Genomic DNA, 55,931 nt, shown 5'->3' with positions numbered 1-55,931 from the left:
GACCGGCACCGGCAAGACGGCGGCATTCGCGCTGCCCATCCTCTCCCGCCTGGACATGTCCCAGAAGAGCCCGCAGGCCCTGGTGCTCGCCCCCACCCGTGAACTCGCCCTGCAGGTTTGTGAGGCATTCGAGAAGTACGCCGCGCACATGAAGGGCGTGCACGTGCTGCCCGTCTACGGCGGACAGGGCTACGGCGTTCAGCTGTCAGCGCTGCGCCGTGGTGTGCACGTTGTCGTCGGTACCCCCGGCCGCATCATGGACCACCTCGAAAAGGGCACCCTCGACCTCACCCAGCTCAAGTACCTGGTGCTCGACGAGGCCGACGAGATGCTCAAGATGGGCTTCGCCGAAGACGTCGAGACGATCCTCGCCGACACCCCCGACGACAAGCAGGTGGCCCTGTTCTCCGCCACCATGCCCGCGCAGATCCGCCGCATCTCCAAGCAGTACCTCAACAACCCCGAAGAGATCACGGTCAAGAACAAGACCACGACCTCGGCGAACACCACCCAGCGCTACCTGCTGGTCTCCTACCCGCAGAAGGTCGACGCGCTCACCCGCATCCTCGAGGTCGAGAACTTCGAGGGCATGATCGTCTTCACTCGCACCAAGAACGAGACCGAGACCCTGGCCGAGAAGCTGCGTGCGCGCGGCTACTCCGCCACCGCGATCAACGGAGACGTGCCCCAGGTGCAGCGTGAGCGCACCGTGGAACAGCTCAAGAGCGGCAAGCTGGACATCCTGGTTGCCACCGACGTCGCCGCCCGCGGCCTCGACGTTGAGCGCATCAGCCACGTCATCAACTACGACATCCCGATCGACACCGAGTCCTACGTGCACCGCATCGGCCGCACCGGCCGCGCCGGCCGCAGCGGAGCCGCGATCAGCTTCGTCACCCCGCGTGAGCGCCACCTGCTGAACGCGATCGAGCGGGCCACCCGCCAGCCGCTCACCCAGATGCAGCTGCCGAGCGTCGAAGACGTCAACGTGACCCGGCTCACCCGCTTCGACGACGCCATCACCGCGGCGCTCGAGGAGACCGCCCGCATCGCCGCGTTCCGCGACATCGTGGGTCACTACGTGGAGCACCACGACGTGCCGGAGGCCGACGTGGCCGCCGCCCTCGCCGTGGTCGCTCAGGGCGAGACCCCGCTGCTGCTGAACGCCGAGGATGTGCGCGCCACCCAGCGTTTCGACCGGGAGCGCACCGAACACCGCGACCGTGACCGCGGTGACCGTCCGGTGCGCGAGCGCCGCGACGACCGCGGCAGCCGCGACGACCGGGGCAGCCGGGATGACCGACCGCTCCGCAGTGAACGTCCCGAGCGTCGGTCGCGCGACAGCAACCGCGCGATGGCTTCGTACCGCATCGAGGTGGGCAAGCGCCACAAGGTGGAGCCGCGTCAGATCGTCGGCGCTCTCGCCAACGAGGGTGGCCTGAGCCGGGAAGACTTCGGCGCGATCCAGATCCTGCCCGAGTACTCGCTGGTTGACCTGCCCGCCGACCTGTCCGGCGATGTGCTCGGGCGACTGTCTGCCACGCGCATCAGCGGCAAGCTGATCGAGATTCACGCCGACAACGGCGCCTCGGCCGGCCGCAACGACCGCCCGCAGCAGGGTGACCGCTCAGAGCGACCGCCGCGCCGCTACTAGGCAGCCGACCCCGCAAAGGCGGGGATCCTCACGACCCACCGCATCCGCCGACCGGATGCCCGGCAGGTCGCTGAGGATCCCCGCCTTTTCGCCGCTAGCGGCGCACAAGCCGGCCGGTTACCGTGGCGGCATGCGTTCCGCGAATCCCGGTCTCATCGTTGTTCCCGCGACAGCCGACCGCTTCGACGACATTGCCACGATGCTCGCTCCCAAGTCCCCCGGCGTCGTGGCCTGCTGGTGCCTCACCTACCGGCTGGATTCCGCCACGAATCGTGCCCTGACCGCCGACGAGCGCCGGGAGATGGCAAGGAGCCTCAGCTCAGAGCCGATGGCGCCGGGAGTGCTCGCTTACGACGGCGACCTGGTGGTGGGCTGGGCCGCGGTCGCGCCACGCGAGAACGTCCGCGGCATCCACCACAACAGCAAGATCCCCGAGCCCGACGACCTGCCGGTGTTCTCGCTCTGGTGTCTCAAGGTGCGGGCCGGACACCGCGGCCAGGGCATCGCGGCCGCCCTCATCGACGGTGCCGTGCGCTTCGCCTTCGCGCATGGAGCCCCTGCCGTGGAGAGCTACCCGATCGACAACCACGGTGTGCGGGTCGACACCACCTCGGCGTTCGTGGGCACCAGGGCGCTCTTCGAGGCCGCCGGCTTCGAGAAGGTCGCCGACACCGCGTCGACCAGCGCCAAGATCCCCCGCATCCTGATGCGGCGCCGGGCAGACGCGCCCGTCGAGGCCACTCCGGCAGAATCAGGCGACGGAAAACCGGGCGGAAACAGTCGCACACGGTGACTTCCCAGCTTCAAGGCCCTAGCGTTGGTCATTGCAAGGGGAGTACTCCCACGCGGCGCACCCGTCAATACGGACTTAACGAAGAGTCCCGGGACGCTGGCTCGATCGCCTCACAGGCCCTCGGGTGGAAGAGACCTTGATCTCCGTCCGTTTCCCCTGCCCTGGAGCTCTCCTTGAACATCACTCCCCTGATTTGGATCATCACCCTCGCCGTGACGGTCGCCTTCTTCGCGTACGAGTTCTTCGCTCACGTGCGAAAGCCCCACGAGCCCACCGTCGGCGAGTCCGCCCGCTGGTCGGCCTTCTACATCGGCCTGGCCCTGCTGTTCGGCGTGGGCATCGGCGTCGTGTCCGGCTGGCGTTACGGCGGCGAATACTTTGCCGGCTATCTCACCGAGAAGGCCCTGTCGATCGACAACCTGTTCGTGTTCCTCATCGTGATGGCCGCGTTCTCGGTACCCAAGGCCTACCAGCAGAAGGTGTTGATGTTCGGCATCATCATCGCCCTGATCATGCGCGGTGGCTTTATCGCGGTGGGCGCCGCCCTCATCGAGAACTTCTCCTGGGTGTTCTACCTCTTCGGCGCGCTGCTCTTTGTGCTCGCCTACATGCAGGTGCGCGGCCACGAAGGCAACCCAGCCAACAATCTCTTTGTGCGCGTGGCCCGCCGAATTCTGCCCGTCACCGACGAGTACGACCGCGACAAGCTCACCACCAAGATCAACGGCAAGCGCTTCGTCACCCCGATGCTGCTCACCATCATCGCAATCGGCTTCATCGACCTGGTCTTCGCGATCGACTCGATCCCCGCCATCTACGGCCTCACCTCGGAGGCGTACATCGTCTTCACCGCGAACGCCTTCGCTCTGATGGGCCTCCGCCAGCTGTTCTTCCTCATCGGCGGCCTGCTCGAGCGCCTCGTCTACCTCTCCCAGGGCCTCGCCGTCATCCTCGGCTTCATCGGCCTCAAGCTGGTCTTCCACGCCCTGCACGTCAATGAGGTGCCGTTCATCAACGGCGGCGAGCCCGTGCTGTGGGTGCCGGAGATCCCGATCTGGTTCTCGCTGGTCTTCATCGCTGCCACCGTCACCGTCGCGACCGTCGCGAGCCTGGCCAAGACCCGCGGCGACGCCGCCAAGGCCGACCGCGGCCAGGTCGACGGCGAACCGATCACGAAGGCCAAGGACTAGCACCCAGCCCTCGGCCCCGCGCTGCGGTGCGGTGCGGTGCTACCGGCCTGGGACCACGATTCGGTCGTGGTCCCAGGGCTCGGCCCAGCCGAGCTCGTCGAACATGCGCGAGAGCACTATCGCAGTGAAGCCCCAGACCAGCCGGCCGCCCACGGTGAACGCGGGTGCCCGATAGTCGGTGCCGCCGACTGTGTGCACGGTATTGGCCCGGTTGGCCGGGTTGAGCAGGTCCGCCACGGGAACCCGGAAGACCTCGACGGTCTCGGCGTGGTCCATCGCGGCGACCTGGGAGGGGCGGGTCCACCAGGCCGGAACCGGCGTGACAAGGTGATTGCTCACGGGAACCGGCATCGCCGGCAGTGTGCCAAGGGCCTCAAGACCCGAGACGTCCAGACCGGTCTCCTCCTCGGCCTCGCGCAGCGCGGCAGCGACGGGACCGGCATCGGCTGCTTCGAGCCGGCCACCGGGAAACGCGATCTGACCCGGATGGCTGCCGAGCGTGGCCGCACGGCGCAGCAGGAGCACGTCGAGGTCCCGGTGCACCCGGCCCGGCCCGGCCGGTGTTGATGCCGGCACCGTGTCCAGCACACCGAACAACACGAGCACGGCCGCCCGACGAGCGCTCCGCTGGTCGGCAAGGTCGCGACTCCGGCCCGTCCCCCAGTCCAGGCCACGCTCGCACAGCGCCACGAGTTCGGCACGGGGATCCTTCGGCACAACGAGCATGATCCCACCATACGCAGCCGGCGTTGCCTGGCTGGGCCAGAGAACTCGGCTGCCCGCAAGCCGGTCGTCACTGGCCGGTCATTCTGGCCGGTCTCTGGTCGCCGGCCCTGTGCGATTCGGCCGACCCGACCTACGCTTCGGTCATGGACGGTGACCGGACCGAGGCTGAGCTGATCGCTCTCGCCGCAGCGTGGGCGCAGGCCATCGTGGCCAACGACGCCACCCGCATCGCCGACTTCGTAACTGACGACTGGGTGCTGGTGTCGGAGTCAGGGGTCTCCCCCGGGCACGAATTCCTCGCCCTGGTGAGCTCCGGGGAGCTGACCCATTCGGCCATGGCCGCTGTCGGTGACTCCAGGGTGCGGGTCTGGGGCGACACAGCCGTGATCACGGCCCGCATCACCAATACCGCGCACTACCGGGGCCGCCGGTTCGACGCCGACGAGTGGACCACCGATGTGTTCGTTCACCGGGACGGCCGCTGGCGGTGCGCGGTCAGCCACTACAGCACCGCCGGATGAACGTGAATCCGCTTCGCTAGGCTGGCCCGATGACGCAGGAGCGAACCCTCATCGTGCTCAGGCACGCCAAGTCCGACTGGTCGGGCGGCGAAGCCGACATCGACCGCACCCTCAACCCCCGTGGGCTGAGCCAGGCACCGGAGGCGGGCAGCTGGCTGGCCGAGCACTTCCCCTCCATCGATCTGGCCATCGTCTCCCCCGCGGCCCGCGCGCGTGCCACCTGGGCGCTCGCCTCGGCAGAACTCAGCCACAGCCCAGAGGCACGCATCGATGACCGGGCGTACGCCGCATCCGTCAACGACCTGCTCCAGATTGTGCGGGAACTGCCCGACGAGCTTGAGAACGTGATTCTCGTGGCCCACAATCCCGGCCTCGAGGACCTCGTCTACCTGCTCACGGGCGAGAGCGTCACGCTGTCGACGTCGGCCGTGGCAGTGCTGGGCGTGCCGGGCACCTGGGCAGAGCTGGATGCCTCAATCGCCGTCCTGAAGACCTCTGGTCGTGCGAGCACGGTCGGCCTCGACTAGTCAGCCTGCAGCGGCAGCCCGCGCACACTCTGAAACTGCCGCGCCGCACCGTCGATCGGATCGGTGAAGGCCAGTTCGCTGGCCAGCAACTGGAGCGGCCGCCTGAAATCGAACACATCCACATCCTGCACCACGGGGTAAATCGGGTCGTCGATGATCGGGATACCCAAACCCAGCATGTGCAGGCGCAACTGGTGGGTGCGCCCGGTGCGGGGTGCCAGACGGTACACACCCGCCTCCCCGAGTTCAGCCTCCAGCTCGATCACCGATTCGGCGTTGACCGGGGCGCCCGGCACCACCTCGCCCTGCCACTGACCCGGCCGGGTCCGGAGGTGGTTCCGCACGGTTACGGGCAGGTCGAGCGCTGGTTGCAGCGGCGCCAATGCCCGGTAGATCTTGTGCACCTCGCCGCGCTGGAAGAGGGTCTGGTAGGCCCCGCGCCAGCGCCGCTCGGTGGCCAGAACCAGCAGACCGCTGGTCACCCGGTCCAAGCGGTGCAACGGGGAGAGTTCGGGCAACCCGAGTTGGGCGCGGAGGCGAACCACCACGCTCTGCACCACATGCCTCCCCCGCGGAATGCTGGAGAGGAAGGGCGGTTTGTCGATCACCACGATCCGGTCGTCCCGGTAGACCAGGTGCAGGGCACCAGGCACCACCGGTTCGTCGGCCAGGTCACGGTGAAACCAGACGAAGGTCGTGGGCCGGTAGGGGTCGGTCCCGCCGACCGGTGCGCCGTCCTGGTAGACGAACCGAGCGCCGGCGACGAAGCCGGCCACATCGACGCGTCCGGTCAGGCGGTCCTGGAGCCAGGCGCCCATGGTCGGCCAGGTCGGCTTCGGCGAGCCCGGTCGGCCGCGCTCCGGGGTGCACAGCCATGCCGCATCGAGCCCGTGTCGTTGGGGCAGCGGCGAGTGCGGGGGCATCCCCCGATCGTACGTGCGGTGCCGTCGGTCAGCTGACCATGGTCCCGGCCGATGCGGCGCCCTCGGGCGTCGCCGCCGTGTGCGGGGCGGCCCGGCCGGACAGTTCGCGCCGGGACCGCAGGCCCAGTTTGGCCAGGGCGTTCGCGAGGTGCTTTTCAATCGTCTTGACCGAGACGTGCATCGATGCCGCGATCTCCCGGTTGAGCTGGCCCTCGGATGCGAGTAGCACGGTGTCCCGTTCCCGAGGAGTCAGCGTCGTCCAGCCGACCAGCGTCGGCAGGGCGGCGCCGGTCGCAGCCGCAACGGGCAGGTAGGCGGCCGCGCCCAGACGATCGAACAGCCGGTCGGCTTCGCGCGCCGCGGTCGCTCCGTCATCCACGCTGCCCCGCGCCACCAGGCTGCCGGCCAGCGACCGCAGGGCGAGCGCCTGGGCGAACGGGGTGACTGTTTCGTCGCCGGTGCTGACAGCGGCGGCAAAATGCCGGGCCGCGATCATCCGCTGACCCCTGGCCTCGGCCAGCAGGCCGCGCAGCCACTCCGGGTATCCGAAGGCCCGGCTGCCGCTTTCCCTCTCGAGGCGGTCGATCACGGCCTGGGCGAGGTCGAGCGAGCCCAGGGCGATGAGCGCTTCGGCCTGCATGGCCCGCCACCCCGTGTAGCCCGTGGCGGTAGTGGCAGTATCCAGATTGCCGTCGAGGAGTGGGGCGAGCGCCTGGATGACGGCGTGTGGATGCCCGCTTGCCCGTTCCACGACCGCAGCAGCGACGGCGGCCGCCACGTGATGTTGCGGCAGCGGGCGTTCCACGGCCAGCCGGGCGCCCACTCGCACGGCCCGTTGGGCCTCGTCATGCTGGCCGGCCTGGGCGGCGAGCATGGCGATCACCGCGTGGGCGATACCGTCGTGGTTGCCGTTCCGGCTCGCGGTGGTGTGCGCGAGCACTGCCTGCGCGTCGAGCATCGCCGAGTCCCACTGACCGAGCGAGTAGTGCACGTGGGCCCGCAAGGCGAGTCCGAGCGGCAACACGTGCAACGCCTGGCTGGCGCGTGCGGACTCGACGGCCAGGTCGAAGGTGCGCAGGGCCTCACGGTCGTGGCCGCCGTAGAACTGTTGCTGCCCAACGATCACCAGCGCGTCGGCACGCTCGGGCCGGGTCAGCGGCAACGTGATCAGCGGGCGCAGAACCGCCAAGGCCTGCTTCCGGTCGCCCGAGATCCACAGGGCGAAGCCCCAGGCCAGGCGCAGCCGTGCCTCACCGGGTGACACCGCGGCCGGGCCGGCCGGTGTGGCCGTGATGGCCGTGGACGCGGCGGCGCTCGCGGCGATGGTCCCGACGATGTCCATGGTGGCAAGCCGGATGCTCGCGACGACGCCGGCCACGAAGAGCACCCCCTCCCGGCTCGGCGCCCGCGCATCGGCGGGCGTCCCTTGGGCCAGGCCCTCCTGCACGAGGGCGAGAGTCTCGGGAAAGTTGCCGAGCAGGTAGCCGAGTCCGCCGAGTACGACCGTGCGAGCGGGACCGGGAGAACACCGGGCGACGCTTTCGGCCAGGGTGCCGGCCAGTTCAGCATCATCCGCGAAGAAGGCGTAGGCGCCGGCCCGCAAGAGCCGGCGTTCCCTCTCCGCGTTCGAGCTACTCACCCCGCTGGCCCGGCTGTAGATGCGGGCAGCGCTCGGGTAGCGGCCCGCCTGCGCATGGCGATCGCCCTCTGCCTCGAGGTCTGCAGCGAGCTCGTCGTCGGTGTGCTCGGTGGCCGCGAGCCTGTGTTCGAGTCGCGCCCATCCGTTCATCGAGCCGGCGATGGCGGCGTTGAGCGCCCGCGCCCGGGCGGCGTCGATGCGGCGACGGATGCCCGTACGCGCCTTCGCCGACACGAAGCTAATTTCCCGCTGGCCCTCCTCGTTGAGCAATCCGACCAGCCCGGATGCCAGGGCGCCGTCTACCGAGACCGGCAGACCGTGCCGGGCGGCGATCTCCACCAGAGTGGACACCGCCAGGGGGCGGCCCACGACCGAGAGCAGTTCGAGCACGGCACGGGTCGGCGCGTCCAGGGCGGCCAGCCGCCCGGCGAGGTGCTCGGTGTATCCGGCCGGCACGGGCAGGTCGCGGGGAATCGACGCGTGCAGTCGCTGGCCGAGCTGTTCGAAGACCGTCACCAGGTGGTGCGGGTTGCCGTCGGTGAGCTCGGTGAGCAGGTTGGCGCGCGCCGGGTCGAGCTGCGCGATGCCATGTTCCGCGGCCAGCTCGATGCACTGCTGCGTGGTGAAGCCGGGCACCCGGATCACCCGACCCCGGTCATCCCGGCTGCTGGCCGCCCGCAACCTGTCGATGAGGCCCGGCTTCCCGGTCTGACCGGCAACGATCACCAGCAGAGGCTGGGAAAATGACGAGCCGATCAGAGCTGCGGCCCGGTCGGCCACCTCCGGTGCCAACTCCTGGGCGTCGTCGATCAGGGCGATCGTGGGCTCGTCGACGGTGCCGGCGTTCAGCGCGGCGGTACCTCGCACGACGGTGAAGTCGGGAACTGTACCGAGGAGGTCGCGCACCAGCCAGCTCACGCCGGAACCGGGCTCGCCCTCGATCGTGACGACGGTGGTTGTGCCGCCCAGAGCCTGCACGGCAGCAGCGAGAAGCTTCGACTGTTCCGGCAGACGCACCACCATGACGACTCCTCGGTTTTCGGTCGTCCGCATGGGGGCGATGACCCACTGTAGCGAGAGCCGGCCGCAGAGGTATGCGACGGTCGTTTATAAGGACACCGAAGACAAATAAGGAGACTGGGGCTGGGGTGACCCGGGGCTTCCGGACAGTGTTCCTAATTTGATTGGATGAAATCATGGGAACAGTGCGGAAGTCCGGTCCTCATCGGAAGTTCACGAACAAGGAACGTAGGGACGCTGTCGAGATGGTGACGTCAACGCGGCGGCCCATCACGCAGGTGGCGGCTGAGTTGGGTATCTCGGATAAGACGTTGTGGGCGTGGGTGAACCAGGCCCGGTTGAACAAGATCGACCCGGAACGGGCGTTGTCGCGGCAGCAAGGGGAGCGGATCCGGGATCTGGAGAAGGAGAATGCGCGGCTGCAGCGGGATGTGGAGTTCCTAAAAAAAGCGAACGCCTTCTTCCGGGAACTCGATCGCGAGGACAACGATTCGTTGTGATCGACCGGTTGAAGGCGGACTTACCGGTGTCGTATTTGTGCGAGAAATTGGGGGTGTCTCGCTCCGGCTACTACGACTGGGTCAGCCGCGAACCGTCACCGATGGTTCAGCGCCGCGACGAACTCGCTGCGAAGGTGCTGTGCGCGTTCGCGGCGTCGGAGCGGTCGGCGGGGTATCGCAAGGTGACCGCCGAGCTGCATGCCGATGGTGTGGTCGTTGACCGCAAAACGGTGGCCTCGCGGATGCGCGAACTGGGGTTGATCCCACTGTTTGCCGAGGCGGCGTTCAAGAAAGCCAATCAACGCAGCAGCCGTGCGGTCGATCCGGTCGACTTGGTAAACCGACTTTTCAGCAGCCTCACCCCGGGAGCGATCCTGGTCGGCGACATCACCTATGTTCACACGCGTGAGGGATGGCTCTATGTTGCGACGGTGATCGATCTGGCCTCCCGGGCAGTACTCGGATACGCGACCGGGAAACGACAGACCGTGGGCCTGATTGTCCGAGCGATGGACCGGGCGCGAGCGAGCGGTCACGTTGCGACCGGAGCGATCTTCCACTCCGATCACGGCTCGCAATACCGGGCGAAAAGCTTCGCGAAGTACTGCGGCAAGTACGGCATCCGTCGTTCGATGGGTGCGAATATGCAGTGCTGGGATAACGCCGTTGCCGAGTCGTTCTTCTCCAAACTAAAAAACGAACGACTCACCTTCACCACCCGCCGCGCCGCGACCCACGAGGTCGTGAAATACATCGGGCACTACAACACCCGACGCCGGCACCAGAGCCTCGGCTATAAGACTCCAGCCCAAGCTCTCGCCAAGCTCACCAACCCGGCAGACACCGCCAAAGCCACCCCGGCAGCGGCCTAATAAAATGATCAGGAACACTGTCCGGCACGAGCGGGTCACCCCAGGCCATCCAGTCCTTATAGGGTCACTTTCTCCTTGTCACGCGGTGCGGCCGAAACGTCACTCGGTCGAGCCGAGCGCTGCCCGCTGGGCGGCTTCCAGAGCCCAGACCACCAGGTCGTGGTCGAGGTTCTCGACCAGGCCCGACACCCCGACGGCGCCGATCAGGGAGCCGTTCACCCGCAGCGGGAAGGCGCCACCGGCCGCCGCGAAGTCGGAAACAGGCAGGCCCGTCGCCTCATTGAAGTCGACGCCCCTGGCCCGGTACTTCGTGCTGATCAGGAAGGACGGCGCGTTGTACCGGGCGACCACGCGGAACTTCCTGGCCAGCCACTCGTCATTGTCCGCCGTCGTGCCCGGGCGAGCGGCATGGAAGACCCGCTGCTCGCCGAAGCTCATCGTCACGGTGATCCTCAGGTCGTCGGTGGCGGCGCGCGCCATCAGGGCGGTGCCGAGCCGATAGGCATCGTCGTGGTCGAAACGGGTGAAACCGATCGAGGCATTCTGAGCCTCCAGCAGCGGCAGCAGGTCTCGGGCAGCGAGGTCAGGGGTCATCGACATTTGTGGTCCGCTTTCATTCGGTCGGCGGCAGCGGTGCAGCCCTGCCAATCACGTTATCGGTGTGGCCGCGTCACGCCAAGCCGGGTCGGCGAGCGGGGATCTGCCTCCCATGGTGAGGTGCGGACGCCGACTCACTGTGCCCCGGCGGCATCCGTTCGCACGTTCCTGGTGTCGGCGGGATCGTTCTGGCGCCGACTGGCGAGCATGATCGGAACGCCGATGAGCTCCACCAGACCGCCGATGACCAGCGACGTGCCGTAGCCCCAGATGTCCGCGGAGCGGCCGAGTGCCGGCTGAATGAACACGCCGCCCAGGCTGCCGAACAGCGAGTCGAACGAGAGCACCGTGGCGCGCTGCTTCGACGGGATCATGTCGTTGAGGTAGGCCTGCCGCACCGGTTCGGCGACCGCGAACACGAATCCCCAGACCATCAGGAAGACCACGGCCAGCCAGAACAGGCTGTTCACGCCGAGCACCACGAGCGAGAGCACGCTGAGCAGGGACGCCCCGATCACGGCGCTGGTGCGCTTGGCGAACAGGTTGCGGATGCGGGGCGCGAGCACACCGCCGGCCACCTGCGCCAGCGATAGGATCGCCGCGGCCAGACCGGCGATGGAGTACGCGGACGGGTCGCCGTAGAGCTCGAGCAGGTACGGCTGCAGCGCGTAGAAGGCGTAGAACCCGACGCCGGAAGCGAACGGTGCGGAGAGGATCATGTAGCGCACCGAACGGCGCTTGAGCCCGTGCTCCACCGACTCGGTCAGCACGGTGCGGGTCGCCTTGAGTGGTCCCCGGGAATGGTCAGGGGCGAACCCCAGGTCTTTCATCACGGCGAAGGCGTAGACGAACATGACCACCAGCACGCCGGCGCGCACCAGGAACGGCACGCCGAGGTTGGTGGCCTGAGCGATCACCCCACCCAGCACCGAGCCGGCGAACATCGCGATCCCGGTCACGACCAGTCCCCGCCCGAACACGGCCTCCAGGCTGCCGGTGTACCCGGTCGACGTGAGCGCGTCCACCAGCCAGGCCTCCACCGCGCCGGAGAAGAACGTGAAGCCCAGCCCCAGGAGCACCGACACGATGGCCCACCACACGAAGGGCGAGTTCCAGAGCCAGAGCAGCCAGTAGAGCGCCGTGGTGACCGAAAGCGTGATGGTGCCGAGCAGATAGGAGGCTTTGCGTCCCACGGTATCGGCAACCACCCCGGTGGGGATCTCGAAGATCACCATGCCCGCGGTGAAGAACGCGTTCGCGGCGAACGCCTCAAAGTTGCTCAGCCCGGCGTCGAGCAGGAACAGCGTGTTGATGCCCCAGATGAACGAGGCCGCCAGGGTGTTGCCGAGCAGCAGAACCAGGTAGATGCGCTGGACGCGCCGGGATGCCGGGTTCACGACCCGGGTCCGATCACGACGCCCATACCCGTCACCAAAGCATCATCGACCCGCGTGCGAGAGATGGCTACCCTCGGGCGGCACGGCAGGATCAGCCCTGTTGCACTGCGCCGAGCATCGCCGCGATAGTGCCGCCGTATCCTGAGTAGCATTCTGATCGGTCCCGCGGACTGATCTCACCTGACCCGATCGCCGCACCGTGCAGCACACCCGAGGAGCTCCTATGAACGTGCTGATCGTCATCGAGTCCTGTTTCGGCAACACCGGTCGCGTCGCCGACGCCATCGCCGCCGGGTTGCGCTCTCGCGGAGCCGACGTCACCGTCGTCGACGCCGCCGCGGCGCCGACCACCGAGGGCGTGGACCTGCTGCTGGTCGGTGCACCCACTCACAACATGGGCCTGCCCGGGCCGGCGTCGCGCGCGCAAGCCGCGGCCAAGGGCGCCCGCCCCGTGGTCGCCGGCGTCGCGGAATGGCTCGCGGCCCTGCCCGGCCAGCCCGGACGCCGTGTCGCGGCATTTGACACCGTCGCCGGCCGGGGGTTCTTCTCCGGCTCCGCCGCGAAGGTGATCGAAAAGCGGATGCGGCGCCAGTCGATCTTCACCGGCCGGGAGAGCTTTCTCGTCAGCGGAATGGCGGGGCCGCTCGCCGACGACGAGCTGGCCAGGGCCCACGAGTGGGGCATCGCCCTGGCGTCGGGGCAGGTCGCGGTCGGTTGACCGTGCGGCCGCCCCGGGCAACACTGTGGAGCACGGGCCCCACCGGGGTGGTCAGCAGGGAGGGCCAGTCGTGGCCGACAAGAAGAAGAACCCAGGCAAGAACGCGGACCCGGCATCCGGCACCCAAGCCGGTGGCAAGCTGGGCCGCAAGCAGTACGAGGCCGAGCTGGCCACCCTTCAGGGCGAGTTGGTCGCCATGCAGGAGTGGGTGAAGCGCACCGGCGCCAAGATCTGCATTGTGTTCGAGGGCCGAGACACGGCCGGCAAGGGCGGCACGATCAAGCGCATCGTGGAGCGGGTCAGCCCGCGGGTGTTCAGGGTGGTGGCGTTGCCCTCCCCCACCGAGCGGGAGAAGTCCCAGATGTACATGCAGCGCTATCTGGCTCATTTCCCGGCGGCCGGCGAGGTGGTCATCTTCGACCGCAGCTGGTACAACCGGGCCGGTGTTGAACGGGTGATGGGTTTCTGCACCCCGGAACAGACCGACGATTTTCTGCGGCTGGCGCCGCTGGTCGAGCGGGCCATGGTCGACTCCGGCATCATTCTGCTCAAGTATTGGCTCGAGGTGAGCGAAGAGGAACAGACCCGGCGGTTGGAGAGCCGCATCAACGATCCGCGGAAGACGTGGAAACTGTCCTCGATGGACGTGGAGTCGTACGCCCGCTGGTACGACTATTCCAGGGCCAGAGACGCCATGTTCCAGGCCACGGATGTCGGTGGGGCGCCGTGGTACATCGCGAACACCGACGTGAAGAGACGCGGCCGGCTCAACATCATCAGCCATCTGCTCGCCCAAGTGCCCTACGAGACCGAACCTGCGGCGGCGGTCAAGCTGCCGGCCAGGCAGAAGCCCGGCGACTACGAAGAACCGAAGCTGACCTTGCGGCACATTCCCACGCCGTTCTAGAGACGTTCAGGCCACGCTCTGGTTAAGGAGGACCCCATGACCGACAGTTCCCGAACAGCCGCGGCGACGGCCCCCGCTGACACGGCCTGGCACGCCCTGCCCGCCGGGGAGGCAGCGACCCGGTTGGGCGTGCGCCCGGCCGAGGGGCTGAGCGACGCCGAGGCTCGGCAACGGTTGCAGCAGTACGGCCCGAACATTCTGGCCGAGTTGAAGGCGGAGCCCACCTGGAAACGGTTCGTCAAGCACTACCGGGACTACATGCAGATCGTGCTCGTCGTCGCGGCCGGGGTGAGCCTGCTGATCGGCGAGTACGGCACAGCCATCGGGCTCTTCCTGCTCACCCTGTTCAATGCCTGGTTGGGCTACCACCAGGAGAGCAAGGCCGAGCAGGCCGCGGCCTCGCTGGGCAGCATGATGCGGTCCGTGGCCAAGGTGCGCCGCGACGGCGGCATCCTCGAAGTGCCCGCCGACGAGATCGTGCCAGGTGACATCGTGGTGGTGGATGCCGGTGACCGGGTGCCCGCGGACGGCCGGGTGCTCGTCGCGGCGACCCTGCAGGTCGAGGAGGGCGCTCTCACCGGTGAGAGCGTGGCGGTGGAGAAGAACGCGGAGATCATCAACCGGCCCGACGTGCCGCTCGGCGACCGCGTCAACCTGGTCTTCATGAACACCAACGTCACCCGGGGGCACGGTGAGATTGTGGTGACCACCACGGGCATGGGATCCGAGGTGGGTCACATCGCCAATCTCTTGGCGGAGCAGAAGGTGGTGAAGACCCCGCTCACCCGTCAGGTCGACCGGCTGACGCTGTTCATCATCTTCGCTGCCCTGTTCGCGTTCCTGGTGATCGTGGTGCTGGGCCTGATCCAGGGCGAATCGTTCACGGTGCTGTTCGGCATCGGCGTGGCGCTCGCCGTGGGCTCGATCCCCGACGCACTGCCCGCCGTGGTCACCACCATCCTGTCGGTGGGGTCGGTGAACATGGCCAAGAAGAACGCCATCATGAAGGTGCTGCCCGCCGTGGAGACCCTGGGGTCCACCTCCGCAATCAACTCCGACAAGACCGGCACCCTCACCCTCAACCAGATGACCGTGCGCGAGATCACCACCGTGCAGCACCACTACACAGTGACCGGGGAGGGCTATAGCTTCGACGGCCAGGTCAACCGCACCAGCGGAGAAGCGGAAATCGACCTCGACTACGTGATGTTCTCCTGCGCGCTGTGCAACGACTCCGACATCCAGAACGGCGAGGTGGTCGGTGACCCCACCGAGGCGGCCCTGTACGTGCTCGCGCAGAAGGGCGGCGTCGACGTGCGGGAGTTCCGCCGGAACAACCCGCGGGTCGCATCGGTGCCGTTCGACTCCGACTACAAGTTCATGGCCACCTTCCACCGCATGCCAGGCGCCGATGGGAACGCCGTCATCCGGGCCTACGTGAAGGGAGCGCCCGACGTACTCCTGGGGCGTTCGTCATCCGGCCGGATGCCCGGCGGTCGCGCCGCACCGCTCACGGAGGAGGACCGCGGCAAGGTCCTCGCCGAGAACACCCGCATCGCCGGGCAGGGCCGGCGGGTGCTGGCGCTGGCGCAACGGGAGTTCGACCCCGACACCTTCGACCCGGCCGGCGACCTGATGGCCCTGATGCAGAACCTCGAACTGTGCGCGCTGATCGGCGAGGTCGACCCGCCGCGCGCCGAAGCGGTTGTCGCGATCGCCGAGGCCCAGCGGGCCGGCATCCGGGTGCGGATGATCACCGGTGACCACGCCGTCACCGCCGCGGCCATCGCCGACGAACTGGGCATCCCCGGCCGGGCGGTGACCGGCACCGAATTCGCGGCCATGACCGACGCGGAGGCCGACAGCCAGGTGGACACCATCGGTGTGATCGCCCGGGTGGCGCCGGAGCACAAGGTGCGGTTGGTGGAGGTGCTCAAGCGCCGGGGCAACATCGTGGCCATGACCGGCGACGGGGTGAACGACGCGCCCGCCATCGCCGCGGCCGACATCGGCATCGCCATGGGCATCACCGGAACCGACGTGGCCAAGGGGGCGGCGAAGATGATCCTCGCCGACGACAACTTCGCCACCATCGTCTCCGCGGTGGAGCAGGGCCGGCTGGTGTACGACAACCTGCAGAAGTTCATCCGCATTCAGGTCGCCAACCTGTACATGTTCATTCTCGCGTTCATCGGCTCGTCGGTGTTCGCGATCGCCGGCACCGCGCTGCTCAGCCCGGCCCAGGTGCTCTGGATCCACATGGCGATCGTCGCGCCCATCGGAGCCGTCATGGGGCTGGACCTCTCCACCCCCGGCATCATGGACAAGAAACCGCGCCCGTTCAACCAGCCGATCATCGTGCGCTCGATGATGGTGCGGCTGCTCATCACCGGTCTGTACATGGCCGCGGCGACCCTGGTCCTGGTGCAGATCGGCAAGACCAGCTACGAGAACCTCATCGTCGGCCAGACCATGGCCATTGTGGGCCTGGGCCTGATGAATATCAGTGTGGCGCTCGACCTGCGCTACCCCACCCAGAGCGCCTTCGGGGCCTCCACCGTATCGAACCCCAAGCTGCTCTGGGCGTTCGCCTGGGCGGTGGTGGGTTCGATGCTGATCACCCAGCTTCGGGTGCTCCAGGACCTGTTCGGCACCGTGACGCTCACCGGCATGCAGTGGGCCATCTGCCTGGCGCCGGCCGTGCTGCTGCTGCTGCTCAGTGAGCTGGTCAAAGTAGTGCTCAGGGCCCGGCGGCGCACCGACTCGTAGGCGCACCGGGTCTTAGTGCACCACCACCTTCAGCAGAATCATGGCGACCCCCAGCCCCGCGGTGCCCACGCAGCCGAGGATCCGGATCGGCCACGGGCTGCCCCGCAGGGCGAATGCGCTATAGCCGAGTGCGCCGAGAATGACCACACCGAGCCACAGGGCGATCCACACCGCCACGTCGTCGGGAACCGCCCGCAACGCCCCGAGCAACAGCACGATCGACGGCGGCACCGCAGAGGTGAGGAACCCCAGAGAATGCCGGAGGGAGAGCCGCACGGCGGTGCCCATGCTCGGATCCTCGGTCTTGTTGACGCCGTACTCCACCAAAGCGCCGGCGTAGACGTGCGCAGCCCAGAACACGATCACAGTGCCGATCACGCCGAGGAACGTCTGCCAGGACGTGGCCCCGTAGCCGCCGGCGACCACGATCATGCCGCTCACCAGGATCGTGCCGTAGACCGACGCCTCGGTTACGAAGCCGCCGAGGAACGGACGGCTAACCGTGTGGGACTGCACCATCAGCGCGGACTCCCTTCTCGCCGGGCAGCATCGTGCCGGTGTGACGGAGGAACACGATGAGCCAGCTGAAGATCAGCAGGAAGGCCACCAGTTCGACGGCGGTGAGGGTGTAATATCCGGTCACGAACCAGAGGGCGAGCACGACGATGATGCCCACGTAGACGTAGCCCAGATAGAGGAAGACGCGCGGGATGGCTGGAATCCACGACCGCAGGCAGAGGACCACGGTGATGAACACCACGAGCATCCCGGTGGCGGAGACATTGTGAGCCACCCTGTTCTGATCCAGCGGGAACAGTCCCACGCAGGCCAACAACACGCCGAGCAGTACCAGCGCCCCTCGAACGAGCGCGCGGCCCCGGACCTCTGCTCGCGTGTCGGCCGGGAGAGCCGCGGTCGCGTAGTGGGCCAATGTGGTGACGATGACCCCCGCGATCAGGACTGTGAGGTTGAAGGCCAACGCCGAGATGTCGTCGGAGATACCGAGGGTGCTGAGGTTCTCTTGCCACCACAGTGGATCGCTGGCAGTCAGCATGCTCGCAAAAGTGCCCACCACCACGAACACGGCCAGGAGCACAGACATCAGGATCGGTGTCAGGCCGACGGCGGACAGGAAGACGCTGTACGCGGTGAGCGCGACGGCGACCGCTGCGAGCAGTATCGCGGGCACGGAGAAGACGACGGCGCCGATGAAACTGCGGCTCAGCAGCCCCGCACCGGCGAGCCAGGCCAACAGTGCGATCACCCCGTGCGCCAGCGCCAGCGCACCGATGTCGTACCACTGCAGGAGCGCGCCGGACTTTGACGGCCCGGGGTCCAGGAGGGTTCCCGCGGCCCGGCTGGCTTGCATGACCACCCGGGTCGCGATGAAGATCAGGACCGCTGTGACGGCGCCCGCCAGGGCCACGAACTGCCCGATCGATCCGGGGCCCGCGATCGGCACGTCCTGACCCCGGAAGGTGAGCGCCGCCGCTGACCCGCCCGCGAAGAAGACGGCCGCGGCCACCAGCAGCGCGGCTGATTCTCGCGACTCGGCGTTGGCGACCGGGTGCCGGAGTAACCAGCTGATGGGTGCAGGCCGGCTCATCCGATTCTCCTGTCGCTGCGCCATCGGACCGGTGATCGAGGCGGTGGCAGAGACAGTATCTCGTCTGCACCGATCCCGAAACGTGCACGCGTCGGTTCCGGCCAGCGGCAGCTTTGTCGCGGCTGCTCGGCAGGGGCGTCGGCACCGCCGACTCACAGGTCAGGCAACCACCATCCGCCCACGCAGGCGGAACGGCATTACGCTGCCGCTGAAGCCAGCGACGTCACCCCCACCCACGAAGGGCCACCCATGACACATGCAGACACTGCTCCGCCGGAAACCCCTACCGCAGCGTCGATTGACGGCCGGCACTTCCAGTTCGTCGGCGCCACTGAGTCCGTGTACGAACCGGGAGGCCTGGTGGTGCTGGCCTCCCCCGGCCAGGTGCGGCAGCTCGGCCAGGTAGAAAAGGCCAGCTTCACGATCGGCGGTGCCCCGCACGGCTCCGGTCGCATTCTCGGCCTGCTCACCCACGACGGCGGTCACCTCGATGTGAGACGTTCCGTTGCGTTCGGGTCGGCCACGCTCCATCCGGCGGATGCCCGCACGACCGAATTGCTCTACGGTGATGCCACTGGGTCCCTGCCCATCGGCTCGTTCCTGGCGTCTCCGGACACCCCGGCCCGGCTGCTCGCCCACCGTTTCAACCGGCACACCTTCTGGTGCGGGCAGAGCGGATCGGGCAAGACCTACGCCCTGGGCGTGGTGTTGGAGCAGCTGCTGATCCACACAGCCATGCCCATGGTTATCTTTGATCCGAACGCTGATTTTGTGCACATGCGACAGGCGCATCCCGCGGGCGCAACAACGGATGCCCGGCGCGCGTTGGCCGCCAGGGACATCCGTGTGCTGCGCCCGACTTCGCCGAGCCCGGACGCACTCCGGGTTCGATTTCTCGACCTGTCAATGCGGGCGAAGGCTGCCGTCTTTCGCCTCGATCCGCTCGATGATCGTGCCGAGCACAACGAACTGATGCACATCGAGGACACCGTGGGACTGGTCGATCCGACGAAGATCGTCCCTGGTCTTCGGGCACGGGGTACCCCGGAGGCACGGGACCTGGCGGCGCGCACCGAGAACCTTCGAGTGACCGACTGGGACGTCTGGGCGCAGGGCCTAGCCGCTGTCACCGACATCCTGGAGACCCGGCCCGATGCGACCGTCCTCGACCTCGGCGGCTTCGCCAATCCGGAGGAATCGCTGGTCGTGGCCCTGGCGGTGCTCGACGACCTCTGGGCGAAGCGGGAGCAGCGGCGTCCGCTTCTGATCGTGATCGACGAGGCGCACAACTTCTGTTCACCCGACCAGACCAGCCCGTTGCACGTGGCGGTGCGGGAGAGGATCGTGCAGATCGCGGCGGAAGGGCGCAAATTCGGCCTCTGGCTGCTGCTGTCCACCCAGCGGCCGTCCCGGGTGCATCCGAGCATCATGTCGCAGTGCGACAACCTGGCGCTCATGAAAATGACGTCGCCGACGGACCTGGACGAACTCGCCACGATCTTCGGCTTTGTGCCGCCGGCGATGCTCGCCCGGGCATCGCGGTTCAAACAGGGCGAGGCCCTCTTCGCCGGCGGTTTCGTGCCAGCGCCCACCGTGGTCACCATGGGTCCACGGCTCACCCGAGAAGGTGGGGCCGACGTGGAGGTGCCGCTGCGGTAGGGGTGAGGATCGCTCGTGGGCTCAGCGGTGGCGTGCCGCGGCCAGGTAACCGGCCCGAACCGGCCTAACGAGCTTCTCGGTGGCGGCACGCAGCGCCGCCCTGGCCAGCACCGTGGCGTTCTCGTCGAGGAAGCCGATGAGGGCGTCGCGGTCGACGTCGCCGAGGTAGCGCAGCATCCAACCGGTGGCCTTCTGCACAAGCTCGTGCTCGTCGTCACCGAGCAGCGCCGCCAACCGCAGGGTGTCGGTGATGTCACCCCGGTGGAGGAACGCTGCCGTCGCGACCATGGCGGTGCGGCGCTCCGGCCAGAACGACGACGACGCGAGGGTGTAGAGCGGGTCACGTGGTTTATCGACGAGCCAACCGCCGACCACCTGGGCGGCGCCGAGGTCCACCAGGTCCCAGGTGTCGATCCGGTCGTGTCGTCGCAGGTACAGGTCGTAGAGTTCCTCGCGCCGACCGATGCCGGCCGCCCGGTGCGTCGCCGATTTGCCCATGATCGAGCAGGCACCCGCCCGCACCTCGTGGATCGGGCTGTCCAGCAGGGTTTCAAGGCTCGGCACCGGCATGGCGAGCGCCCGGCCGGCGAGGGCGAACAGGTCGCCCATCCGCACACCGATAAACGAGTCGTCGTTCGGGAAGTACCGGGTGTACTTCTGCCGTTGCTCCGGGGTGGCCAGGACCTCCAGGCCGGCCTGGAAGTCCGCGGCGTTGCTCTCCGCCGTCATCGGGCCGCATCCGTCATGCAGCCAGGATGCCACCGGTGCCGGCCGGCCTCAACGCTCGCGCTTGGCGCGTCGGCGCTCCCGCCAGGTCATCGCGGCGAGTGCGTCGGCTGCACGTTGCCTGGCCGCTTCCCGTTCGATTCGTTCTGCCTCCCGGCGTTCCTTCCACCGGAGGACCTCCGCGCCGACATCACGCAGCGCCGTCACGACGGGCGGTCCGCCGCGCAGCTGCCGGCGGGCCTCGATCACCCGGCGATTGAAGTCGTCGAGGATCTCACGCACCTGTTTTTCCACGGTCACGGCGTCGAGGCGGGCATCGAGCCCGGCGTCTTCGGCGCGCAGGGTGAGGGCGGGCGGGCCCAGGCCGGTGATCTGCTCCCGCTCGATCTTCTGCCGGATCCACCAGTCCGGGTCGTACGGGGCGTTGAGCCCGGGGATCGGCTTGCCCGTGCCGGGCAGGTTGTCGAAGTCGTCGCGCCGCATCGCCTGCTGGATCGAGATCTCCACGTACTGGGCGCGGGCATCCATCATGGCCTGGCCGGCCTCGTTCGTTTCTACCTCGGCGGCCTCGGGGCGGTCGGCCGCAGGCGTCTCCCGGTTGATCTTGTAGCGCGCCACGTTGAGCGGCGTGTCGCTGGGCTCGCGCTTTCCTGCCATGCATCCAGCCTAGGTTCACCCGGCCGGCAAGCTGAAGACCTGCCGGGCAGAAAGCCCAGGCGGGTGGGCGTCCCTGCGACACCGGCTCCGCGTACACTGACCGGCATGTCCTGTAGCCGGCACCTCGTGCGCGAACGCCGACCACGGTGAAGGCCGTGGTCTACGACCGGTACGGGCCGCCGGACGTGCTCAGGGTCGAGGAGATACCGAAGCCATCGCCGGGCGCGAACCAGGTGCTGATCGAGGTCGCGGCTACCTCGCTGAACCTGTCCGATTGGGAGGGGCTGACCGGATCCCCCGGGTACGCCCGGATCGGCGGGCTGCGTGCCCCGCGGCGCCGGGTGCTGGGCTCCGACATCGCCGGGCGGGTCGCCGGCGTCGGCCCCGGCGTCACCCGGTTTCGTGTGGATGATGAGGTGTACGGCGACAACATGGGCCTCCTGGGCGGGTTCGCCGAGTACGCGGTGGCATCGGTGGCCGCTCTCGCCCACAAACCCGCCGGGTTGACCTTCGCCCAGGCGTCGACGCTGCCCCAGGCCGGCGCGATCGCGCTGCAGGGCACCGCTCGCGCTCGCCGCGGGCAACGTGTGCTCATCAACGGGGCCGGCGGCGGGTCGGGGTCGTTCGCGATTCAGCTCGCCAAACTCTCCGGGGCGCACGTGACCGCCGTGGACAACGCGAGAAAGCTCGAGTTCATGCGCGCGGTCGGCGCCGACGCTGTCGTCGACTACACCACGTCGGACTTCACCCGGCTCGAACCGTTCGACCTGATCCTCGACCTCGTGGCGCACCGGTCGGTGTCCGCCTACCGGCGGGCGCTGGCCCGCGGTGGCCGCTACCTCTGTGTCGGCGGCACCGTGCGCAGCGTGCTGCGGGTCGTCACCGTCGGTGCGGCGCTCGGGCTGGTCACCGGGCGCCGGTTGGGGCTGCTCATCGCGAGGGAGGGTCCGGCGTACTTCGAGCCCGTCGCCGAGCGGTGCGTCACCGGCGAACTGAGCATCCACATCGACCGCACCTTTCCGCTTGACCAGGTGGCGCAGGCGCTGCGCTACCTCGGCGAGGGACGCGCGCTCGGCAAGGTTGTCATCACCGGCTAGGGAGGTCGTATGCAGCAGACCATTCGCATCGGGGTCGAAGACGGCACGGTGTCCGGCGGGTTCACCGGCCCGGCCGACGCGGTCGCCACGCTCGTGGTGGCACCGGGCGCGGGGTCGAGCTTCGACCATCCGTTCCTCGTCGGGTTCAGCGCTGCTCTGAACGACTCGGGAGTGGCGACCCTGCGCTTCAACTTTCCGTACCGGGAGGCCGGCCGACGGCTCCCGGACCGGGCGCCACGGGCGATCAACACCTGGCGGTCGGCCATGGCGGCGGCGGCCGATCTGACGCCGGGCCTGCCCGTGTGGGCGGGCGGCAAGTCCTTCGGTGCGCGGATGGCCTCCATGGCGGTGGCAGCGGGGATGCCGGCAGCGGGCCTGGTCTTTCTCGGCTACCCGTTGCATCCGCCCGGCAAGCCCGACAAGATGCGCGACGAGCACCTCTACGGAATCGACCTGCCGATGCTGTTCGTGCAGGGAACGGGTGACCCGTTCGGCAGCCCGGACGAACTCACCACCGTCACGCACCGACTCGGCGCCGCGACGAGGCTCCGGTTGATCGACGGCGCAAACCACTCGTTCGAAGTCCGGGGAGCCAGACGCCCACCGGCCGACCTGGGCGCGGCGCTGGCTCCGATCGTCGCCGAGTTCATGCGCGCCCCCGTGGCGTAGCCGCCGGCGTCAGTCGGCGGATGGCCGCTGACGTTGCGCCTTCGTCGCCGAGCGCTGCTGCTTGGCGGCGAGGTGCCGGCGGCCGGAGCCCTTGGTGGGTTTGGTCGCCCGGCGGCGCGGACCATCGGGGGCGAGACCCTCAGCAACGAGCTCGGCGAGTTTCGCCAGGGCAATCTCACGATTGCGCAGCTGCGAGCGCTGTTCGGAGGCGGCCATGGTGACCGTCCCGTTGACCAGGCGTCGGTCGAGGCGGGTGAGCAGCAGCATCCGCTGGTCGTCGGAGAGCACCGCGGATTCGGCGACGTTCCAGGACACCTGCACCCGGCTGTCCGACGTGTTCACGTGTTGGCCGCCGGGGCCGGACGACCGGGAGAACTTCCAGCCGAGCTCCGTCGCCGGAATCGTGAGCGCGGGTGATACCTCAAGGTCCATGCCTCTAGGGTCCCACGGTCTGGTCGGCGCCGGGGCTCCTCCCCTGCGGCGCCGTCAGAACAGCGGCCAGGGCACCGCGGGCATCTCCCCTGCCGGGGCGGGAAACCGTGCGTCGGTGCGGAGCCGGTCGCAGCGCATGGCCAGGGCCGCCAGTTCGGCCGGGGTGAGCAGCCCGGCGAGAGCGTCGCCGAGTTCACCCGCCAGCTGCTCGCTGACCCGGTCGATGCCGGCCAGTTCGTCAGCGGTCAGGTCGTCGTCGAGCCAACCCCAGAGCACGGTGCGGAGTTTGTGCTCGGTGTGGAAGGTGAGGCCGTGGTCGACGCCGTGCCGGTGCCCGCCGGGCATGGCGAGAATGTGGTCGCCCTTGCGGTCGGCGTTGTTCACGATGACGTCGAACACGGCCATCCGGCGCAGCGCCGCCGAGTCCTCGTGGATGAGCGCCACCACCCGATCATTTTCGTCCCGGCCCTCGAGCACCTGCCGCCAGCCCGACTCGGGCACGCTGTCGGCCGGCACCAGGTCCACGGCGTCCTGCTCGGGGTCCACGTCTTGCCACAGCTGCACCATGCCGTGGCCCATCGGGCCGTCGCGCAGCCAGGTGCGTGGCACGATGTTCCAGCCGAACGACTCCGACACCAGGTACGCCGCGGCTTCACGCCCGGCCAGGTTGCCGTCGGGGAAGTCCCAGAGCGGGCTTTCCCCCGCGATGGGTTTGTAGACCACCGCGACACCGTCGATCTCACCGAGGAAGGTGGCGTTGGAGGCCGTCGTGATCCGCCCGGTGAGCTCGAGGTGCCCGGCGACGAGGTCGACTGCCGGCACGATCAGATCTCGGAGAGGAGGCAGGTGTGCCCGTCCGGGTCGATCGGCTCACCGCAGAGCGGGCACATCGGCCGGCCGGCGCCCACCACCTCACGGGTGCGCTTGGCAAACGCCCGGGCGGTGCCCACCGGCATCCGCACGACCAGGCTTTCGCTCGGCTCGAGCGCCTCCGGGTCGACGTCTGCGTTCTCGTCGTCGTACCAATACGCCTCCATCACCACCTGCACGGTGGAGGGGTCCCAGCCCAGGCTCATGGCCGCGGTGCGGAATTCCGCCTCGACGGGCTGGTCGAGCGGGTCGTTGTCGACGAGCTCGATCGGCGTGGTGGCGGGGATACTGAACGGGTTGCCCTCGTAGGCGCTCAGCTGGTCGAGGATCTCGTCGATCTTCTCGGCCAGCAGCGCCGACTGCTGCTTCTCCAGCGCGATACTGACGATCCGCGCTCCGGCGCGTACCTGCAGGTAGAACGTGCGGGAACCGGGCAGACCGACGGTTCCGATGACGACCCGATCCGGCCAGGCGAACTCATGGACGATTGTAGGCATGGAGGTATTTTAGGCGCGGGATGCGTTGGGCGCCGGATGACCGGCTCCACCGCCGACCGGCGCGTCGGCCGGAGCGTTGCCCAGGGCGAGCCAGGAGAGGTCGCCTGCGTCGGTGTTGGTGGCGTGCACGGTCGGCCGGGTGCTGCCGTAGCGCACGATCGACACGGATGCCGGGCCCACGTTGATGCGCTGGAACAGGTCCAGGTGCATGCCGAGCGCGTCGGCGAGGATCGACTTGATGATGTCGCCGTGGCTCACCGCCACCCACACCGCATTGTGACCGTGCGTCGCTTCGAAGGCCGCGTCGTGCCGGCGGATCGCGGCGACCGACCTGGCCTGCATCGCGGCCATCGCCTCGCCGTTCGGGAAGGTGACGGCGGACGGCTGTGTCTGCACGACCGACCACAGCTTCTCCTGCGACAGCTCCGTGAGGGTGCGGCCCTGCCAGTCGCCGTAGTCGCATTCCGAGAGCTCGTCCTCGATCGGCGTCGGCACGGTGCCGGCCTGGAGGTCGATGATCTGCTGCGCGGTTTCACGGCAGCGCTCCAGCGGGCTGGACACCACCCCGACCAGCGGCACCGCGGCGAGCCGCCGGCCTGTGACAGCGGCCTGGTCACGGCCGATCTGGTCGAGCAGAACGCCGGCGGTGCGCCCGGCCAGCAGGCCGGTCGCGTTGGCGGTGGTGCGACCGTGCCGCACGAGGAGAACTGTGGCCATGGCTACAGCCTAGACAGCGGGCGGTGTGGGCGGGGTGGGCACGGCGCCCGGCCAGCCGCCGAGGTACTCCGCCGGATTCAGGTGCACGCTGAACAGGCGCGGGAACGCGGTCTGGTCGACTCCGGCGATGGTGTTCGCCTCGTCCTGCAGATCTAGCAGGGTGCCGCCGTTCACCACTTTCACGCTGATCTGGTTGGGCTCATCGGGCAGCTCGGTTGCCCAACCGACCCGCAACACGTAGTCCAGCACGCCTTCGGCGAGGATCGACGCGTCATCATCGATGTAGACCTCGACGACGGCTTCCGTGCTCAGTCCGGAAATGTGCGACCCCACCTCGGAAAGCTTGAGTCCCGGCACGGCGTTGAGCAGCTCCGCGGCGGCTTCGCGGCTGATGCCGGGCTCCGCCGGCGGCTCGGACGCCTGGGGCCTAGCCGCGGGGAGGACACACGAGGACAACATCGTTGTCACGCCCAACGCCAGGCCGAGTGAGACCAGCGAACGCCGCGTAGCTGTCCTGATAGTGCGCGGGCCACGCGCCCCCGATGTTGCCGTCGACTCCATGCGTTCCCCCGTATGTTGGCTCCCAGCCTACCGAGGCTCGAGTTTCAGCCGATCCGCCGCAACGGGAAGCGCGTCATAGCCCCGGGCGGTGGCCACTATCTCCTCATGTGCGGCTGGGCGAGGTGAAGACCTTGGGCCATGGCGTGGAGGATCTCCGCCTCGACCCGTGGCCAATCGAACAGGATCTGCCGATAGTCGTAGCGCAGGACCGTGTAGCCCAGCAGGGCGAGCCGCCGATCGTGAGCAATGTCCATGCGCCGTTGCTCGGCCGTGGAGTGGAAGCTGAAGCCATCGGTCTGCACCACCAGCCCGCGGAGCCCCTGTGCACAACAAGCGGCGCCACGGGCCGAGCCCCTCCAGTGTTGGCATAGCCCCCGATCCGGCCTCGGCCGCTAAATAGGTAAAAGTGAGCTAAAAAGGACCAAATCGCGAAAACTGACCTTTTTAGCTCACTATTTCCTTCTCAGCGTGCGACCCGTCAGCCCGTTACCCGGAACTCGGCGCTCAGCAGCGCCTCGGCACGGGAGGAGGAACCCACCAGCAGCGAGAACTCCCCGGCCTCCACCACCCGATCCCCGCGGGCATCCACCAGGCTGCAGTCGGCAACGGGCACCTCGATCTGCACGGTGACCGTCTCCCCCGGGGCAAGCGTCACCTGGGTGAAGGCCTTGAGCTCCTTCTCCGCCCAGCTCACCGAGGTGACCCGGTCGCTCACGTAGGCCTGCACGGTTTCGACCGCGGGCCGGTCCCCGGCGTTCCGCAGGGTGATCTCGGCCCGCACGGTTTCGGCCAGGGTCAGCTCGTCCTGCTGCAGCCGCAGGTCGGAGTAGTCGACTCGGGTGTAGGAGAGGCCCTCGCCGAAGGCGTAGGCGGGGTCCTGGGTCAGGTCCGCGTACCGGTTGCCGTGCTGCCCACGGATCTGGTTGTAGTAGGTGGGCTGCTGGCCCACGTGCCGCGCGAACGAGATCGGCAGCCGGCCGGACGGCTCCACCAGGCCCAGCGCGACCTCGGCGATGGCCCGGCCACCCTGCATCCCGGGGCTGGCGACCCAGATCACCGCGGCGGCGTTCAGACCGGATGCCGGCAGCACCAGCGGCTTGGACGCCATCAGCACCACGATCAGCGGGGTGCCGGTCTCGGCCAGGGCGTCGAGCAGGGCGATCTGCCCGCCCACGAGGTCGAGCGTCGCGGTCGACCGGCCCTCGCCCACGAGTTCCACCCGGTCGCCGACGACGGCGATCACGTAGTCGGCCGAGCGGGCGGCCGCGACCGCCTCGGCGATCAGGTCGGCGTCGGGCTCGCAGGGGATGACCACCTGCGGCCGCGGCTGGCCGTCGGGGAAGAACTCCCCCGCCGGGTCGGGTGCGAGCCGTAGGATGTCGGCGCCCCGGGCCGAGGTGAGCTCCCACTCGGCGGGAAGCAGGTTCCGCAGCCCGCCGAGCACAGTCGTGATCATCTCGCGCGGGTGGCCATCCGGCAGCCAGCCGGCCTGGCCGCTCGACCCGGCCCAGTCGCCCAGCTGAGTCTGGGCGTCGTCGATCAGTGGACCGACCACGGCGACCCTGCGGGCTGCCGCAGAGCCGATGGGCAACGGCAGCACACCGTCGTTCCGCAGCAGCACCACCGATTGGCGCGCGACCTCGAGGTTGAGGTCGGTGTGCGCGGCGTTGCCGATAACGGCCTGCTGCGCCGCCGGGTCGGGCAGCCGGGGGTTCTCGAACAGGCCCAGCTCGAACTTCAGGGTCAGGATGCGGGCGACGGCGGCGTCCAGGTCGGCCTCGGCCAGCAGGCCCAGGTCGATGGCCTCGAGCGCTCCGGCGAAGAAGCCCGGCGTGGTCATCACCATGTCGTTGCCGGCGGCAACGGCGGCCGCGGCGGCGTGGGCGTAGTCGGGTTGCACCTGCTGTTCCCAGACCATCCGGCCCACGTTGTCCCAGTCGGTGATCAGGGTGCCGGTGTACCCCCACTCGCCCCGCAACACGTCGTTCAGCAGCCAGTCGTTCACGGTGATCGGCACCCCGTCGATGGACTGGTAGCCGAGCATGAACGTGCGGCAGCCCTCACGCGCCACCCGTTCGAACGGCGGCAGGAACCAGGAGCGGAGCTTCCGCTGCGAGATGTCGGCCTCGCTGGCGTCGCGGCCGCCCTGGGTCTCCGAGTAGCCGGCGAAGTGCTTGGCGGTGGCCAGGATGGCGGTGGGGTCGCTGAGCCCGTCGCCCTGGTAGCCGCGCACCATCGCGCTGGCCAGCTCCCCGATCAGGAACGGGTCTTCGCCGAACGTTTCACCGACGCGGCCCCAGCGCAGGTCGCGGGCGATGCAGAGCACCGGCGAGAAGGTCCAGTGGATGCCTGTCGACGCGACCTCCACAGCCGTGGCCCTGGCCACCTGCTCGATGAGGTTCGGGTTCCAGGAGGCGGCCATGCCGAGCTGGGTGGGAAAGATCGTGGCGCCGATCCAGAACGAGTGCCCGTGGATGCAGTCCTCCCCCACAATCAGCGGGATCCTCAGCCGGGTCTGGGCGGTGAGCACCTGCGCCTGGATCAGCCGCTCCGGGGAGGCGTGCAGGATCGAGCCGACGTGCTTGGCCCGCACGTGGTCGTCGATGTCGTCCCGGGCATCCAGCTGCATTATCTGCCCCACCTTCTCCTCGACGCTCATGCGAGCGAGGAGGTCGGCGACGCGGTCGCCGATGGGAATGGTCGGGTCGAGGTACGGGACGGACTGGGTGACGACTGCGCTCACGATGAATCTCCTACTGCTTGGTGCCGGCGCGGGTCACGCCTGAATTTGTTGAGGTGCCTGACTGGGATGGCGTGCTGGGGGTGACGGCGCGGGGGCGCACGGCGGTGGCGGTGCCTTCTTGCGCATGGCCCTGGCCCGCTCGCCGGCCGAGCGCAGACGAGGATTAACATACTCGTCGATGCCGAAGTTGATCAGCGACAGGGCCATGCCGAGCAGGGCGATGCAGAGCCCCGCCGGCACGTACCACCACCAGAAGTCCGGGAACGCGCCGTTCTGCTCGGCCCAAAACAGGATCGTGCCCCAGTTCAGGTTGGTGATCGGGATCACGCCGATGAACGCGAGGGTGGTGAGGCCGAGCACCGCCGCGATCACGGTGCCGACGAAGCTCGACGCGATGATGGCCGTGAGGTTGGGCAGCATCTCCACAGCGATGATGCGGTACAGCGGTTCCCCGTTGGCCCGCGCGGCCTGGATGAAGTCCCGGTTGCGCAGCGACATCGTCTGGGCGCGCAGCACCCGTCCGCCCCAGGCCCAACCGGTGATGGCCAGCACCGAGGAGATCAGCAGCAGGCTGGGGTTCTCGTACTGGGAGGCGATGATGATGATCAGCGGTAGACCCGGGATGACCAGGAACACGTTGGTCAGCGCCGAGAGCGATTCGCTGCGCCAGCCGGTGACGTAACCGGCGGTGACCCCGATCGCCACGGCGATGATGGTGGCGATGACGCCGGCGGTGAAGCCGACCACGAGCACCCCGCGGGTGCCGTAGATGATCTGGCTGAGCACGTCTTCACCCATGTGGGTGGTGCCGAGCCAGTGCACCCAGGAGGGTGGCTGGCGGAGCGCCTGGAAGTCCTTGTCGAGTGGGCCGTACGGGGCGATCCAGTCGCCGAAGACGGCGATCAGCACGAAGACACCGAGGATGGCCAGGCCCGCGATGGACTTGCCGTTCTGGAACATCGCGAAGGTTTGGCCGAGCCGGCTCAGCGTGCCGCGCTTGCGAGTGTTCGGCGGGGGCACAGCGGGAACCGCTGCGGCCACGGTGTTGGGGAACGTCATGCTCAGGCCTCCATCTGGCGGGTGCGCGGGTCGAGGATCGCGTAGGCGACGTCGGCGAGGATGTTGGCCACGAGCACGGTCAACGTGATCACGAGGAACAGCCCCTGCATCAGCGGGTAGTCCTTGGCCGTCGTGGCATCCAGGAGCAGCTTGCCGGCGCCCGGGTAGGAGAAGACCAGTTCCATCACCAGGGTGCCGCCCACGATGAAGCCGAGCGACATCGCGAAGCTCGACAGCTGCGGCAGGGAGGCGTTGCGGGCGGCGTAGTTCACGAGCACCCGGGACGGGCGGAGCCCCTTGGCCTGCGCCACGGTGACGTAGTCCTCGTCGAGCACCGTGATCATCATGTTGCGCATGCCCAGGATCCAGCCGCCGAGCGAGCCGATCACCAGCGTCAGCGCGGGCAGGAATCCGTGCTGGATGACCTGGCCGGCGAATTCCAGCGTGAAACTGGGTTGGGTGCCCTTGTCATAGGCGTGCGACGCGGGGAACCAGCCCAGGGTGGTGGAGAAGATCGCGATGGCGATCAGGCCCATCCAGAAGTACGGCACCGTGGAGAAGAAGGTGGCGACGGGCACGATCCCGTCCGCCCGGCTGCCGCGGCGCCAGCCGATGAACGCACCGATCGAGGTGCCGACCACGAACGAGATCACGGTGGCGATGCCGACCAGGCCGACGGTCCACGGGATGGCGGAGCCGATCACATCCGTCACCGGGGCGAGGCCCTTCGAGAACGAGCGGCCCAGGTCGCCCGAGAACAACAGCTGCCAGTAGTCGATGTACTGCTCGAGAAGGCTCTTGTTCGAGTCCAGGCCGAACAGGGTGCGGAGCGAATCGATGGCCTCCGGGCTGATCCGGCCCTGGTTCTTCTGCAGGTACGCCGAGACCGGGTCGCCCTTCATCATGCGGGGCAGGAAGAAGTTGATCGTGATCGCGGCCCAGGCGGTGAAGGCGTAGAACGCGGTGCGGCGCAAGAAGAATCTCACGAGGTGGCTCCTGGAGTGGTCGTGGGTGCCGCGAAGTGCTTCTCCGGGTCGGGAGAGGCATTGCGGAGGGCCTGGGTGTAGTCGTGCTGGGGTCGCAGAATGACGTCGTCGGCCTTGCCGCTCTCCACGACCTTGCCGTGGTGCAGCACCATGATCTCGTCGCTGAAGTGCCGGGCGGTGGCGAGGTCGTGGGTGATGTAGAGCACACCCAGGTTCGCTTCGCGCTGCAGTTCGGCGAGCAGGTTGAGCACCTCGAGCCGAATGGAGACGTCGAGCATCGAGACGGGTTCGTCGGCGATGAGCAGCTTGGGCCGGGAGGCCAGCGCCCGGGCGATGGCGACGCGTTGGCGTTGGCCGCCGGAGAGTTCGTGCGGGCGCCGGTCGATGGTCTGCTCGGGTGAGAGCCGTACCCGGTTGAGCAGCCTGAACACCTCCTCTTCCACCTGGTCGGCGGGCACGACCTTGTCCAGCCGTAGCGGCCGCTCGATGTGGTGGCGGATGGTGTGGGCCGGGTTGAGCGAGGCGAACGGGTCCTGGAACACCATCCGCACGGTCTGACGGTAGCGCCGCAGCGGCCGGCCCCAGGTGGGGATCGGGGTGCCGTCGAGCAGCACGTCGCCGGAGCTGACCCGTTCGAGCTGGGTGAGGATCTTCGCGATGGTGGACTTGCCACTGCCGCTCTGACCGACCAGGGCGATGGTCTGGCCGGACGTGAGGGTGAAGTTGACCTTGTCGAGGGCGAGCAGCTCGCCGGACCCGCGCACCCGGTACTTCTTCGAGACGTCTTTGAACTCGAGGGTGGTCATCATATGCTCCCTGCTTCTGCGGCGACGGCTTCGGCGGCGAGCGCGGTCTCGCCGGGTCGCCGCACGAAACCGCCGCGCTCGCCGGTGAGGCTCGGGAAGGAGGCCAGCAGCCGGCGGGTGTAGTCGTGGGTGGGGTTCTCGTAGAGGTTGCGGGCCGTGTCGATTTCGACGATGCGGCCGTCCCGCATCACGGCGATGCGGTCGGAGATCTCCAGGAGCAACGGAAGGTCGTGGGTGATGAAGATCACCGAGAAGCCGAACTCCGCCCGGAGCTCGGAGATCTGCTCGATGATCTCCCGCTGCACGAGAACGTCCAGCGCGGTGGTGGGTTCGTCCATGATCATCAGCTGGGGTTTGAGGGCCAGGGCCATCGCGATCATCACGCGCTGGCGCATCCCGCCCGACAGCTCGTGGGGATACGACCGCAGCCGGTTGCTGCCCACGCCCACGAGGTCGAGCAGCCGGCCGGATTCCAGCCGCCGTTCGGCCCGTTTCATGGCCGGGCGGTGGGTGGAGAAGACGTCTTGCAGCTGCGCCCCGATGGTGATGATCGGGTTGAGCGCGTTCATCGCGCCCTGGAAGACCATGGAGGCCTTCTCCCACCTGAAGGCGCGCATCTGGAGTTCGTCCATCGTGTTGATGTCGAAGTCCTCGCCGGATTCGTCGTGGAAGACGGCGGAGCCGGAGGTGATCACGGCTGGTGGCTTGAGCAGCCGCTGGATGCCGTAGGCGAGGGTGGTCTTGCCGCAGCCGGATTCGCCGGCGAGTCCGAGGATCTCGCCTCGGCGCACGGTGAGGGATACATCTCGCACGGCCTCCACGGGTGGAGTCACGTCGTACGAAACACTGAACTGGGAGACCGTCAGAAGATCGTCGGTAGTCATGTGGTGTGCGGCTCTTTCATGGTGAGGGGAACGCCGGTCAGGCCACCGGGCGGGGAAGGAGTGTCCTTCCCCGCCCGGTGTCACCTGGTTACTTGGCCGCTTCGAGCTCGGTCAGGATCAGCACCGAGGTGGGCTGGGTCGGGTCCGCAGGCACGTACGGGTCGTCCTCGCCAGGCCAGCCCACATAGCTGCGGGTGTTGTAGGCGCCGATGAACGGCCGGGTTCCCACCGGCATCGACGGCACCTCGTCCACGAAGATCTTCTGCACCGTCGCCAGGGCCGCTGCCCGGGTGGCGTCGTCTGCGGCGTTCGTGTACTCGCTCAGCGCCGCGGTGGCCTCAGGGCTGTCGAAGCGGCCGAAGTTGAAGTCGGCACTCTCCCCCAGCGGCTTGAGCCAGCGGCCGTCCATGATGTCGCTGTACAGGTCGTACGGGGTGGCTCCGGTGTCGGTCCAGTGCAGGATCGCCTGGAAGTCGCCGGTCCCCTTGGCTTCCCACCAGGTGTCGGAGTCCGGGGTGTCGACAGTGGCTTCGACGCCGAGGGTCTTGGCCGCGTCGGCGATGAGGCTGATGCCGGTCACGTAGTCGTTCCAGCCCTGCGGAACCGACAGCGCGAAGCTGACCGGGGCGCCGGACGGGTCAACGAGGGCGTCGCCGCTCCAGGTGTAGCCGGCATCCTGCAGGATGGCCTTCGCCGCATCCAGATCGACCTCGTAGCTGACCCCCTCGTACTCCGGGGAGATGAACGAGTCGCCGACGGGGGTCGGCAGTCCGGTGACGGAACTGACCACCGGAACACTGCCCTCCCTGGCGATGTCGGCGTACTGCTGGCGGTCGATGACGAGGTTCATCGCCTGGCGGAACGCCACGTCGTTGAACGGCTTGGTCTGGGTGTTGACGAACATCGTGTCAACGGCCAGGCCGGCGGCGGCCCAGTAGACGTTGTGCTCGGGGTCCTTGTTCACGTACGCCGACTCGACGTTCGGGATGAAGGCCTGCGCCCAGTCCGCATCGCCGTTGGCGAGAGCCGTGGTGAGAGCGGTGTTGTCGTTGTAGGAGACGTAGTACAGGGTGGGCACGGCGAGGTCGCCGCCCCAGTAGTCGTCGCGGGCGGTGAGTTCAACGCTCTGGGTGTCGAACTGGCTCAGCACGTACGGTCCGGTGCCCACAGGTTCCAGGTTCTCGTAGGTGGCGGGGTCGTCCACGCTCTCCCAGATGTGCTGGGGAACGATCAGCTTGTGCAGCACCTTGTCTTGCTTCGAGAACATCGAGCCGGCGAAGCCGATGGTCACGCTGGATCCGTCCAGGGTCACATCGGTGATGCCCAGGGCCGCTGTGTCCAGCTCGGGGTTGTCCTTGAACATGTTGAAGGTGAACTCGATGTCAGCGGCGGTGAAGTCTTCACCGTCGTTCCAGGTCACGCCGTCGCGGGCCACCAGTGTGACCGATTTGTAGTCATCCGCCCAGGTGATCTCAGAGGCCAGCCACGGCTTGACGGCGTCGCTCGGGCTGATCAGGTTGACGATGCCCAGCGGCTCCAGGATGGCGTTGATATAGCCGAGCTTGTTCCCGGATGACTCACCGATCCACGGGTTGTTGGATTCGGTGGCGATCGCTCCATCGGGCTTGGCGATCGTCAGTGACGCACCGCTTTCCGGAGCATTGCTGTTGGCGCCCGAGCAGCCCGTGACCGCGAACGCGGCCACCAGCCCCATGGCGACCAGTGTGGATTTCACCCTCATGAATCTCTCCTTCGAGATTAGGTGTCTGGCAAACCTGCCGTGACACAGATAGCGCTATGTGAATGCAAGAACCCAGGGCACCGGGAGTCCCCCGGTAGGCAACACTTCTCGCCCTTGAGTTGGTAGCAGGTAAAACTTACCGCCTTGTCAGTAAGTATTACAAGAGCTGGTTTGGGTGCGCCGCGCAGTGCGTAGAATTCGGTACACAGACTCGAAATGACGGCATAGGTGATGACCCGGATGGTTACGGCACGACGACAGTCACACCCCCGCCCTCAGACCCTCGCCCGCCGTCGGGAGATTCTCGAAGCCGCCGCCGAGATCTTCGGCAGCAAGGGCTACACCAACGGCACGCTCTCCGACATCGCCGAGCAGGTCAACATGACCCATCCGGGCATCCTGCACCACTTCGGGTCGAAGGATCAGCTGCTCATGGAGGTGCTGCGGTTTCGCGATGAGACCGACGTGCAGAACCTGGCCGGGCAGCATATCCCCGACGGCATCGAGTTCTTCCGCCACCTGGTCACCACGGCCTTCACCAACGCCCAGCGCGCAGGCATCGTGCAGGCCTTCGTCGTGCTGTCGGCCGAATCTGTCACCGACGACCATCCCGCCCGCGAGTTCTTCATGGACCGGTACCGCACCCTCCGCGCCGAGGCCCGGCACGCCTTCGAGGTGATGTGCGCGGAGCGCGGCCAGGTGCCGCCGGAGACCGTCGCGTTGGCGTCGTCCGCGATTCTCGCGGTGATGGACGGGCTCCAGGTTCAATGGCTGCTCGAACCCAGCGAGGTGCAACTGGCCAAGGCCAGCGAGTTCGCGATCGAGGCCATCGTCGCCTCGGTGCTCGAGCCGCGTGCCTCGATTCTCGCGCAGGACTGAGTTCCACCGAGCTCGGCGGCACCTCGAAAAAAGGAAGAAGCGACCTAAACAGGACGCAATCGGGCGCAGCATCCTTTTCTGCGGCCGTTGTCCTTCCAACCCGACCAGAAGACGTGAGCCTGCCCGGCTATCCGGAAAGCATGAACCCGCGTACGGTCGCTCCATGGCGAACCTCATCGAGAAACTAGCGGAATCGGTGCCCTCCTGGGGCGCGAAGTTGGCGTATGGCGAGAAGAGCACGCTGGGCGGGCACGACCTGATCCCCGTCGCGCTCGTCGGCTTCGGCTTCGGCGCCGGCGAGGGCTCCAGCGAGATGCCCGAGGGAGGCCTCGGCCCGACCGGGATGGGCGTCGGCGAGGGCCGGGGCGGCGGCGGCGGCGGCTACTCGGTGCCGATCGGGGCCTACGTCGGCGGTCCGGACGGCCTGGAGTTCCGGCCCAACCTGATCGCCCTGATGGTCGTGGCCGTGCCCGTGGTCACGGCCGCCGGGCTGGCACTCGCCCAGATCATCCGGGCGCTCCGCGGCGCCGCCCCGAACTGAGCGGGCCGGCTCGGCCAGAACCAGCTCCGCGCACATTGACCCCGTCGAACAAAGCTCTCCGGCGGCCCGGAGCCGACGACGGCGGCATCGTGGCGTTCACCGCGCCCCGTGTCGGCGACCGCTACCGCTAGAGCGGGCGCGCTCGCCCGTAGGAGGTGCAGTGAGCGGCCTGCCCTACTAGGCGGCCGGGTTCAGCGCCGCGACGGCGGCGGCGTAGCGACCTTCGACCTCCGCGAACCGCAGGAACTTCACCGTGTCAACGAGGATCTCCCGGGCGCCGGGCTGGGCTGCCAGCAGGGCCATGACCTCGTCGGCGAAGGCGTCCAGCGGCATGAAGTGCTCGTCGGCCGAGTTGCCCGGCATGAGTTCGGTCTGCACGGCCGGCGGCACCAGCTCGATGACCTGCACGGAGGTGCCGGCCAGCTGCATCCGGACTGACTCGCTGTACTGGTGGATGAACGCTTTCGTGCCGTTGTAGGTCGGGGTGAAGGCCAGCGGGGTGAAGGCGAGCCCGGATGACACCGTCATCAGGGTGGCGGCGGGGCGGGTCTGCAGGTGCTCGATGAAGGCGGCGACCAGCCGGAGTGGTCCGTTGATGTTGGTCTCCACGATGCGTTCGGCTTCGGCCAGGAAGCCGGCCCCGCGCACATCCTCGGCGTTCATCACCCCGGCCATGGCGATGAGCACGTTCAACTCGCTGTGTTCGGTCAGAACCTGGTCGCGGGCGGCCAGAACCGAGGCAGGGTCGGTGGTGTCGATGGTCACGGTGAAGAGGCCGTGTGCGGTGGCGAGGCGCTGCAACACGTCGGTGCGGCGTCCGCCGATCACGACTGTGTTGCCGGCGGCCTGCAGTCTGAGGGCCAGGGCGAGTCCGATGCCCGACGTGGCGCCGGGGATGAAAATGGTGTTTCCGGTGATGTTCATGCCTCGAGTGTGCAGGGCGGCAAACGGATGCGGGAGAGGAGCCGTTGTCGTAGGACTGTCGGTCCCTGGAGAGCGGAGCGTCGGTGGCGCATGATGGAGGCATGGACCAACCTGCCCTCGCCGATTTTCTCCGCTCCCGCCGGAGCGGGCTCCGCCCGGAGGACGTCGGCCTCGCGGCCGGACCGCGCCGCTTGGTGCCCGGGTTGCGCCGCGAAGAGGTTGCCGCGCTGGCCGGGATGTCCGCGGATTACTACGTGCGAATGGAACAGGCCCGCAGCCCGCAACCCTCCGAGCAGATGCTGGCGGCCCTGGTCAGGGCGCTGCGCCTGAGCAACGACGAGCGCGACTACCTCTACCGCCTCGCCGGCCACAATGTGCCCGCGCGCACCCCGCTCGACACCCATGTCGCCCCCTCCCTGATGCGGGTCTTCGACCGGCTGGAGGAGACCCCCGCGCTGATCCTTTCCAGCCTCGGCGAGACCCTGGCACAGAACTGGCTGGGCGCGGCGCTTCTCGGCGACCACTCCAGCTATAGCGGCCTGGCTCGCAGCAGCGTCTACCGGTGGTTCACCGACCCCGCCGATCGCGAGATCTACCCGCAGGCCGATCGGGCGCGGCACAGCCGGGCCCAGGTGGCCGGCCTCCGCGCGGCCTACGGAGCGGCGGGCCAGAACTCCCGTGCGGGTGCCCTGGTGCGGGAACTGGGCAAGGTGAGCGCCGAGTTCACCGAGATTTGGGAGCTGCAGGATGTGGCCACCCGCTTCGAGGATCACAAGACGTTGATCCATCCGGAACTGGGGTCGATCGAACTCGACTGCCAGACGCTCTTCACCGAGGACCAGGGCCAGGCACTGCTCATCCTCACCGCGGAGCCGCGGAGCGAGGCCGCCGAGAAGGTGGCGCTCCTGGCCGTGCTCGGGCACCAGCGGTTCGCGCCGGCACCCCTGACCCACGGGCGGGTCGCCGACTAGGGGCTTCTTGCAGGCTCGTCGGTGCTCGCTGTGCATGGTCTGGGCGAACGGCCGTGTCGAAACCGCGTCAGCGCGTGTACCGTCGCCGCCAACGGGAGACTCGGTCGAGTCGTGAGATAAGAGCGGAAGCACAGGGTTTCAGGCGGCTTTGTCCGAGTTGCGCCAAGCAGACCGCGACTGGTCCCACCCGCCGCCGAGTGTCTCGTTGCTACCTCGTCGTAGGCTGGATCCCATACCTGAGGGACGGGAGGCCACGATGGCCCAGACACTACTGGCCGGCACCACGGTTGCCGAGGTCATGGCCGAGTTGGCCGAGCTGGAGAACCCCAAGTTCCGCGCGGTGAACACCAACCACGGCGACGACCACGGCGTGAACCTCAGCCAGCTGCGCGCCGTCGCCAAACGGTTGAAGACCCAGCAGGAACTGGCCCGCGAGCTCTGGCAGACCGGAGACACCGCGGCACGGCTGCTGGCGATCCTGATCTGCCGCCCGAAGGCCTTTGAGCGTGCCGAGCTTGACGCCATGCTGCGGGACGCCGGCACCCCCAAGGTGCAGGACTGGCTGGTGAACTACGTGGTGAAGAAGAACCCGCACGTCGAGGTGCTCAGGGTGGCTTGGTTCGCCGATGCCGACCCCGTGGTCGCCAGCGCCGGTTGGGCGCTGACCACCGACCGCGTGGCGAAATCCCCCGAGGGCCTCGACCTGGCCGGGTTGCTCGACCTCATCGAGGCCGACCTGAAGGATGCGCCCGCGCGCCTGCAGTGGGCGATGAACCACTGCCTCGCCCAGATCGGCATCGAGCACGCCGAGCATCGCGCTCGCGCCCTGGCCATCGGCGAGCGCCTGGAGGTGCTCAAGGACTATCCGACTCCCCCGGGCTGCACCTCACCGTTCGCGCCGATCTGGATCACCGAGATAGTGAGCCGCCGGCAGCCCGAGGCCGCATCCTCGTCGCGGTAGTCGAAGTACACCTTCGGCAGGGGTGCCTCATAGGTTTGGGGCATCCCGTGGATTTCCTCGGTCATGGCGACTAAGCACTTGCCGTAGGGGTCGTCCCGACGCCGCAATCGACTTCAGTGACGTACGTTCGTGATGAGCTACCTGGGCAAGCTCCAGTTCGGTGACTGGACCTGTATACAGCAGCGGCAACAAGGGCGACAGACCGAGAAGTACTACGGCACCATGGTGGGCTGAGGGCGGGTCGGCAGACCGGCCAACGGAATCAGTTCCTGGATCCAGGCCTGGTACTGGCGGATCGTCTCGGCGTAGTCCTCCGTCACCCGGTCAAGGTCGCTCTGCGCGGGAACACCCACCGAGCCCACCGCCACCAGGTTGCGCCAGGATTCGAGCAGGAGCACGACCTGGTCGGACAGCGGCCAGCCTCGGGCGAGGTGGTCGTTCGCTCCGGGCACGGCCACCATCACCGGCGCCCAATCGGCCATCGCGGTCTGCAACCGCCGCCGGGCCGCCGAGGTGGTGCGGAACATGTGCTGCGCAAAGTCAGGCTGCCCGCACAGGGCGGTGAGGTTCGCCATCGTCTTCTCACGGCTGACCGCGTCATCCCACACCCCGCTCTTGGGCGCGAAATCGGGCTGGATCGACAGGGCCTGAAGGTTGGCGAGGTTCTGCCTGTGGTGCTCGGGGGTGAAACCCGGGATGCCGGCGGCGTAGAGGTCGGCGCCCACGACCGGGGCGAGCAGCATCCGTCCCACGTCGTTCACGGTCTGCGCGAGGCTCCGAAAGGCCACCTTCGACATGCCGTCGTAGCGGAGCCGGTCACGCGCATCGGCGCGTCGCTTGCTCCACGAGTTCACGAGGCCGGCCGTGACCAGCGCCCCGACCACGCCGTACAGGGCGTCCCTGGAGTTGCCGAAGCTTGCCGTCGCGTCGCGCAGCCAGGGCAGGTCGAAAAGAGCCGGGCTCAACAGCAGCAGGATGGCCGCCACCAGAAACCAGGTTTCCAGCCGCACGGCCCTCGTTTTCGCTGCCCTTTTCTCCCCCACAGGCCCACTCATTTCTGATCAGTTCTCGTCAGGTCACGCCCCACCCAGCGTGGACACTCGCAGCCTACCGGTGCGGAGGTCTCCCCTCCTCGCGGCCCGATGCGCCGGTTGCTGCGCCGGTTGAGGCGCAGCAAGCTCAGACGATGCGGCGGCCCCCCACCAGCGCGTGCAGCAGCGGCAGGGCCGACCCGATCATCAGCACTGCGCCGAGCACCGGGTCGTCGGGGCGGAGCACCGCGCCCGCGATGAGCAGGCCGCCGAACAGGAGTGCAGACACCACACGTCCCGCGGTGTGCTCCAGCCGGGCGAGCCGTCGTTCCAGGGTCGGGGTCGCCACCTCCACCTTGCCGTTCTCGATGCGGGTGACGAGGCCGTCCAGCCGCTTGGGCAGGCGCCAGGCGAGACCGGCGAGCTCCAGCGCCTGCTTGCCGAGGTCCTGCGCCACGTTGCCGCCCTCCTCGCGGATCAGCTGCGACGCGTAGGGCTCCACGGAGTCCCAGAGGTTGAAGGCGGGGTTGAGCGAACTGCACACCCCGGAGGTGAGTGACATTGCCCGGATGATGAGCAGGAAGTTCTCCGGCAGCTGGAACGGCAGGGCCCGCACCACGTCGCCGAACTGGATGGCGAAGTCGCGGAACTCCCGCGGATCCACCTCGCGCAGCTCGGCGAAGCCCATGCCGCCGAACCGCGCGAAGAGCTGCGTCATCGCGCGCTCCAACTCGCTCGTTTCGGCCGAGGGCAGCAGCACCCCCAGGTCGCGGGCGGCGTTGACCATGCCGGTGCCGTCGCGTGATGCGGCCGCGATGAGCATTTTGCGGAGGCCCGCGCGGGTGGTCGGCGGCACCTCCCCCATCATGCCGAAGTCGATGAAGGTGAGTTTCCAGCCGCGCCCGCTGGGGTCATTCGGCACCGGGGTCACGAAGATGTTGCCCGGGTGCGGGTCGGCGTGGAAGAACCCGGTGCTGAACAACTGATCGAACATCACCGCGGCGAAGACCGGGGCCACGTCGGCCGGGTCGATGCCGGCGAGGGTCAGCGCCTCCGTGTCGGTGATCTTGATCGCCGTCACGTCCTCGAGGGTGAGCACCCGTTTGGTGGTGCGCTCCCAGACCACGGCGGGCACGCTCACCCTGTCGTCCTCGTCGAACTCCTCGGCGAAGCGCACCGAGCTGGCGGCCTCGTGCAGGTAGTCGATCTCCTCGAGGCTGGTCGACGCGAACTCCTCCACCAGCGCCGGCGCATCCACCCGGTCGGAGACCAGGCGAACGTGGCTGAGCCAGCCGCCCACCTTGCGCAGTGCGGCCAGGTCCACGTCGACGATCGCGTCGATGCCCGGCCGTTGCACCTTGATCACCACACCGCTCAGCCCGGTGTCGGCGGCATCGAGCGGGCCGAGCCGCGCTCGATGCGCCTGACCGAGGGAGGCCGCGGCCACCGGGGTCTCGTCGACCCAGGTGAACGCCCGCTCCAACGGCATGCCCAGCTCGGCCTCGGCGAGCACCCGGATCTGCGCGAACGGCACCGGGGGTACCTCGTCTTGCAGCCCCTCGAGTTCGGAGGTGATCTCGGGCGGCAGTACATCCAGGCGCGACGACAGGAACTGGCCGACCTTGATCATCAGGCCGCCCAGATCTACGGCGAGCACGTGGAAGCGCTGCGCGAAGCGGGTCATCCGCTTCGCCCGGGTGCGTTCTGCGAGCCTGGCGAGCCCGACCCGCGGCAGGAGCAGTTCGAAGAACCAGGTCACGGCCAGATTCCAGCCGGCGAAACGCAGGATGCGGCGGTAGCGCGCGCGGGTGTCCCCAGCGCCGGGATTCACGCTCGGTGAATCCCGGCGAACCGATGGCACCGGGTCAGTCCTGGGCGAGGATTGAGTAAATCCGGCGACGGGCTTCGTCGATCGCCGCCACGGCCTGCTGGATCTGTTCGGGGCTGCCGGTGCGGCCCACCTGCGCGGCCGCCTGGGCGAGTTCGATTCCGGCCTTGGGCAGCGCCGTGAACTTGGGGTCGTCGGCCCCGTCGGCCGGCGCCCACGGCGACGAGGCGCCGGAGCCGGCGACGTCTGCGCGGCCCGCGTCGGTGAGGGAGTAGGTCTTGCGGCCGTTGGACTCCTCGGCGCTGATCAGCCCCTCGTCGGCGAGAAGCTGCAACGTCGGGTAGACCGAGCCGGCGCTGGGCTTCCAGCTGCCGCCGCTGCGTTCCTCGATCTCGTGGATGATCTGGTAGCCGTGCATCGGCTGCTCGGCGAGTAGTGCGAGCACTGCCTGGCGCACGTCGCCGCGGCCCATGCGGGTGCCCACGCGCTTCTCGAACTTCGAGCGCAGCTGGTCCATCGCCTGCCACATGCCTTCAACCGGGTTGCCGACGCCGAACCCGCCGGTGGGGAATGAATTGCCCATGATGACCTCCTGATCAGAATCGCTAACGATACTCAACGATATAGTCCGGTGCGGCCAATCGGAAGGGATCCAGGCGTGCGGGGCTTGCGCTCCCAGCGAACTGGCATCAACGTCACGAAACTAGGATGGTCGGATGCAGTTCTCCCTGTGGGTGGCCCTGGTCGGCGCGGGCACCTTGATCAGTTTCACGCCGGGAGCCGGGGCCATCAACACGATGAGCAACGCGCTGAACGCGGGCTTTCTTCGTTCGATCTGGGGCATCCTCGGTCAGCAGGCCGCGTTGCTCATCCACATCGTCATCGTGGCGCTCGGGGTCGGCCTGCTCGTGGCCGGTTCGCCGGTCGCGTTCAACGTTATTCGCTACGCGGGTGCCGCCTACCTCGTGTATCTGGGCATCCGGCAGTTTCTCGCCAAGCCCCAGCTCGATGCGGAAAAGGTCAGGGCCCTGAGCGATGAGCCGCGCTGGTCGATGTTCCAACGCGGGCTGTGGGTGAACATGCTCAACCCCAAGGCGATTGTGTTCTTCCTGGCGTTCCTGCCCCAGTTCATCCGACCGGACCGGCCGCTGGTGGCCCAGTACCTCGTGGTCGCCGCCACCGTTGTTGTGATCGACATCCTGGTGATGTGGTTCTTCTTCGCCGGCACTGCCCGCTCCTTTCAGCGGTTCACCCGGGATGCCCGGGGCCAACGGGCGCTGAACCGCGTCTTCGGCGTGCTCTTCGTGGCCGTCGGAGTGCTGCTCGCGGTCATCCACTGAGGCGTGCCCGCACCGACGGCGCGCACGACCAGCTTCCGCCCCGCCGTTAGGGTGAGCACATGCGATGGGGACGAACGTATTTCGGCGTGCAGGCGCTCGCCGGTGCCCTGTGGTGGGTCGCCGTGTTCACCGCTCCGATCGTGCGGGAGATCACCCTCGGCAGCCTTAACCCGGTCGCCGTTGCGGCCTTCGACATCCCGCTGTTTGTCGGGGGCTCGGTGCTGGCGGCGCTCGGGGTCAAGGCTGCCGCGGTCGTGAGCACCTGCTGGACCGGCGTCGTGGCTACCGGGTTGGCCGGGTATGCCACGGTCACCGCCGAGGCCGGCTGGGGTGTGGTGGCCATGGTTGCGGCCACGGTGGGCTCGGTTTTCGCGCTGTGCCTGGTGCTGCTCGGGCGGATCCCCACCGACTGGCTGGTTCGGGGTCCGTTCGCCTTTCGCCCTGCCGCCGCCCGGCCGACCGCGGCGACGCACGTGGTGTCGACCTTCGGGCAGATCATTGTGTTCTGGGGCCTGTTCCTCGTCGTCATCCCGCTCGTCGCCAGGTTCCTCGAGCAGCGCTGGGCGATCGCGCTCCCGGTGCCGGCATTCGTCGGCCCTGTCGGGGTGGCGGTGCTCGTGTTGGCGAGCGCGCTGGGTATCTGGTCGGCCGTCGTGATGTCCACGCTCGGGAACGGCACGCCGTTGCCGTCGGCCATGGCCACCAGCCTGGTCATCGCCGGCCCGTACCGCTGGGTACGCAACCCGATGGCGGTCGCCGGCATCGTGCAGGGCATCGCGGTCGGCCTCATCCTGTCGTCCTGGGTCGTTGTCGTCTACGCGATCGCCGGTTCGCTGGTCTGGAACTACGCCATCAGGCCGCACGAAGAGGCCGACCTCGAGCGGCGCTTCGGCGACCAGTTTCGCCGGTACCGCGACACCGTGTGGTGCTGGGTTCCTCGGCTGCCGACGGCGTAACATCCGGTTAGTCGATAACCTGCGGTACTCCGCTCGGGATCGCCGACGGCGCACAGACAGCAAATCGCTCCCGAGAATTCTCGGGGAGCGATTTGCTGTCTTAGTAGCTCAGCTCGGCTCCCTGACTAGGAGGCGACCGAGACCCTCAGGGTCACGATCTGGAAGGCTCGAACGCTCAGCCGCACCCCGTTGTCCGCCGCTCCCGTGACCGCGACGGGCTCAACAGTGCGCTCGAGGATGTCAGTCTCCACGATCTGCCCGACCGGGAAGCCGAACTGCACCGAACCCGTGGCCCGGGCACCGCGTGCCTCGTACAGCCGCACGATCACGTCGCCCGAGCGGTCCTCGGCCAGTTTCACTGCCTCGACCACGATCGACGCGCACGTGCTCGTCACCACGGGTTCCACGGCTGCGCCCGACACCTCGCGGAGCGGCAGATTGACGCGATAGCCCTGCTCGGCGGCCCCGATCACGTCGGGGGTGATGCCGATCGAGGTGCGCAACACGTGCACGCCCTGGTCGGCGCTGGGGTCGGGGAAGGTCGGAGCGCGAAGCAGCGATTCCCGCACCGTGGTGGTGGTTCCCCCACCGGCACGGGTGCGCCGACCGATGTCGTGGCCGTAGGTGGAGTCGTTGGCCACCGCCAGCCCGAAGCCCGGCTCCCCCACGAACACCCATCGGTGGGCGCAGGTCTCGAAGCGGGCGGCATCCCACGAGGTGTTCACATGGGTGGGCCGGTAGATGTGGCCGAACTGAATCTCGGATGCCGCGCGGTCGGCGTGCACATCCAGCGGGAAGGCCAGCTTGAGCAGCTTCTGCCGCTCGTGCCAATCCACCCGCGTCACGATGTCCAGCGTCGCCTGATCGCCCAGCAAGGTGAGGTCCTGCGCCACGGTCGACGACCCGAAGGTGCGGGTGACCCGCACCGTCGCCCTGCCGGGTTCCTGCGACACGAGGTCCACCGAGTCGGCTTCGAGCAGTTCCACGCCGGTGCGCTGGTAGTGCTCGTCGAGGTCCCAGGCGTCCCACTGGGTGGGGGTGTCCCGGAACAGCTGCAGCACGTTGCCCGGTTCGCCGGCCGGAACCGCCTCGCGTCCCGTGCTCAGATCCACCAGTGACACGAGCAACCCTCTGGCGTCGATGACCACCCGCACGGCCGAGTTCTCGAGCACGAATCCGCCGTCGCGCGCCTCGACCCGCAGCGTCGCCGGTGCGGTGCGCGGCGCCGCCGACAGCGCGGCAACGCCCGACACGGCAAACGGTGAGGCGTTGAAGGCCACCAGCTCACCGGCATCCGGCCCCGCCAGCGCGGCGAGCGCCTGGGCAATCACGTCCTCGAGCTCCACGCGCACCGCCGCATAGGTTTGCTCGGCGACCTGGTGCACCCAGGCGATGGAGCTGCCGGGCAGGATGTCGTGGAACTGGTTGAGCAGCACGGTCTGCCAGGCGGCCTCGATGCGCTCGTGCGGGTAGTCCGCTCCGGTGCGGAGGGTGGCCGCGGTCGCCCACAACTCGGCCTCGCGTAGCAGGTGCTCGCTGCGCCGGTTGCCGGACTTGGTCTTCGCCTGCGACGTGTAGGTGCCGCGGTGGAACTCGAGGTACAGCTCACCCGACCAGACCGGCGGGTTCGGATAGGAGCCCTCGGCCTCCTCGAAGAACGCCCGCGGGGAGGCGATCCGCACGCTGGGCGAGCCCTCCAGCGATTCGGTGCGCTTGGCGGCAGCGAGCATCTCGCGGGTCGGTCCTCCCCCGCCATCGCCGTACCCGAAGGGCACCAGCGACACGTTCGACGCTCCCTTCTCGGAGTACTGGCGTTGGGCACGGGCCAGCTCCTCGCCGGAGAGCAGGGAGTTGTAGGTATCCACCGGCGGGAAGTGGGTGAACACCCGGGTGCCGTCGATGCCCTCCCAGTTGAAGGTGTGGTGGGGCATGGTGTTGGTTTCGTTCCAACTGATCTTCTGGGTCAAAAAGTACTTGGAGCCGGCCGCCGCGACGATCTGGGGGAAGGCGGCGGTGTAACCGAACGAGTCGGGCAGCCACACCTCCAGGGGTTCCACCCCGAACTCGCGCATGAAGAACGACTTTCCGGCCAACAGCTGCCGGGCCAGCGCCTCACCGCCGGGCATGTTGGTGTCAGATTCCACCCACATCCCGCCGACCGGCACGAACCGGCCCTCGATCGCGCGCTCGCGGATGCGCGCGAACAGTTGCGGGTAGTGCTCCTTCATCCAGGCGTACTGCTGCGCGGACGAGCAGGCGAAGATGAAGTTCGGGTCTTCGTCCATGAGCTGCAGCACGTTCGAGAAGGTGCGGGCGCACTTGCGCACGGTCTCCCGCACCGGCCACAGCCAGGCCGAGTCGATGTGCGCGTGACCGACGGCCACAATGCGGTGGGCGCTGGCGTACGCCGGCAGGGCCAGAATCGGCGCGAGGATGGCGCGGCCCAGGTGCGCGGTTCCGCTGACGTCGTCGGGGTCCATCGCGTCGGTCACCGCTTCGAGCGCGCGCATGATCTCGGCGGTGCGGGGCAGGTCGGCGCTCAGTTCCTCCATCAGCCCCAGCAGAGTCCAGATGTCCCGGTCCAGTTGCCAGACCGCAGTGTCCAGCAGGGCCACGTCCATGCGGCGCAGCCGGTAGATCGGCTCGGTTCCGGCGGTGGCCTTGTCGCCCACCGGGGTGGGCAGGAAGGTCCAGTCGCTGCCGACGTCGGGGTTGGAGGCGGCCTCCACGTAGACGTCGACGACGCCACCTGGCCCGACCTCGAGGGGCACGTAGTTGTTGAACGGCTCAACGGCCTTCAGGATGCGTCCCTCGGGGTTGTATACGAGACCTTCAGCCTGGAATCCGGCCTGGCCGGAGAGAAAACCGAGGTCGACGAGGATCTCGGTGCGGGTCTCGAGCTGGCCGAACCGCGACCAGTCTTCGGGTACGACGCCGGTCACATGGAACCAGGTGGTGCCCCAGGGCTTGCCCCACGGCGACCCGATGGCGAACGGGGTGAATTCCTGGCCGAGCGCCTCGGCGAACGGCACCGGTTCGTCAGGAACCTCCCACGCCGAAATCGTCAGCGGGCTGGAGGTGCGATAGAGCGCGGGGGTCACGCGTTCGCTGACGAATCGACGGATGCGGGCCCGGATGAGGGTGGTGTTGTCGTGCACGGTGGTGCTCCTTGCGTGTGGGGTCAGCCCTCGATGGCACCGGCCATGGCCGATGAACCACCGAGAACACGGGACGCTCAAAGTCGCGGGATCGACCCACCCGGTCCCGGGCACGCACAGCCCCGCACAGACCCTGGTGGGCTGTACTGTAGACCCCATTGCCGTCGCCACGAGACCAGGACGACGACCCACCCGAGGAGAACCACATGTCGGTCGGCCTACTCGCCGTTGTCGATGACATCCTGACCGCCGCCCTCAAGGCGAGCGCCAAGACCGCCGGGGTCGTCATCGACGACGCCGCGGTCACCCCGCAGTACGTGCAGGGCCTGACACCGGCCCGCGAGCTGCACGTGGTCTGGCGCATCGCGTTGGGCAGTCTGTTCAACAAGTTCGTCATCATCATCCCGCTCGCCCTGCTCCTCTCGGCGTTCGCGCCCGTGGTGCTGCCGTTTCTGCTGATTCTCGGCGGCACCTATCTGTGCTTCGAGGGCGCCGAGAAGGTCACCGAGTGGTTCGGCGTGCATCACGCCGCCGCCGACACCGAGGTGCGCGACGAGGGCAAACTGATCTTCGGCGCGATTCGCACCGACCTCATCCTCAGCACCGAGATCATGCTCATCGCCTTGGCCAGCCTCGATCCCGACTTCGGCATCTGGATGACGCTCGGCGCGCTGGTCGTGATCGGCCTCGGCATGACGCTGCTCGTCTACGGTGCGGTGGCCCTGTTGGTGAAAATCGACGACATCGGGCTGTCGATGATGAAGAACTCCGCCCGGCAGGTTCGCCGCACCGGCGCGCGCATTGTGGCCGCCATGCCCACGGTCTTCAAGGTGATCAGCGTGATCGGCACCGTCGCGATGCTCTGGGTGGGTGGTCACCTGGTGATCACGAACCTGGCCGAGACCTTCTGGCACGGCCCCTACGACGTTCTGCACGCCGTGACGCACGCTGTCGAAGGCGCCGGACCGGTTGTCGTGTGGATCACCGACACAGCGATGTCGGCAGTGTTCGGGATTGTGCTGGGCCTGATCGTTGTCGGGATCGTTCTCGGCATCTCGCGCCTACTCAAGCGCAACCAGCCGGAGACCGTCGCGCACTGACCGAGCCGGCTTCGCGGCTAGGCAGGCGCCGCAGAGGCCGACGCAGCATTCACAGACGTCAATGCCACCCGGTCGCGGTCAGCATTCGCGCGACGACCACCGGGGCGCCGTTCATGCGTGCGGACAACGCCTCGGCCTGACCCACCGCATGGCCGATCGAGAAGTCCAGCCCTACCCTCAAGTGGCTGAAGACGGTGCCCTCGGTGACGGCGCTGCACACCTCTTCTCGCAACTCCGGGGCCGGGTGCCAACGCTGGCGCCACAGGCGCACGAGCTTGCCGTCGGCAATCACCGCGCGCTTCTCGAACAGATACACCCATTCGGTCTTGTCTTTGATGGACAGGATGGCCGGTGCAGTCGTCATCCACCCAGTCAACAGCATCCGCCGGCTCGACGCTGCTAACCGGGTCTGCGTGCTGGTGCCACCGCCGTCGGTCGAGCCATGAGCCTGATGCCGAAGGCGATCACCCAGGCCCAGAATACGAAGTACGGCACGGTCCAGGTGAAGCCCTCCCAGGCGAAGCGCACGGCGATGAGGGCCACCCCGGCCACGATCGGCCACCAGCCCCACCACCGAGCCAACGCACGACCGCTGATCAGTGCCCAGCCTGCCGCAATGGCGAAGCTGCCGAGCGCGAGCCACGCATTGGCGAAGCCCAGGTTGCCGAGGTCGAAGGCGAAAACCGCCACGCCCGAATCGAGTTCGTCCCCGCGGTTGAACGCGGCATCCCAGCTGGCATCGATCACGCCGTAGGCGGCGACGAGCACGGCGGAGACCAGCGCCACCGTCGAGCGCCACGTGGGCTCACCCTCGGCCCGGCGCAGCAGGGTGGTCAGTGCTGCCGCGAACCAGAGGAAGGCCAGCATGCCGACCGCCGCAGTGGCCGAAGCGGCGCTAACCCACGCCGTGTCGCCATTTTGGAAAAACTCGGCGGCTTCCTCCCGGCTTGCGTCGAAGCCCGGCTCCCCCAGGGTGGAGATCGCGGTGATGGGTACGAAGATCAGGAGGGTGGCGAGGATGCCCGCGATGCCGGTCACCCGTTCGAGTTCGCGCCATTTGTCCCTCTTGCGCACCCCGCTGTCGCCGGTCATGGTGCCTCCCGTTGTCGATAGGGCGATGGGAACGCGGTCAGTATCGCGCGGGCGCGGTCACCGCGAAAGGGTGGGGGGGAAGCCGGCGACCCCTGATCAGCAGCCAGAAGATGATGGCAACCTCACCCACGAAGAGCACCTGGGCGAAGACGACGGTGAAATCGGGCACGACGGCCACGCCGACGGCATCCGCCAGGTACCCCGCCCCGGCCAGGGCGAGCAGGATACCGAAAACCCTCGCGATGAAACCAGACCGGAAGGCGAGGTAGCCGACCAGAAGCAGGGAGACGCCGAACAGGCCCAAGCTGAGCACCCAGATGGTGGTGAACGATTCCAGCACGGGCAGGGCAGCCTCGGGGTCGTCGAGGAGGGAGAATCCGATCACCAGCTGGCTGACGGCAACCAGGAGCAGCACCGCGTACACCGTTCGAGCCCAGCCGGCTGCCGCCGAGAGTCGACGGTTCACGGGCCTGAGCAGGGTGTACAGGGCGCCGGCCACGAGCACGTCGAGCAGCGCCACCGCCACGAAGCTCAGCACACCCGACCAGAACAGGAGCGGGGAGCCGGAGATGTTCTGGGCGGTTTGGACGGCCTCCCCCGGCACGATCAGGATGAGGATTGCCGCGAAGTTGGCGAAGCCGCCGAGCACGGCCATGGCGGCCAGGCCGACCCCGGCGACCAGGGCGGCTGTGCGCGGCGACCAGGTGGTGAAGGCCCACCGGCGCCGGGCTGTGTCAGGTGTTGGAGAGGTGAGAGTTGTCGCGTTCACGAAGTGTCCTTACGCAGTAAGCTTATGATGTAAGCAACATATGACTACGGGGTAAGGTTGTCAAGGAAACAGTGAGGAGCATCATGGTGACGCCGGCAGGCAACGCAGGCAAGGCGAACAAAGCCGACAGGTCGTCGCGGGCTCGGCTGAGCCGGGAAGCGATCTTGCGCACCGCCATCATGCTCGCCGACTCCGGCGGCATCGACTCCCTCACCATGCGCAGGCTGGGTGAGGAACTCGGAGTCGAGGCGATGTCGCTGTACAACCACGTGGCCAACAAAGAAGCGCTGCTCAACGGCATGGTCGATGCCGTGTTCGGCGAAATCGAGCTGCCGTCGCACAGCGACGACTGGAAAACCGCGATGCGTAAGCGAGCGGTCTCGTTTCGTGCCGCTCTGACCCGCCACCCCTGGGCCACGGGATTGACCGACTCCGGCACGAATCCCGGGCCGGCCACGCTGCGGCATCACGACCGCGTCATCGGCACGTTTCGGAACGCCGGCTTCTCCGTGGCCATGGCCGCTCACGCGTTCGCCGCGCTGGACAGCTACATCTACGGCTTCGCGATGCAGGAGAAGAGCCTGCCTTTCACGACGGAGGAGGAGACGGCCGCAATGGCGCAGATCATGCTCGCCCAACTCGCCGCCAACGACTACCCGTATCTCGCCGAGCTGACCGCGGAGCACGTGCTCCAGCCGGGGTACAACTACGGCGACGAATTCCCGCTCGGCCTCGACCTCATTCTCGACGGGCTCGAGCGCTGGCTCACCCGGGCCGACGACGCCATTTCTTGACGTCGTAGCCGCGGGACTGCCCAGAGCGAGAACAACCGCTCGGCGCGCGTCGGCACGTCGAAGCCGTGCTGCGCGAGGTAGATCGCGTTGGCGCCGGTGCCGCAGCCGAGGTGGGGCCTGCTCCCTATTCTTGGGCGAGTTGCTGAAGTTGCCACTGGTGAACATCCGGGAGCCACTCCAGCGGGGCGGATGGGCCGACCCGAAAGTCCTCGGGAACGCCGCCGTCGCGCAGGGCCTGCACGTAGGCACGGTCCTGCTCGATCCGCGTTCGGAGCTGCTCCGCTCCCCCGACAGAGCCGTGACCGGGGATCACGACATCGACGCCGTCGGCCACACCGTCGAACAGGTGCAACGCGTCGAGGTAGTCCCCGATCGGATTCGCGGCCTGCAGGTCGAGAAACGGCATCAGGATGTCGGAGAGCATGTCGCCGGCGACGAGCACGCCCCGCTCCTCGATCAGCAGTGCGGCATGGCCCGTGGCATGGGCCTGATGCTCGATGATGCGAACGGCAGGGCCGTCCCAGGGAATCCGTGTCGCTTCGGCCGGCAGACCGGTGATGTAACCGAGTAGATCCATCGGGATCTCCGCGGCATACTCCGGCGGGAGCCCCTCGGCCACGCGGGCCTTCCAGTCTGCGTTCGACAGCACCTCACGGATCGATGCCGCGCAGCGGGCGGTACCGTAGCGAGGCACGACGCCGAAGCCCGCGTGCCAGAGCACGTGATCCCAATCCGGATGGGTAGCAAATCCGGCAACCACGGGCCGAGCCAACTCGCGCAGATCGTTCGCGAGGTCGACCATTTCGTTCCGCGTGATGCCGGGATCGATGAGCAGCACACCCGTCCGGCCCTGCACGACAACGGAGTTGCTCTGGATGAATTCGCTCTCGTGCACCAGCACGCCGTCCGCCACCTGCCTGAGCATGGGGTTCCTTCCGCTTGTGGTTTGCGATCGATTGTCGAAACGCTACTCCCGGCGGCACGAGTGCACCACGGCCGAGGCGCGGGTGAGTCGTGACATGCTGACGTTGTCTCAATACAATGAGTTTCAGCGGCCTCGGGTCCCTGACACCGCCGATTCGAGCGGCGGCCTCTCGAATTCGCGCCTGCGACTCTGATCGCACCCGGGGAGGACGACCACATGGGCATGACGGACGACGCGCCAGCCACAGCCGAGGTTCCCACCGCGCCGCCAACCGCCGGTGCGCGCACGTTCGCGCAGGTGCTCGTGAACACGGCGGTCGCCAACGTCACAACGAGTTTCCTCTGGTTCGCGCTCACCTTCTGGGTCTATCTGGAGACCCGTTCCGTGCTGGCGACTGGCATCATCGGCGGGGCGTACATGCTGCTCGTCGCCGTGTTCTCGATGGCATTCGGCACGATCGTGGACCGGCACCGCAAGCACGTCGTGATGGTGTTCGCCGGCGTGGTCACCCTGATCGCCTTCAGCATCGGCGGCGGGTTGTATCTGGTCTTCCCGGAGTCCACGCTGCTCGACCTGGGCGCGCCCTGGTTCTGGCTGTTCAGCGGGATCATCCTCTTCGGGGCGGTGATCGAGAACATGCGCAACATCGCCCTGTCCACGGTCGTCACCCTGCTGATCCCCACCGAGCGGCACGCGAACGCGAACGGGCTCGTGGGCACGGTGCAGGGGCTCGCGTTCATGGTGACGAGCGTGTTCAGCGGGCTCGCGATCGGCCTGCTCGGCATGGGCTGGACGCTGCTGATCGCGATCGTTCTGTCGGCGGCGGCCGTTCTGCATCTCTTGTTCCTGCGCATCCCCGAAGAACAGCCGCAGCAGCAGGGCGAGCGGCGTCCGCTCATCGACCTGCGCGGCAGCATCACCGCCGTGCGGGCGGCCACCGGGCTATTCGCGCTGATCATCTTCTCCACCTTCAACAACTTCATCGGCGGCGTCTACATGGCACTGATGGACCCGTACGGCCTCGAGCTCTTTCCCGTGGAGGTCTGGGGAATCGTGCTCGGGGTCACGTCGACGGGGTTCATCATCGGTGGCCTGCTGATCGCGAAATTCGGGCTGGGGCAGAACCCGATCCGCACGATGCTGCTGCTCGTCATCCTCATGGGCGTGCTCGGGGCGCTGTTCACCATTCGGGAGTGGTGGTGGCTGTATGCCGTGGGCATCTGGCTCTACATGATGCTCATCCCGGCCGTCGAGGCGTCAGAGCAGACGGTCATCCAGAAGGTGGTTCCGTTCCGCGAGCAGGGCCGGGTGTTCGGCTTCGCTGCCGCATTCGAGTCCGCAGCTGCCCCGGTCACCGCGTTCCTGATCGCACCGATCGCGGAGTTCATCATCATCCCGTTCATGAACTCGAATGCCGGCCGCTCAGACCTCGGCTGGCTGCTGGGCGACGGCCAGGCGCGGGGCATCGCGCTGGTGTTCCTCATCGCGGGGATCGTGATGGTACTCGCGGCCGTCGCTGCGTTCTTCACCAAGTCGTACCGCCGCATCTCGGCGCAGTACCTCGACCAGACCGAGTCGGTTCAGGTCGAGGGCCCGCACGATCCCACGACGGAGGCACAGCTGCGGCACTGACCCCCGGTCTGAGGAACCGAGGAATCACCCACTCCGGGTGATTACCGAGCCACATGCACCGTCGCAAGCTGCACGACGGGACTGGGCGAGACCGCTCAGACGACCTGACGGTCACACGCCGAAAGCCGTCGTGTGCAAGAGAGGATCGCCACCATGAACGAATACCCCTCGATCGCTGACCACGGCCTGATCGGCGATCTGCAGACCACGGCGCTGGTTGCCACCGACGGCACGATCGACTGGTTCTGCAGCCCGCGGTTCGACTCGCCGAGCATCTTCGCCTCGCTCTTGGACAGCGCGCGCGGAGGACAGTTCAGAACGCGACCACGAGACAGCACCTTCGAGACCAAGCAGCTCTACTTCCCCGACACCGCCATCCTCATCACCCGCTTCCTCACCGAGAACGGGGTGGGCGAGGTCATCGACTTCATGCCGGTGACCTCAGAAACGCCCAGCGACCACCACCGGCTCCTGCGGGCGGTGCGCTGCGTGCGGGGAACGTTGGCATTCGACGTGGAGATCGCACCTCGATTCGACTACGGCCGGCAAACGCACGAGGTGACGATCACGGAGGACGGCGCATCCTTCGTCGCGGGCGACAGCACCCTGACGCTCAGCCTCATCCGGGGCGTCGACGACGAACGTCCCACGAAGGTGGAGCAGACCGACGAGGGCGATCTGCGCCTCACCCTCAGCCTGAGCGAAGGTCAGATGCGCGGCGTGGTGCTCGAGACCGGCTCCGCCGAACCTCCTCATGCCATGGCCGTCGCCGAAGCCCAACGTCTGTTCGACGACACCGCACATTTCTGGCAGGACTGGGTGGGCCAATCCACCTACACCGGCCGGTGGCGCGAGGAGGTGCAGCGCTCGGCGATCACCCTCAAACTGCTGACCTACGCTCCCACAGGCGGCCTGGTCGCCGCGCCGACGGCGGGCCTTCCCGAACAGATCGGCGGGGAGCGCAACTGGGACTACCGCTTCACCTGGGTGCGGGACGCGTCCTTCTCGGTGAACACGCTGGTGCGATTGGGCTTCACCAGCGAGGCGACGGCGTTTGCCCGGTGGCTTCGGGACCGAGTGACCGAACCTGTGGGCGACGCCACCGGACCCCTCAACATCATGTACCGCATCGACGGCGACCCGCACCTGTCCGAGGAGATCATCGAGGGGTGGGAGGGGTATCGCGGCTCCTACCCGGTGCGGGTGGGCAATGGTGCCGCCGGCCAGCTTCAGCTCGACATCTACGGGGAGGCGATGGATGCGGTCTGGAACGCCGACCGCGCCGGCATGGGTATCGGCCACGCCGGCTGGCTGGCCATCTGCAACCTCCTCGACTGGCTGGCCGAGAACTGGGACCAGCCCGAGGAGGGCATCTGGGAGACCCGCGGCGGCCGCAAGAACTTCACCTACGGGCGCCTGATGTGTTGGGTCGCGTTCGACCGCGCCATCCGGCTGGCCACCACCTACGGTCGCCCGGCGCCGCTCCCCCGCTGGATCGCAGAGCGGGATGCGATCTACACCCAGATCATGGAGAAGGGATGGAACACCCAGCGCCGCGCCTTCGTGCAGCAGTACGGGGAAACTGTGCTGGACGCCTCGCTGCTCAAGATGACCCAAGTCGGCTTCATCTCGCCGCACGACGACATGTGGACGGACACCCTCACAGCGATCGAGGAGGAACTCGTCTCAGACAGCCTGGTCTATCGGTACGACCCGAGCGCCTCGCCTGACGGCCTGAGGGGCTCAGAGGGCACGTTTTCTCTCTGCACCTTCCTCTACGTCGACGCGCTCGCGCGCGCCGACCAGCTGGACAAGGCCCGGCTGACCTTTGAAAAGATGCTGACCTACGCCAACCACGTCGGCTTGTTTTCGGAGGAGGTAGCACCGACCGGCGAGCAGATCGGCAACTTTCCCCAGGCCTTCACCCACCTGGCGCTCATCGACGCGGCCATCACCCTCAACGACAGCCTCGACGCGCAACAGGCTAGCGGCGTACGCCGCCGCTAGCCTGTTCGTTCCTTGCCGCGTGCCGCTAGGCCAGAGTGGGCTGCAGCAGTCCTTCCAGACGCTGGTAGCTCGTCTCCATGCCGTCGGTCATGCCGGTCGAAAGCACGGCGTCGCGCTGCTCGGCGTTCGCGTAGGTGATGACAAGCGAGAGCAGGGTTCCGCCCTCGACGTCTGTGAGGGTCATCTCGTTGAGCGTGGCCGGGAAGTCCATCCCGATCATCGCTTCGGTCGTGACCGCACGGTGCGGGGCCACCGATTCGAGCAGCTCGCCGGTGAAGCCGAAGCGCTCCTCACCACCGTCCCGCTGCCACTCATAGCGGTAGCTGTCGCCGACGGAGGTCGCGATCTCACAGACGGGCATCGACCAGCCGTCCGGTCCGAGCAGCCACCGCTTCATCAGGGCGGCGTCGTTGTGCGCCCGCCAGACCTGGTCGACGGTTCCGCGGATGACCCTCGCGACCCGCACCTGGGTGTCGCTGAGGATCTCCGCCTCCGCCTTGCGCTCGGTGGCGAACGATGCCAGATCGGCCAGCACCTGGTCGATTTGCCCCATCGCCTCC

The 55,931-nt window shown here is 67.9% G+C and carries 54 protein-coding genes (2 of these 54 only partly in view); 23 read left to right on the top strand and 31 right to left on the bottom strand.

What is annotated here, in order from left to right; genetic code table 11:
• The 3 genes from ACEN2M_RS03480 to ACEN2M_RS03470 all read left to right on the top strand — a co-directional run.
• Positions 1-1,654 carry the 3' portion of a DEAD/DEAH box helicase gene (locus ACEN2M_RS03480; protein WP_441646737.1) on the top strand. The gene continues 191 nt to the left of window position 1, outside the view, so only the last 1,654 of its 1,845 coding nucleotides appear in the window; its start codon lies off the left edge, out of view; its stop codon occupies positions 1,652-1,654.
• Between the two features lie 130 nt (positions 1,655-1,784).
• A complete protein-coding gene (locus tag ACEN2M_RS03475) occupies positions 1,785-2,447 on the top strand; it encodes a GNAT family N-acetyltransferase (protein WP_441646736.1) in 663 nt (220 codons plus the stop codon).
• Positions 2,448-2,620: 173 nt separating this feature from the next.
• Entirely contained in the window at positions 2,621-3,637 is a 1,017-nt protein-coding gene (locus tag ACEN2M_RS03470; RefSeq protein WP_441646735.1) for a TerC family protein, read from the top strand.
• Between the two features lie 39 nt (positions 3,638-3,676).
• Here ACEN2M_RS03470 and ACEN2M_RS03465 read toward each other — a convergent pair whose 3' ends face one another.
• Positions 3,677-4,363, bottom strand: a complete 687-nt coding sequence (locus ACEN2M_RS03465; RefSeq protein WP_441646734.1) for an NUDIX hydrolase — start codon at positions 4,361-4,363, stop codon at positions 3,677-3,679.
• A 143-nt stretch (positions 4,364-4,506) separates the two neighbouring features.
• Here ACEN2M_RS03465 and ACEN2M_RS03460 point away from each other — a divergent pair, with 143 nt between their 5' ends.
• Both ACEN2M_RS03460 and ACEN2M_RS03455 read left to right on the top strand, forming a co-directional pair.
• Positions 4,507-4,884: a nuclear transport factor 2 family protein gene (locus tag ACEN2M_RS03460; RefSeq protein WP_441646733.1), complete on the top strand. Its 378-nt coding sequence runs from the start codon at positions 4,507-4,509 to the stop codon at positions 4,882-4,884.
• 29 nt (positions 4,885-4,913) lie between these two features.
• Positions 4,914-5,411: a SixA phosphatase family protein gene (locus ACEN2M_RS03455; protein ID WP_441646732.1), complete on the top strand. Its 498-nt coding sequence runs from the start codon at positions 4,914-4,916 to the stop codon at positions 5,409-5,411.
• Here ACEN2M_RS03455 and ACEN2M_RS03450 read toward each other — a convergent pair.
• Positions 5,408-6,334: a pseudouridine synthase gene (locus tag ACEN2M_RS03450; RefSeq protein ID WP_441646731.1), complete on the bottom strand. Its 927-nt coding sequence runs from the start codon at positions 6,332-6,334 to the stop codon at positions 5,408-5,410. The two genes, ACEN2M_RS03455 and ACEN2M_RS03450, sit on opposite strands and share 4 nt — an antisense overlap.
• Positions 6,335-6,362: 28 nt before the next feature.
• The gene (locus tag ACEN2M_RS03445) at positions 6,363-8,996 is read right to left on the bottom strand and encodes a LuxR C-terminal-related transcriptional regulator (RefSeq protein WP_441646730.1); all 2,634 of its coding nucleotides are present in this window, start codon (positions 8,994-8,996) and stop codon (positions 6,363-6,365) included.
• A gap of 173 nt (positions 8,997-9,169) precedes the next feature.
• Between ACEN2M_RS03445 and ACEN2M_RS03440 the strand changes: the two genes are divergently transcribed.
• Together ACEN2M_RS03440 and ACEN2M_RS03435 are read left to right on the top strand one after the other, a co-directional pair.
• Positions 9,170-9,493 carry a transposase gene (locus ACEN2M_RS03440; protein ID WP_441646729.1) on the top strand — a complete coding sequence of 108 codons (324 nt, stop codon included), beginning with the start codon at positions 9,170-9,172 and terminating at the stop codon, positions 9,491-9,493.
• Positions 9,490-10,365: an IS3 family transposase gene (locus ACEN2M_RS03435; protein ID WP_441646728.1), complete on the top strand. Its 876-nt coding sequence runs from the start codon at positions 9,490-9,492 to the stop codon at positions 10,363-10,365. Before ACEN2M_RS03440 ends, ACEN2M_RS03435 begins: the two co-directional genes overlap by 4 nt.
• Positions 10,366-10,464: 99 nt before the next feature.
• On the opposite strand, the gene ACEN2M_RS03430 is transcribed toward ACEN2M_RS03435, so the two are convergent.
• Positions 10,465-10,965 carry a heme-degrading domain-containing protein gene (locus tag ACEN2M_RS03430; RefSeq protein ID WP_441646727.1) on the bottom strand — a complete coding sequence of 167 codons (501 nt, stop codon included), beginning with the start codon at positions 10,963-10,965 and terminating at the stop codon, positions 10,465-10,467.
• A gap of 131 nt (positions 10,966-11,096) precedes the next feature.
• Positions 11,097-12,359 carry an MFS transporter gene (locus tag ACEN2M_RS03425; protein ID WP_441646726.1) on the bottom strand — a complete coding sequence of 421 codons (1,263 nt, stop codon included), beginning with the start codon at positions 12,357-12,359 and terminating at the stop codon, positions 11,097-11,099.
• Positions 12,360-12,582: 223 nt separating this feature from the next.
• Between ACEN2M_RS03425 and ACEN2M_RS03420 the strand changes: the two genes are divergently transcribed.
• The 3 genes from ACEN2M_RS03420 (at position 12,583) to ACEN2M_RS03410 (ending at position 16,753) form a co-directional block, all read left to right on the top strand.
• Entirely contained in the window at positions 12,583-13,077 is a 495-nt protein-coding gene (locus tag ACEN2M_RS03420) for a flavodoxin family protein (protein WP_441646725.1), read from the top strand.
• Between the two features lie 70 nt (positions 13,078-13,147).
• The gene (gene ppk2, locus ACEN2M_RS03415) at positions 13,148-13,984 is read left to right on the top strand and encodes a polyphosphate kinase 2 (protein WP_441646724.1); all 837 of its coding nucleotides are present in this window, start codon (positions 13,148-13,150) and stop codon (positions 13,982-13,984) included.
• Between the two features lie 36 nt (positions 13,985-14,020).
• Positions 14,021-16,753, top strand: coding sequence for a cation-translocating P-type ATPase (locus tag ACEN2M_RS03410; RefSeq protein ID WP_441646723.1), 2,733 nt, complete (start codon positions 14,021-14,023; stop codon positions 16,751-16,753).
• Positions 16,754-16,765: 12 nt separating this feature from the next.
• Here the strand turns inward: ACEN2M_RS03410 and ACEN2M_RS03405 are convergent, their stop codons facing one another.
• The gene (locus ACEN2M_RS03405) at positions 16,766-17,272 is read right to left on the bottom strand and encodes a hypothetical protein (protein ID WP_441646722.1); all 507 of its coding nucleotides are present in this window, start codon (positions 17,270-17,272) and stop codon (positions 16,766-16,768) included.
• Positions 17,250-18,359: a DUF998 domain-containing protein gene (locus ACEN2M_RS03400; RefSeq protein WP_441646721.1), complete on the bottom strand. Its 1,110-nt coding sequence runs from the start codon at positions 18,357-18,359 to the stop codon at positions 17,250-17,252. Before ACEN2M_RS03400 ends, ACEN2M_RS03405 begins: the two co-directional genes overlap by 23 nt.
• A gap of 249 nt (positions 18,360-18,608) precedes the next feature.
• Between ACEN2M_RS03400 and ACEN2M_RS03395 the strand changes: the two genes are divergently transcribed.
• Entirely contained in the window at positions 18,609-20,018 is a 1,410-nt protein-coding gene (locus ACEN2M_RS03395; protein ID WP_441646720.1) for an ATP-binding protein, read from the top strand.
• A gap of 21 nt (positions 20,019-20,039) precedes the next feature.
• Here the strand turns inward: ACEN2M_RS03395 and ACEN2M_RS03390 are convergent, their stop codons facing one another.
• Together ACEN2M_RS03390 and ACEN2M_RS03385 are read right to left on the bottom strand one after the other, a co-directional pair.
• Positions 20,040-20,747 (bottom strand): DNA alkylation repair protein, encoded by a 708-nt coding sequence (locus tag ACEN2M_RS03390; RefSeq protein ID WP_441646719.1) that lies wholly within the window; start codon positions 20,745-20,747, stop codon positions 20,040-20,042.
• Between the two features lie 48 nt (positions 20,748-20,795).
• Entirely contained in the window at positions 20,796-21,401 is a 606-nt protein-coding gene (locus ACEN2M_RS03385; protein ID WP_441646718.1) for a J-domain-containing protein, read from the bottom strand.
• Between the two features lie 155 nt (positions 21,402-21,556).
• On the opposite strand from ACEN2M_RS03385, the gene ACEN2M_RS03380 reads away from it, so the two are divergent.
• Both ACEN2M_RS03380 and ACEN2M_RS03375 read left to right on the top strand, forming a co-directional pair.
• Complete coding sequence (locus ACEN2M_RS03380) at positions 21,557-22,498, top strand: NAD(P)-dependent alcohol dehydrogenase (protein ID WP_441646717.1); 942 nt, start codon at positions 21,557-21,559, stop codon at positions 22,496-22,498.
• A gap of 9 nt (positions 22,499-22,507) precedes the next feature.
• Complete coding sequence (locus ACEN2M_RS03375) at positions 22,508-23,167, top strand: alpha/beta hydrolase family protein (RefSeq protein ID WP_441646716.1); 660 nt, start codon at positions 22,508-22,510, stop codon at positions 23,165-23,167.
• Between the two features lie 9 nt (positions 23,168-23,176).
• Here ACEN2M_RS03375 and arfB read toward each other — a convergent pair whose 3' ends face one another.
• The 12 genes from arfB to ACEN2M_RS03315 all read right to left on the bottom strand — a co-directional run bounded on the left by arfB (position 23,177) and on the right by ACEN2M_RS03315 (position 34,463).
• The gene (arfB, locus tag ACEN2M_RS03370) at positions 23,177-23,599 is read right to left on the bottom strand and encodes an alternative ribosome rescue aminoacyl-tRNA hydrolase ArfB (RefSeq protein ID WP_441646715.1); all 423 of its coding nucleotides are present in this window, start codon (positions 23,597-23,599) and stop codon (positions 23,177-23,179) included.
• Between the two features lie 54 nt (positions 23,600-23,653).
• A complete protein-coding gene (locus ACEN2M_RS03365) occupies positions 23,654-24,421 on the bottom strand; it encodes an SCO1664 family protein (protein ID WP_441646714.1) in 768 nt (255 codons plus the stop codon).
• 2 nt (positions 24,422-24,423) lie between these two features.
• Positions 24,424-24,966, bottom strand: a complete 543-nt coding sequence (locus ACEN2M_RS03360; protein ID WP_441646713.1) for a DUF3090 domain-containing protein — start codon at positions 24,964-24,966, stop codon at positions 24,424-24,426.
• Between the two features lie 9 nt (positions 24,967-24,975).
• A complete protein-coding gene (locus tag ACEN2M_RS03355; protein ID WP_441646712.1) occupies positions 24,976-25,683 on the bottom strand; it encodes a histidine phosphatase family protein in 708 nt (235 codons plus the stop codon).
• 9 nt (positions 25,684-25,692) lie between these two features.
• Complete coding sequence (locus ACEN2M_RS03350; RefSeq protein WP_441646711.1) at positions 25,693-26,142, bottom strand: hypothetical protein; 450 nt, start codon at positions 26,140-26,142, stop codon at positions 25,693-25,695.
• A 197-nt stretch (positions 26,143-26,339) separates the two neighbouring features.
• Positions 26,340-26,549, bottom strand: coding sequence for a DUF559 domain-containing protein (locus ACEN2M_RS03345; protein WP_441646710.1), 210 nt, complete (start codon positions 26,547-26,549; stop codon positions 26,340-26,342).
• A gap of 173 nt (positions 26,550-26,722) precedes the next feature.
• Positions 26,723-28,987 carry a glycoside hydrolase family 3 N-terminal domain-containing protein gene (locus tag ACEN2M_RS03340; RefSeq protein WP_441646709.1) on the bottom strand — a complete coding sequence of 755 codons (2,265 nt, stop codon included), beginning with the start codon at positions 28,985-28,987 and terminating at the stop codon, positions 26,723-26,725.
• Positions 28,988-29,020: 33 nt separating this feature from the next.
• A complete protein-coding gene (locus ACEN2M_RS03335) occupies positions 29,021-30,046 on the bottom strand; it encodes an ABC transporter permease (protein WP_441646708.1) in 1,026 nt (341 codons plus the stop codon).
• Between the two features lie 2 nt (positions 30,047-30,048).
• Positions 30,049-31,032, bottom strand: coding sequence for an ABC transporter permease (locus tag ACEN2M_RS03330; RefSeq protein ID WP_441646707.1), 984 nt, complete (start codon positions 31,030-31,032; stop codon positions 30,049-30,051).
• Entirely contained in the window at positions 31,029-31,838 is an 810-nt protein-coding gene (locus ACEN2M_RS03325; RefSeq protein WP_441646706.1) for an ABC transporter ATP-binding protein, read from the bottom strand. Before ACEN2M_RS03325 ends, ACEN2M_RS03330 begins: the two co-directional genes overlap by 4 nt.
• On the bottom strand, positions 31,838-32,722 hold the full coding sequence (locus tag ACEN2M_RS03320) for an ABC transporter ATP-binding protein (protein ID WP_441646705.1): 885 nt from the start codon (positions 32,720-32,722) through the stop codon (positions 31,838-31,840). The genes ACEN2M_RS03325 and ACEN2M_RS03320 overlap by 1 nt, the downstream gene beginning before the upstream one ends.
• Before the next feature lie 88 nt (positions 32,723-32,810).
• Positions 32,811-34,463, bottom strand: coding sequence for an ABC transporter substrate-binding protein (locus ACEN2M_RS03315; protein ID WP_441646704.1), 1,653 nt, complete (start codon positions 34,461-34,463; stop codon positions 32,811-32,813).
• Positions 34,464-34,703: 240 nt separating this feature from the next.
• Here ACEN2M_RS03315 and ACEN2M_RS03310 point away from each other — a divergent pair, with 240 nt between their 5' ends.
• Together ACEN2M_RS03310 and ACEN2M_RS03305 are read left to right on the top strand one after the other, a co-directional pair.
• The gene (locus ACEN2M_RS03310) at positions 34,704-35,342 is read left to right on the top strand and encodes a TetR/AcrR family transcriptional regulator (RefSeq protein ID WP_441646703.1); all 639 of its coding nucleotides are present in this window, start codon (positions 34,704-34,706) and stop codon (positions 35,340-35,342) included.
• Positions 35,343-35,505: 163 nt separating this feature from the next.
• Positions 35,506-35,883: a hypothetical protein gene (locus ACEN2M_RS03305; RefSeq protein ID WP_441646702.1), complete on the top strand. Its 378-nt coding sequence runs from the start codon at positions 35,506-35,508 to the stop codon at positions 35,881-35,883.
• A 177-nt stretch (positions 35,884-36,060) separates the two neighbouring features.
• Here ACEN2M_RS03305 and ACEN2M_RS03300 read toward each other — a convergent pair whose 3' ends face one another.
• Entirely contained in the window at positions 36,061-36,807 is a 747-nt protein-coding gene (locus tag ACEN2M_RS03300; protein WP_441646701.1) for an SDR family oxidoreductase, read from the bottom strand.
• 101 nt (positions 36,808-36,908) lie between these two features.
• Between ACEN2M_RS03300 and ACEN2M_RS03295 the strand changes: the two genes are divergently transcribed.
• Positions 36,909-37,778, top strand: coding sequence for a helix-turn-helix transcriptional regulator (locus ACEN2M_RS03295; protein WP_441646700.1), 870 nt, complete (start codon positions 36,909-36,911; stop codon positions 37,776-37,778).
• 256 nt (positions 37,779-38,034) lie between these two features.
• Complete coding sequence (locus ACEN2M_RS03290) at positions 38,035-38,739, top strand: DNA alkylation repair protein (RefSeq protein ID WP_441646699.1); 705 nt, start codon at positions 38,035-38,037, stop codon at positions 38,737-38,739.
• A 212-nt stretch (positions 38,740-38,951) separates the two neighbouring features.
• Here ACEN2M_RS03290 and ACEN2M_RS03285 read toward each other — a convergent pair whose 3' ends face one another.
• The 3 genes from ACEN2M_RS03285 to ACEN2M_RS03275 form a co-directional block, all read right to left on the bottom strand.
• Positions 38,952-39,749: a hypothetical protein gene (locus tag ACEN2M_RS03285; RefSeq protein WP_441646698.1), complete on the bottom strand. Its 798-nt coding sequence runs from the start codon at positions 39,747-39,749 to the stop codon at positions 38,952-38,954.
• Between the two features lie 169 nt (positions 39,750-39,918).
• Positions 39,919-41,631: an ABC1 kinase family protein gene (locus ACEN2M_RS03280; protein ID WP_441646697.1), complete on the bottom strand. Its 1,713-nt coding sequence runs from the start codon at positions 41,629-41,631 to the stop codon at positions 39,919-39,921.
• A 4-nt stretch (positions 41,632-41,635) separates the two neighbouring features.
• Positions 41,636-42,181, bottom strand: coding sequence for a PadR family transcriptional regulator (locus ACEN2M_RS03275; protein ID WP_441646696.1), 546 nt, complete (start codon positions 42,179-42,181; stop codon positions 41,636-41,638).
• 133 nt (positions 42,182-42,314) lie between these two features.
• On the opposite strand from ACEN2M_RS03275, the gene ACEN2M_RS03270 reads away from it, so the two are divergent.
• The gene (locus tag ACEN2M_RS03270; protein WP_441646695.1) at positions 42,315-42,938 is read left to right on the top strand and encodes a LysE family transporter; all 624 of its coding nucleotides are present in this window, start codon (positions 42,315-42,317) and stop codon (positions 42,936-42,938) included.
• A gap of 59 nt (positions 42,939-42,997) precedes the next feature.
• On the top strand, positions 42,998-43,894 hold the full coding sequence (locus tag ACEN2M_RS03265) for a methyltransferase family protein (protein ID WP_441646694.1): 897 nt from the start codon (positions 42,998-43,000) through the stop codon (positions 43,892-43,894).
• Between the two features lie 125 nt (positions 43,895-44,019).
• On the opposite strand, the gene ACEN2M_RS03260 is transcribed toward ACEN2M_RS03265, so the two are convergent.
• Entirely contained in the window at positions 44,020-47,052 is a 3,033-nt protein-coding gene (locus ACEN2M_RS03260; protein ID WP_441646693.1) for an alpha-mannosidase, read from the bottom strand.
• Positions 47,053-47,258: 206 nt separating this feature from the next.
• Here ACEN2M_RS03260 and ACEN2M_RS03255 point away from each other — a divergent pair, with 206 nt between their 5' ends.
• On the top strand, positions 47,259-48,152 hold the full coding sequence (locus ACEN2M_RS03255; protein ID WP_441646692.1) for a DUF808 domain-containing protein: 894 nt from the start codon (positions 47,259-47,261) through the stop codon (positions 48,150-48,152).
• Between the two features lie 58 nt (positions 48,153-48,210).
• Here ACEN2M_RS03255 and ACEN2M_RS03250 read toward each other — a convergent pair whose 3' ends face one another.
• The 3 genes from ACEN2M_RS03250 to ACEN2M_RS03240 are packed head-to-tail and all read right to left on the bottom strand — an operon-like array spanning position 48,211 to position 50,013.
• Positions 48,211-48,516, bottom strand: coding sequence for a hypothetical protein (locus tag ACEN2M_RS03250; RefSeq protein ID WP_441646691.1), 306 nt, complete (start codon positions 48,514-48,516; stop codon positions 48,211-48,213).
• Positions 48,517-48,551: 35 nt separating this feature from the next.
• Entirely contained in the window at positions 48,552-49,244 is a 693-nt protein-coding gene (locus ACEN2M_RS03245) for a hypothetical protein (RefSeq protein WP_441646690.1), read from the bottom strand.
• 37 nt (positions 49,245-49,281) lie between these two features.
• The gene (locus ACEN2M_RS03240) at positions 49,282-50,013 is read right to left on the bottom strand and encodes a DUF4386 domain-containing protein (RefSeq protein WP_441646689.1); all 732 of its coding nucleotides are present in this window, start codon (positions 50,011-50,013) and stop codon (positions 49,282-49,284) included.
• A gap of 83 nt (positions 50,014-50,096) precedes the next feature.
• Between ACEN2M_RS03240 and ACEN2M_RS03235 the strand changes: the two genes are divergently transcribed.
• A complete protein-coding gene (locus ACEN2M_RS03235; RefSeq protein ID WP_441646688.1) occupies positions 50,097-50,807 on the top strand; it encodes a TetR/AcrR family transcriptional regulator C-terminal domain-containing protein in 711 nt (236 codons plus the stop codon).
• Positions 50,808-50,931: 124 nt separating this feature from the next.
• Here the strand turns inward: ACEN2M_RS03235 and ACEN2M_RS03230 are convergent, their stop codons facing one another.
• On the bottom strand, positions 50,932-51,720 hold the full coding sequence (locus tag ACEN2M_RS03230) for an MBL fold metallo-hydrolase (RefSeq protein ID WP_441646687.1): 789 nt from the start codon (positions 51,718-51,720) through the stop codon (positions 50,932-50,934).
• 234 nt (positions 51,721-51,954) lie between these two features.
• On the opposite strand from ACEN2M_RS03230, the gene ACEN2M_RS03225 reads away from it, so the two are divergent.
• Entirely contained in the window at positions 51,955-53,364 is a 1,410-nt protein-coding gene (locus tag ACEN2M_RS03225; protein WP_441646964.1) for an MFS transporter, read from the top strand.
• Between the two features lie 153 nt (positions 53,365-53,517).
• Positions 53,518-55,371, top strand: a complete 1,854-nt coding sequence (locus ACEN2M_RS03220; RefSeq protein ID WP_441646686.1) for a glycoside hydrolase family 15 protein — start codon at positions 53,518-53,520, stop codon at positions 55,369-55,371.
• Positions 55,372-55,396: 25 nt separating this feature from the next.
• Here ACEN2M_RS03220 and ACEN2M_RS03215 read toward each other — a convergent pair whose 3' ends face one another.
• Positions 55,397-55,931 carry the 3' portion of an SRPBCC family protein gene (locus tag ACEN2M_RS03215; protein ID WP_441646685.1) on the bottom strand. It continues 446 nt past the right edge of the window, so only the last 535 of its 981 coding nucleotides appear in the window; its start codon lies beyond the right edge, outside the window — the gene reads right to left on this strand; the stop codon is at positions 55,397-55,399.

Origin of the sequence: Cryobacterium sp. W22_MBD10_FK3, from assembly GCF_052113745.1 — a bacterium.
Classification (GTDB): domain Bacteria; phylum Actinomycetota; class Actinomycetes; order Actinomycetales; family Microbacteriaceae; genus Cryobacterium.
The sequence above is the reverse complement of the archived record's forward strand: the minus strand, read 5'-3'. Positions and strand labels throughout refer to the sequence as shown.

Coding starts and splice junctions, on each gene's coding strand:
- ACEN2M_RS03440 (WP_441646729.1), top strand. CDS start 9,170: ATGGGAACAGTGCGGAAGTCCGGTCCTCATCGGAAGTTCACGAACAAG.
- arfB (WP_441646715.1), bottom strand. CDS start 23,599: ATGGACCTTGAGGTATCACCCGCGCTCACGATTCCGGCGACGGAGCTC.
- ACEN2M_RS03315 (WP_441646704.1), bottom strand. CDS start 34,463: ATGAGGGTGAAATCCACACTGGTCGCCATGGGGCTGGTGGCCGCGTTC.
- ACEN2M_RS03360 (WP_441646713.1), bottom strand. CDS start 24,966: ATGCCTACAATCGTCCATGAGTTCGCCTGGCCGGATCGGGTCGTCATC.
- ACEN2M_RS03310 (WP_441646703.1), top strand. CDS start 34,704: ATGGTTACGGCACGACGACAGTCACACCCCCGCCCTCAGACCCTCGCC.
- ACEN2M_RS03420 (WP_441646725.1), top strand. CDS start 12,583: ATGAACGTGCTGATCGTCATCGAGTCCTGTTTCGGCAACACCGGTCGC.
- ACEN2M_RS03270 (WP_441646695.1), top strand. CDS start 42,315: ATGCAGTTCTCCCTGTGGGTGGCCCTGGTCGGCGCGGGCACCTTGATC.
- ACEN2M_RS03250 (WP_441646691.1), bottom strand. CDS start 48,516: ATGACGACTGCACCGGCCATCCTGTCCATCAAAGACAAGACCGAATGG.
- ACEN2M_RS03290 (WP_441646699.1), top strand. CDS start 38,035: ATGGCCCAGACACTACTGGCCGGCACCACGGTTGCCGAGGTCATGGCC.
- ACEN2M_RS03430 (WP_441646727.1), bottom strand. CDS start 10,965: ATGTCGATGACCCCTGACCTCGCTGCCCGAGACCTGCTGCCGCTGCTG.
- ACEN2M_RS03300 (WP_441646701.1), bottom strand. CDS start 36,807: ATGAACATCACCGGAAACACCATTTTCATCCCCGGCGCCACGTCGGGC.
- ACEN2M_RS03400 (WP_441646721.1), bottom strand. CDS start 18,359: ATGAGCCGGCCTGCACCCATCAGCTGGTTACTCCGGCACCCGGTCGCC.
- ACEN2M_RS03235 (WP_441646688.1), top strand. CDS start 50,097: ATGGTGACGCCGGCAGGCAACGCAGGCAAGGCGAACAAAGCCGACAGG.
- ACEN2M_RS03465 (WP_441646734.1), bottom strand. CDS start 4,363: ATGCTCGTTGTGCCGAAGGATCCCCGTGCCGAACTCGTGGCGCTGTGC.
- ACEN2M_RS03225 (WP_441646964.1), top strand. CDS start 51,955: ATGACGGACGACGCGCCAGCCACAGCCGAGGTTCCCACCGCGCCGCCA.
- ACEN2M_RS03295 (WP_441646700.1), top strand. CDS start 36,909: ATGGACCAACCTGCCCTCGCCGATTTTCTCCGCTCCCGCCGGAGCGGG.
- ACEN2M_RS03410 (WP_441646723.1), top strand. CDS start 14,021: ATGACCGACAGTTCCCGAACAGCCGCGGCGACGGCCCCCGCTGACACG.
- ACEN2M_RS03255 (WP_441646692.1), top strand. CDS start 47,259: ATGTCGGTCGGCCTACTCGCCGTTGTCGATGACATCCTGACCGCCGCC.
- ACEN2M_RS03325 (WP_441646706.1), bottom strand. CDS start 31,838: ATGACCACCCTCGAGTTCAAAGACGTCTCGAAGAAGTACCGGGTGCGC.
- ACEN2M_RS03395 (WP_441646720.1), top strand. CDS start 18,609: ATGACACATGCAGACACTGCTCCGCCGGAAACCCCTACCGCAGCGTCG.
- ACEN2M_RS03450 (WP_441646731.1), bottom strand. CDS start 6,334: ATGCCCCCGCACTCGCCGCTGCCCCAACGACACGGGCTCGATGCGGCA.
- ACEN2M_RS03265 (WP_441646694.1), top strand. CDS start 42,998: ATGCGATGGGGACGAACGTATTTCGGCGTGCAGGCGCTCGCCGGTGCC.
- ACEN2M_RS03390 (WP_441646719.1), bottom strand. CDS start 20,747: ATGACGGCGGAGAGCAACGCCGCGGACTTCCAGGCCGGCCTGGAGGTC.
- ACEN2M_RS03350 (WP_441646711.1), bottom strand. CDS start 26,142: ATGTTGTCCTCGTGTGTCCTCCCCGCGGCTAGGCCCCAGGCGTCCGAG.
- ACEN2M_RS03405 (WP_441646722.1), bottom strand. CDS start 17,272: ATGGTGCAGTCCCACACGGTTAGCCGTCCGTTCCTCGGCGGCTTCGTA.
- ACEN2M_RS03335 (WP_441646708.1), bottom strand. CDS start 30,046: ATGACGTTCCCCAACACCGTGGCCGCAGCGGTTCCCGCTGTGCCCCCG.
- ACEN2M_RS03375 (WP_441646716.1), top strand. CDS start 22,508: ATGCAGCAGACCATTCGCATCGGGGTCGAAGACGGCACGGTGTCCGGC.
- ACEN2M_RS03455 (WP_441646732.1), top strand. CDS start 4,914: ATGACGCAGGAGCGAACCCTCATCGTGCTCAGGCACGCCAAGTCCGAC.
- ACEN2M_RS03220 (WP_441646686.1), top strand. CDS start 53,518: ATGAACGAATACCCCTCGATCGCTGACCACGGCCTGATCGGCGATCTG.
- ACEN2M_RS03245 (WP_441646690.1), bottom strand. CDS start 49,244: ATGACCGGCGACAGCGGGGTGCGCAAGAGGGACAAATGGCGCGAACTC.
- ACEN2M_RS03460 (WP_441646733.1), top strand. CDS start 4,507: ATGGACGGTGACCGGACCGAGGCTGAGCTGATCGCTCTCGCCGCAGCG.
- ACEN2M_RS03305 (WP_441646702.1), top strand. CDS start 35,506: ATGGCGAACCTCATCGAGAAACTAGCGGAATCGGTGCCCTCCTGGGGC.
- ACEN2M_RS03385 (WP_441646718.1), bottom strand. CDS start 21,401: ATGGCAGGAAAGCGCGAGCCCAGCGACACGCCGCTCAACGTGGCGCGC.
- ACEN2M_RS03275 (WP_441646696.1), bottom strand. CDS start 42,181: ATGGGCAATTCATTCCCCACCGGCGGGTTCGGCGTCGGCAACCCGGTT.
- ACEN2M_RS03445 (WP_441646730.1), bottom strand. CDS start 8,996: ATGGTGGTGCGTCTGCCGGAACAGTCGAAGCTTCTCGCTGCTGCCGTG.
- ACEN2M_RS03320 (WP_441646705.1), bottom strand. CDS start 32,722: ATGACTACCGACGATCTTCTGACGGTCTCCCAGTTCAGTGTTTCGTAC.
- ACEN2M_RS03355 (WP_441646712.1), bottom strand. CDS start 25,683: ATGGCCACAGTTCTCCTCGTGCGGCACGGTCGCACCACCGCCAACGCG.
- ACEN2M_RS03475 (WP_441646736.1), top strand. CDS start 1,785: ATGCGTTCCGCGAATCCCGGTCTCATCGTTGTTCCCGCGACAGCCGAC.